General features: G+C 63.5%; 62 protein-coding genes and 2 pseudogenes (1 of these 64 running past the window's edge). 39 read left to right on the forward strand and 25 right to left on the reverse strand.

Features of this window, described 5'->3' with window-relative positions:
- A pseudogene (locus CH266_RS00440) lies at positions 1–364 on the forward strand (heavy metal translocating P-type ATPase); the annotation flags it as partial.
- Between the two features lie 106 nt (positions 365–470).
- Here CH266_RS00440 and CH266_RS00445 read toward each other — a convergent pair.
- On the reverse strand, positions 471–1097 hold the full coding sequence (locus CH266_RS00445) for a DUF305 domain-containing protein (RefSeq protein WP_094689017.1): 627 nt from the start codon (positions 1095–1097) through the stop codon (positions 471–473).
- An 85-nt stretch (positions 1098–1182) separates the two neighbouring features.
- Positions 1183–1605 (reverse strand): hypothetical protein, encoded by a 423-nt coding sequence (locus CH266_RS00450; protein ID WP_032370903.1) that lies wholly within the window; start codon positions 1603–1605, stop codon positions 1183–1185.
- 296 nt (positions 1606–1901) lie between these two features.
- On the opposite strand from CH266_RS00450, the gene CH266_RS00455 reads away from it, so the two are divergent.
- From CH266_RS00455 to CH266_RS00475, 5 genes are all read left to right on the forward strand, one after another.
- Positions 1902–3581 (forward strand): Mu transposase C-terminal domain-containing protein, encoded by a 1680-nt coding sequence (locus CH266_RS00455; protein ID WP_032386874.1) that lies wholly within the window; start codon positions 1902–1904, stop codon positions 3579–3581.
- Positions 3582–3719: 138 nt separating this feature from the next.
- On the forward strand, positions 3720–4523 hold the full coding sequence (locus CH266_RS00460; RefSeq protein ID WP_255122989.1) for a TniB family NTP-binding protein: 804 nt from the start codon (positions 3720–3722) through the stop codon (positions 4521–4523).
- Positions 4520–5752 carry a TniQ family protein gene (locus CH266_RS00465; RefSeq protein ID WP_176456963.1) on the forward strand — a complete coding sequence of 411 codons (1233 nt, stop codon included), beginning with the start codon at positions 4520–4522 and terminating at the stop codon, positions 5750–5752. Before CH266_RS00460 ends, CH266_RS00465 begins: the two co-directional genes overlap by 4 nt.
- Before the next feature lie 205 nt (positions 5753–5957).
- A complete protein-coding gene (locus CH266_RS00470) occupies positions 5958–7124 on the forward strand; it encodes a site-specific integrase (protein ID WP_094689016.1) in 1167 nt (388 codons plus the stop codon).
- Between the two features lie 368 nt (positions 7125–7492).
- Complete coding sequence (locus CH266_RS00475) at positions 7493–8236, forward strand: recombinase (RefSeq protein ID WP_255175797.1); 744 nt, start codon at positions 7493–7495, stop codon at positions 8234–8236.
- 137 nt (positions 8237–8373) lie between these two features.
- Here CH266_RS00475 and CH266_RS00480 read toward each other — a convergent pair whose 3' ends face one another.
- Positions 8374–9399 (reverse strand): helix-turn-helix domain-containing protein, encoded by a 1026-nt coding sequence (locus CH266_RS00480; RefSeq protein WP_094689015.1) that lies wholly within the window; start codon positions 9397–9399, stop codon positions 8374–8376.
- A 109-nt stretch (positions 9400–9508) separates the two neighbouring features.
- Between CH266_RS00480 and CH266_RS00485 the strand changes: the two genes are divergently transcribed.
- The 6 genes from CH266_RS00485 to CH266_RS00510 all read left to right on the forward strand — a co-directional run bounded on the left by CH266_RS00485 (position 9509) and on the right by CH266_RS00510 (position 15599).
- Complete coding sequence (locus tag CH266_RS00485; RefSeq protein ID WP_024793405.1) at positions 9509–9829, forward strand: 2Fe-2S iron-sulfur cluster-binding protein; 321 nt, start codon at positions 9509–9511, stop codon at positions 9827–9829.
- A 24-nt stretch (positions 9830–9853) separates the two neighbouring features.
- Positions 9854–11242, forward strand: coding sequence for a cytochrome P450 (locus CH266_RS00490; protein ID WP_032370839.1), 1389 nt, complete (start codon positions 9854–9856; stop codon positions 11240–11242).
- Positions 11239–12447 carry an NAD(P)/FAD-dependent oxidoreductase gene (locus tag CH266_RS00495; protein ID WP_094689014.1) on the forward strand — a complete coding sequence of 403 codons (1209 nt, stop codon included), beginning with the start codon at positions 11239–11241 and terminating at the stop codon, positions 12445–12447. Before CH266_RS00490 ends, CH266_RS00495 begins: the two co-directional genes overlap by 4 nt.
- A gap of 69 nt (positions 12448–12516) precedes the next feature.
- Complete coding sequence (locus CH266_RS00500; protein ID WP_094689069.1) at positions 12517–13257, forward strand: transglutaminase-like domain-containing protein; 741 nt, start codon at positions 12517–12519, stop codon at positions 13255–13257.
- Between the two features lie 394 nt (positions 13258–13651).
- A complete protein-coding gene (locus CH266_RS00505; protein ID WP_027498262.1) occupies positions 13652–14488 on the forward strand; it encodes an SDR family oxidoreductase in 837 nt (278 codons plus the stop codon).
- Positions 14489–14534: 46 nt separating this feature from the next.
- Complete coding sequence (locus CH266_RS00510; protein ID WP_032382558.1) at positions 14535–15599, forward strand: BtrH N-terminal domain-containing protein; 1065 nt, start codon at positions 14535–14537, stop codon at positions 15597–15599.
- Positions 15600–15654: 55 nt separating this feature from the next.
- On the opposite strand, the pseudogene CH266_RS25685 reads toward CH266_RS00510, so the two are convergent.
- Positions 15655–15774: pseudogene (locus tag CH266_RS25685) on the reverse strand (transposase); the annotation flags it as partial.
- 242 nt (positions 15775–16016) lie between these two features.
- Between CH266_RS25685 and CH266_RS00520 the strand changes: the two are divergent.
- A complete protein-coding gene (locus CH266_RS00520) occupies positions 16017–16571 on the forward strand; it encodes a PaaI family thioesterase (RefSeq protein WP_032364186.1) in 555 nt (184 codons plus the stop codon).
- A 16-nt stretch (positions 16572–16587) separates the two neighbouring features.
- Here the strand turns inward: CH266_RS00520 and CH266_RS00525 are convergent, their stop codons facing one another.
- Entirely contained in the window at positions 16588–18063 is a 1476-nt protein-coding gene (locus CH266_RS00525) for an MFS transporter (RefSeq protein WP_373455169.1), read from the reverse strand.
- A 203-nt stretch (positions 18064–18266) separates the two neighbouring features.
- Between CH266_RS00525 and CH266_RS00530 the strand changes: the two genes are divergently transcribed.
- Complete coding sequence (locus CH266_RS00530; protein WP_032364248.1) at positions 18267–18971, forward strand: TetR/AcrR family transcriptional regulator; 705 nt, start codon at positions 18267–18269, stop codon at positions 18969–18971.
- Positions 18972–19009: 38 nt separating this feature from the next.
- On the opposite strand, the gene CH266_RS00535 is transcribed toward CH266_RS00530, so the two are convergent.
- The 3 genes from CH266_RS00535 to msrB all read right to left on the reverse strand — a co-directional run bounded on the left by CH266_RS00535 (position 19010) and on the right by msrB (position 20472).
- Entirely contained in the window at positions 19010–19354 is a 345-nt protein-coding gene (locus CH266_RS00535; RefSeq protein WP_170949169.1) for a TetR/AcrR family transcriptional regulator, read from the reverse strand.
- An 87-nt stretch (positions 19355–19441) separates the two neighbouring features.
- The gene (gene msrA / locus CH266_RS00540; protein ID WP_032385464.1) at positions 19442–20002 is read right to left on the reverse strand and encodes a peptide-methionine (S)-S-oxide reductase MsrA; all 561 of its coding nucleotides are present in this window, start codon (positions 20000–20002) and stop codon (positions 19442–19444) included.
- A complete protein-coding gene (gene msrB, locus CH266_RS00545) occupies positions 19999–20472 on the reverse strand; it encodes a peptide-methionine (R)-S-oxide reductase MsrB (protein WP_032385463.1) in 474 nt (157 codons plus the stop codon). Before msrB ends, msrA begins: the two co-directional genes overlap by 4 nt.
- A 409-nt stretch (positions 20473–20881) precedes the next feature.
- Between msrB and CH266_RS00550 the strand changes: the two genes are divergently transcribed.
- Positions 20882–21475, forward strand: a complete 594-nt coding sequence (locus CH266_RS00550) for a molybdopterin-dependent oxidoreductase (RefSeq protein WP_032385462.1) — start codon at positions 20882–20884, stop codon at positions 21473–21475.
- A complete protein-coding gene (locus tag CH266_RS00555; RefSeq protein ID WP_170949168.1) occupies positions 21472–22203 on the forward strand; it encodes an FAD-binding oxidoreductase in 732 nt (243 codons plus the stop codon). The genes CH266_RS00550 and CH266_RS00555 overlap by 4 nt, the downstream gene beginning before the upstream one ends.
- Here the strand turns inward: CH266_RS00555 and CH266_RS26090 are convergent.
- A complete protein-coding gene (locus tag CH266_RS26090) occupies positions 22130–22378 on the reverse strand; it encodes a hypothetical protein (protein ID WP_371828738.1) in 249 nt (82 codons plus the stop codon). The two genes, CH266_RS00555 and CH266_RS26090, sit on opposite strands and share 74 nt — an antisense overlap.
- Before the next feature lie 27 nt (positions 22379–22405).
- The gene (locus CH266_RS25250) at positions 22406–22735 is read right to left on the reverse strand and encodes a DUF1003 domain-containing protein (RefSeq protein ID WP_176456964.1); all 330 of its coding nucleotides are present in this window, start codon (positions 22733–22735) and stop codon (positions 22406–22408) included.
- Here CH266_RS25250 and CH266_RS25255 point away from each other — a divergent pair.
- The gene (locus CH266_RS25255; protein ID WP_176456965.1) at positions 22734–22877 is read left to right on the forward strand and encodes a hypothetical protein; all 144 of its coding nucleotides are present in this window, start codon (positions 22734–22736) and stop codon (positions 22875–22877) included. The genes CH266_RS25250 and CH266_RS25255 overlap by 2 nt on opposite strands.
- 471 nt (positions 22878–23348) lie before the next feature.
- The gene (locus CH266_RS00570; protein WP_052056700.1) at positions 23349–23978 is read left to right on the forward strand and encodes a hypothetical protein; all 630 of its coding nucleotides are present in this window, start codon (positions 23349–23351) and stop codon (positions 23976–23978) included.
- A gap of 202 nt (positions 23979–24180) precedes the next feature.
- Here the strand turns inward: CH266_RS00570 and CH266_RS00575 are convergent, their stop codons facing one another.
- On the reverse strand, positions 24181–24552 hold the full coding sequence (locus CH266_RS00575) for a histone-like nucleoid-structuring protein Lsr2 (RefSeq protein ID WP_032385460.1): 372 nt from the start codon (positions 24550–24552) through the stop codon (positions 24181–24183).
- Between the two features lie 198 nt (positions 24553–24750).
- On the opposite strand from CH266_RS00575, the gene CH266_RS00580 reads away from it, so the two are divergent.
- The 5 genes from CH266_RS00580 (at position 24751) to CH266_RS00600 (ending at position 27499) form a co-directional block, all read left to right on the forward strand.
- Positions 24751–24951 carry a type II toxin-antitoxin system HicA family toxin gene (locus tag CH266_RS00580; RefSeq protein WP_008720157.1) on the forward strand — a complete coding sequence of 67 codons (201 nt, stop codon included), beginning with the start codon at positions 24751–24753 and terminating at the stop codon, positions 24949–24951.
- The gene (locus CH266_RS00585; protein ID WP_032385459.1) at positions 24948–25334 is read left to right on the forward strand and encodes a hypothetical protein; all 387 of its coding nucleotides are present in this window, start codon (positions 24948–24950) and stop codon (positions 25332–25334) included. The genes CH266_RS00580 and CH266_RS00585 overlap by 4 nt, the downstream gene beginning before the upstream one ends.
- Positions 25335–25405: 71 nt before the next feature.
- The gene (locus CH266_RS00590; RefSeq protein ID WP_052056699.1) at positions 25406–26185 is read left to right on the forward strand and encodes a DUF6924 domain-containing protein; all 780 of its coding nucleotides are present in this window, start codon (positions 25406–25408) and stop codon (positions 26183–26185) included.
- Positions 26186–26381: 196 nt separating this feature from the next.
- Entirely contained in the window at positions 26382–26582 is a 201-nt protein-coding gene (locus CH266_RS25085) for a hypothetical protein (protein ID WP_094689011.1), read from the forward strand.
- A 65-nt stretch (positions 26583–26647) separates the two neighbouring features.
- The gene (locus CH266_RS00600) at positions 26648–27499 is read left to right on the forward strand and encodes a hypothetical protein (RefSeq protein WP_052056697.1); all 852 of its coding nucleotides are present in this window, start codon (positions 26648–26650) and stop codon (positions 27497–27499) included.
- A gap of 359 nt (positions 27500–27858) precedes the next feature.
- Here CH266_RS00600 and CH266_RS00605 read toward each other — a convergent pair whose 3' ends face one another.
- From CH266_RS00605 to CH266_RS00630, 6 genes are all read right to left on the reverse strand, one after another.
- Positions 27859–28356, reverse strand: a complete 498-nt coding sequence (locus CH266_RS00605) for a hypothetical protein (protein ID WP_008720607.1) — start codon at positions 28354–28356, stop codon at positions 27859–27861.
- Positions 28357–28516: 160 nt separating this feature from the next.
- A complete protein-coding gene (locus CH266_RS00610; RefSeq protein WP_094610794.1) occupies positions 28517–29626 on the reverse strand; it encodes a matrixin family metalloprotease in 1110 nt (369 codons plus the stop codon).
- 711 nt (positions 29627–30337) lie between these two features.
- Positions 30338–30772, reverse strand: a complete 435-nt coding sequence (locus CH266_RS00615; RefSeq protein WP_094610795.1) for a hypothetical protein — start codon at positions 30770–30772, stop codon at positions 30338–30340.
- Positions 30769–32805 carry a hypothetical protein gene (locus CH266_RS00620; protein WP_141214452.1) on the reverse strand — a complete coding sequence of 679 codons (2037 nt, stop codon included), beginning with the start codon at positions 32803–32805 and terminating at the stop codon, positions 30769–30771. Before CH266_RS00620 ends, CH266_RS00615 begins: the two co-directional genes overlap by 4 nt.
- 53 nt (positions 32806–32858) lie before the next feature.
- Entirely contained in the window at positions 32859–34640 is a 1782-nt protein-coding gene (locus tag CH266_RS00625; protein ID WP_141214453.1) for a hypothetical protein, read from the reverse strand.
- A gap of 35 nt (positions 34641–34675) precedes the next feature.
- The gene (locus CH266_RS00630) at positions 34676–36160 is read right to left on the reverse strand and encodes a tyrosine-type recombinase/integrase (protein WP_255175799.1); all 1485 of its coding nucleotides are present in this window, start codon (positions 36158–36160) and stop codon (positions 34676–34678) included.
- A 351-nt stretch (positions 36161–36511) separates the two neighbouring features.
- On the opposite strand from CH266_RS00630, the gene CH266_RS00640 reads away from it, so the two are divergent.
- The 3 genes from CH266_RS00640 (at position 36512) to CH266_RS00650 (ending at position 39076) form a co-directional block, all read left to right on the forward strand.
- Positions 36512–36898 (forward strand): hypothetical protein, encoded by a 387-nt coding sequence (locus CH266_RS00640; RefSeq protein ID WP_094689009.1) that lies wholly within the window; start codon positions 36512–36514, stop codon positions 36896–36898.
- 150 nt (positions 36899–37048) lie between these two features.
- Positions 37049–37333, forward strand: coding sequence for a hypothetical protein (locus tag CH266_RS00645; protein WP_094689008.1), 285 nt, complete (start codon positions 37049–37051; stop codon positions 37331–37333).
- Between the two features lie 90 nt (positions 37334–37423).
- Positions 37424–39076: a ParB/RepB/Spo0J family partition protein gene (locus CH266_RS00650; RefSeq protein ID WP_094689007.1), complete on the forward strand. Its 1653-nt coding sequence runs from the start codon at positions 37424–37426 to the stop codon at positions 39074–39076.
- Positions 39077–39178: 102 nt separating this feature from the next.
- Here the strand turns inward: CH266_RS00650 and CH266_RS00655 are convergent, their stop codons facing one another.
- Positions 39179–39397 carry a helix-turn-helix transcriptional regulator gene (locus CH266_RS00655; RefSeq protein WP_094689006.1) on the reverse strand — a complete coding sequence of 73 codons (219 nt, stop codon included), beginning with the start codon at positions 39395–39397 and terminating at the stop codon, positions 39179–39181.
- 110 nt (positions 39398–39507) lie between these two features.
- On the opposite strand from CH266_RS00655, the gene CH266_RS00660 reads away from it, so the two are divergent.
- The 11 genes from CH266_RS00660 to CH266_RS00710 all read left to right on the forward strand — a co-directional run bounded on the left by CH266_RS00660 (position 39508) and on the right by CH266_RS00710 (position 45184).
- Positions 39508–39885, forward strand: a complete 378-nt coding sequence (locus tag CH266_RS00660; protein ID WP_094689005.1) for a hypothetical protein — start codon at positions 39508–39510, stop codon at positions 39883–39885.
- Positions 39886–40008: 123 nt separating this feature from the next.
- Positions 40009–40224, forward strand: a complete 216-nt coding sequence (locus tag CH266_RS00665) for a hypothetical protein (protein ID WP_141214454.1) — start codon at positions 40009–40011, stop codon at positions 40222–40224.
- Positions 40224–40880 (forward strand): DUF6349 family protein, encoded by a 657-nt coding sequence (locus CH266_RS00670; RefSeq protein WP_094689003.1) that lies wholly within the window; start codon positions 40224–40226, stop codon positions 40878–40880. Before CH266_RS00665 ends, CH266_RS00670 begins: the two co-directional genes overlap by 1 nt.
- 38 nt (positions 40881–40918) lie before the next feature.
- Positions 40919–41866, forward strand: a complete 948-nt coding sequence (locus CH266_RS00675) for a hypothetical protein (protein WP_094689002.1) — start codon at positions 40919–40921, stop codon at positions 41864–41866.
- A 133-nt stretch (positions 41867–41999) separates the two neighbouring features.
- Positions 42000–42332 carry a hypothetical protein gene (locus CH266_RS00680; protein WP_094689001.1) on the forward strand — a complete coding sequence of 111 codons (333 nt, stop codon included), beginning with the start codon at positions 42000–42002 and terminating at the stop codon, positions 42330–42332.
- Positions 42329–42709: a hypothetical protein gene (locus tag CH266_RS00685; protein ID WP_094689000.1), complete on the forward strand. Its 381-nt coding sequence runs from the start codon at positions 42329–42331 to the stop codon at positions 42707–42709. The genes CH266_RS00680 and CH266_RS00685 overlap by 4 nt, the downstream gene beginning before the upstream one ends.
- Before the next feature lie 33 nt (positions 42710–42742).
- The gene (locus CH266_RS00690) at positions 42743–43099 is read left to right on the forward strand and encodes a hypothetical protein (RefSeq protein WP_094688999.1); all 357 of its coding nucleotides are present in this window, start codon (positions 42743–42745) and stop codon (positions 43097–43099) included.
- A gap of 391 nt (positions 43100–43490) precedes the next feature.
- The gene (locus tag CH266_RS00695; protein ID WP_094688998.1) at positions 43491–43748 is read left to right on the forward strand and encodes a glutaredoxin family protein; all 258 of its coding nucleotides are present in this window, start codon (positions 43491–43493) and stop codon (positions 43746–43748) included.
- Positions 43749–43800: 52 nt separating this feature from the next.
- Positions 43801–44397, forward strand: a complete 597-nt coding sequence (locus CH266_RS00700; protein WP_094688997.1) for a DnaB-like helicase N-terminal domain-containing protein — start codon at positions 43801–43803, stop codon at positions 44395–44397.
- 95 nt (positions 44398–44492) lie between these two features.
- Entirely contained in the window at positions 44493–44879 is a 387-nt protein-coding gene (locus CH266_RS00705; RefSeq protein WP_141214455.1) for a hypothetical protein, read from the forward strand.
- A gap of 101 nt (positions 44880–44980) precedes the next feature.
- Entirely contained in the window at positions 44981–45184 is a 204-nt protein-coding gene (locus CH266_RS00710) for a hypothetical protein (RefSeq protein ID WP_141214456.1), read from the forward strand.
- Between the two features lie 149 nt (positions 45185–45333).
- Here the strand turns inward: CH266_RS00710 and CH266_RS00715 are convergent, their stop codons facing one another.
- The 3 genes from CH266_RS00715 to CH266_RS00725 form a co-directional block, all read right to left on the reverse strand.
- Positions 45334–45639, reverse strand: a complete 306-nt coding sequence (locus CH266_RS00715) for a hypothetical protein (RefSeq protein WP_094688994.1) — start codon at positions 45637–45639, stop codon at positions 45334–45336.
- Positions 45640–45648: 9 nt separating this feature from the next.
- Complete coding sequence (locus CH266_RS00720) at positions 45649–46602, reverse strand: hypothetical protein (protein ID WP_094688993.1); 954 nt, start codon at positions 46600–46602, stop codon at positions 45649–45651.
- Between the two features lie 118 nt (positions 46603–46720).
- Positions 46721–47146, reverse strand: coding sequence for a hypothetical protein (locus tag CH266_RS00725; protein WP_094688992.1), 426 nt, complete (start codon positions 47144–47146; stop codon positions 46721–46723).
- A 282-nt stretch (positions 47147–47428) separates the two neighbouring features.
- Here CH266_RS00725 and CH266_RS25090 point away from each other — a divergent pair, with 282 nt between their 5' ends.
- Positions 47429–47821, forward strand: a complete 393-nt coding sequence (locus CH266_RS25090) for a hypothetical protein (protein WP_141214457.1) — start codon at positions 47429–47431, stop codon at positions 47819–47821.
- A gap of 332 nt (positions 47822–48153) precedes the next feature.
- Here CH266_RS25090 and CH266_RS00730 read toward each other — a convergent pair whose 3' ends face one another.
- The 4 genes from CH266_RS00730 to CH266_RS00745 form a co-directional block, all read right to left on the reverse strand.
- The gene (locus tag CH266_RS00730; RefSeq protein ID WP_094688991.1) at positions 48154–48489 is read right to left on the reverse strand and encodes a hypothetical protein; all 336 of its coding nucleotides are present in this window, start codon (positions 48487–48489) and stop codon (positions 48154–48156) included.
- 110 nt (positions 48490–48599) lie between these two features.
- Positions 48600–49154 carry a hypothetical protein gene (locus CH266_RS25260; RefSeq protein ID WP_176456966.1) on the reverse strand — a complete coding sequence of 185 codons (555 nt, stop codon included), beginning with the start codon at positions 49152–49154 and terminating at the stop codon, positions 48600–48602.
- A 2-nt stretch (positions 49155–49156) separates the two neighbouring features.
- Positions 49157–49975 carry a hypothetical protein gene (locus CH266_RS00740; RefSeq protein ID WP_094688990.1) on the reverse strand — a complete coding sequence of 273 codons (819 nt, stop codon included), beginning with the start codon at positions 49973–49975 and terminating at the stop codon, positions 49157–49159.
- Positions 49972–50343, reverse strand: a complete 372-nt coding sequence (locus CH266_RS00745; protein ID WP_141214458.1) for a hypothetical protein — start codon at positions 50341–50343, stop codon at positions 49972–49974. Before CH266_RS00745 ends, CH266_RS00740 begins: the two co-directional genes overlap by 4 nt.
- Positions 50344–50544: 201 nt before the next feature.
- Here CH266_RS00745 and mobF point away from each other — a divergent pair, with 201 nt between their 5' ends.
- Positions 50545–56087: the 5' portion of a MobF family relaxase gene (gene mobF / locus CH266_RS00750; protein WP_176456967.1), read on the forward strand. It continues 706 nt past the right edge of the window; only the first 5543 of its 6249 coding nucleotides appear in the window; the start codon lies at positions 50545–50547; the stop codon falls past the right edge of the window.

The following is a 56087-nucleotide window of genomic DNA, read 5'->3' on the forward strand; positions in this document are numbered from 1 at the left end:
CGCTATCGGCGCGGGTACCGACGTTGCTATCGCGTCGGCCGGAGTGATCCTCGCCAGCGACGACCCGAGGTCGGTGTTGTCGGTGATCGAACTCTCGCGGGCCTCGTACCGGAAGATGAAGCAAAACCTCTGGTGGGCAGCGGGATACAACCTCATCTCAGTTCCGCTCGCGGCAGGAGTGCTCGCGCCGGTCGGGTTCGTGCTGCCCATGTCGATCGGCGCGATCCTGATGTCGCTGTCGACGATCATCGTCGCCGCGAACGCGCAGCTGCTTCGGCGACTCGACCTCACGCCCGACACCATCACCGGAGCGGTGAACGAGGGGAGTTCCAATTCTCCGTCGCAGCGCACACCGTCACTGTGAGAGCTGATCTCGTACCGGAAACGCAGCCCTGACGACTGCGAAGCGCTGATGGCCGCACCCTCTCCGCCGGAGAGGATGCGGCCATCGTTGTGTATAGCGGACCAGGTCAGCCGAGCAGCCGCTGCATGGTCTCGATTTCCTGCTGCTGGGTGGCGACGATGGTGCGGGCCATCTCCAGGGCGTCAGGGTTGGAACCGTCTGCGATTTCGGTGTTGGCCATCTCGATGGCACCGGTGTGGTGGGCGATCATCATCGTCAACCACTGGCGGTCGAATTCGGGTCCCGACGCTGCCATCAACGCGTCCATGTCCTGAGCGGTCATCATGCCGCTGTCGGAGCTGTGGTCCATCCCGCCCATCTGACTCATGTCAGCCGAGGGCGCGGGCTGGCCCCACTCGGTGAGCCAGGTGGTCATCTGGTCCATCTCGGGCTGCTGTGCGCCGGCGATCGCCGATGCCAGCGACAGCACGTCCGGGTTGTCGGTGCGGCCGTTCGCCATGTCGGCCATCTCGACTGCTTGGGCGTGGTGCGGATACATCATCTGCGCGAACATCACGTCGGCATCGTTGAACTCTGCGGACGCGCTTGCTTGGGCCGAGGACATCGGTGCCGAGGACATCGAGCCCATGGAATGCCCGTCCATCGACGACTCGGTCGAGTCGTTGCTACAGCCGACGACGAGGAACGCGCTGGCGGCGGCAGCAGCGAGTGAAGCCATGACTTTGGTACGCATGTGGAATCTCCTTGCAAGAGTGGACAATCAGGGGTGTGTGACGTGTTTCGGTCCGCCGGTCGACGCGCGTCTACCGGGCTCCCTGTCACACTCGCAAGGTCACCGATCTGTCCAACTCCCACAACGTCCACGGCGGTGCACGTTCGAGCGTGGAATCGGTGCATCCGACGGTCCGGTTGAGTAGCGTCGGTACTGGATCGATGGCTGCGCTCAACGCCGGGACCGTCAGCGCGGGCGACGACACCGTCGTGCCCACACAAGGGTGCATCATTTGGTGGGCCGTCGGGCAGTCGTGCTCCCCGGCCATCACCGGAACCGACATAGTTTCGGACATATGAAGCGGCGTCGCCATCGAGGCACGGCCGCCGTTCAACGACATCGAGCCGGTTACGGACATCGACATCGGTGTCACCGAATGCATCAACAGGACACCGAACACCGTCAGTGCAATTAGCAGACCGGTCACCGAGGCCGTGCCCCGTCGACCACGTCTGACTGCCAATTGCATGCCCTTGACGGTAGCAGAGATACCCCCCAGGGGTAATGGCGAACCAGGGGATCGCCCGCCCTCCGCTGTCGGGCAGAGGCCGAATCTCTGGGAAACGCCGCCCCAGTTAAGGAGCTGTGCACTCGACTTCTGAACCAGTGCAGCTCACTTCTGAATCTGACAATCTGTCAGTTTCAGAAGACGGCTGCACTCATTGCAGGCGTTACGAGGGTGAGTGCACGTGTCTTCTGACATTCTGATGTCAAAAGTGCGGTGCACGGTCGCATGTTCGGCTCTCGGTGACAGGGAGGCTTGTGATGGACCCCGACAAGCTCGACGTCGTGGAGACCGGTGTGCTGACAGCGTCGGGGGAGCGGTGGTCCCAGGCCGAGACCCGTTTCGCTGTCCTGGCTCCCTTGCTGGAGATGCATCCGGTGCGTTCGGAAGCGGTCGACGCTGCAGCGCAGCGCTTGGGACTGTCCAGGCGGCAGGTCTACACGTTGGTCGGCAGGCTCAGGAACGGGACGGGGACGGTCACCGATCTTCTGACGAAGGTCTCGTCGGGTGGGCGTGGCCGCAGCCGAGTATCCGCTGAGGTCGAGGAAGTGATCGCCGACCATCTGACTCGATACTTTCTTCACCGTCAGAAGCTCAGTGTCGCTGCGCTGCATAGACGTATCGCATTGGCCTGTCACCGTGCGGGTCTGCCTGTGCCGGCCAGGAACACCGTCACCGCGCGTATCGCCGGCCTCCATCCGGCGTCGGTGGCCAGGTCACGCGGGGGACCCGATGCCGCCCGGCCGCGTCAGTCCGCCGGCGACGTTCCACCGGCGGTTGCGGGGATTCTCGATCAGGTCCAGATCGACCACACCGTCGTCGATGTGATGATCGTCGACGAGTACGAGCGTCAAACGATAGGTCGCCCCTACTTGACGATCGCCATCGATGTCTTCAGCCGTACCGTCCTCGGGTTCGTCGTCACTCTGGAGGCACCGTCAGCCGTATCTGCTGGGTTGTGCCTGGGCCGGGTGTGCAGCGAGAAGCAGACGTGGCTCGAAGCATGCGAGCTGGCCGAACAGGTGCAATGGCCGATGGCAGGCAAGCCGAAGCGGTTATACCTCGACAATGCCGCCGAGTTCAAAAGCGAAGCGTTACGCCGCGGATGCGCCCAGCACGCGATCACCCTCGAATACCGTCCACCGGGCCGGCCGCATTACGGCGGGATCGTCGAACGCATTCTCGGAACGGCGATGACGGCTGTGCACGAGCTACCCGGGACCACTTTTTCGAACCCCGCGGACCGAGGAAATTACGACTCGGACAAGCACGCCGCGTTGACATTGCGCGAGTTGGAGCGCTGGCTGGTTCTGGCGATAGCCTCGTATCACGCGAGCGTGCATTCAGGGATCGGGAACACTCCGGCCGCCGTGTGGGCCGGCGGTGTCGCCGCAGCTGGTCATGCCCATCGTGTGGTGCTCGGCGAGACCGCGTTCCTGGTGGACTTTCTTCCCGTCATCCGGCGACGTCTGACGCGCACGGGCTTCGTTCTCGATCACGTGCACTACTTCTCGAACGCGCTCAAACCGTGGGTTGCGCGGCGAGAGGAGTTGGGGCGGTTCGTGATAAGACGTGACCCACGCGATCTGAGCAGAATCTGGGTCCTCGAACCAGACGGTGCAGGCTATGTCGAGGTGCCGTACCGGACGATGTCACATCCCGCGGTGACACTGTGGGAGCACAGAGCTGCTATCGCCCGTCTCCGCGAACAAGGTCGGTCGAACGTTGATGAGAGCGCACTGTTTTCGATGATCGAGCAGATGCGTGAGGTCACCGACCGCTCGCAGAAAGCCACCCGCAAAGCCCGGCGCAACCGTGCCCGCCGCACGCATCTCACCGGCGCCGCGTCTGCACCGATCCCGGCGATCCACCCGCCGGTGGAGCCTGAAACGGACGGCGGCACCGCAACGCCGGTCTTCAGCGACATCGAGGAATGGTGAGCCGATGACCGCATCGAAAGGAAGCAGCAACGAACCCACCGAGTCGTCCAGCGAGGATTTGGGGCACCTGCGGGAGTCGGTTCGACCGCTCACCGCACTCGACGACGCGGAGCGGATCCGGTTGATCCGGTCGGAGAGATGGACGGGTATCCGCAGGCCCGTACGGTCATCGACCATCTGGAGACGTTGCTGTCGTGGCCGGACCGACAGCGTATGCCGAACCTACTGTTGCTCGGTCCGACGAACAACGGCAAGTCGATGATCATCGAAAAGTTCCGGCGCACTCATCCGCCGATCAGCTTGTCCGACCGCGAGCAGATACCGGTGTTGTGCATGCAGATGCCCCCGGACCCGTCACCCGGCCGGTTCTACCTCGCACTGCTCACAGCGTTGGGAACACCGACCAGGCCCCGCAATCGGGTCCACGAACTCGAACAGCAAGCATTGATGCTGCTCCGCGCCACCGGCGTGAAGATGTTGATCATCGACGAGCTCCACAATGTTCTCGCCGGCCGCGACAACGTCCGCCGCGAATTCTTGAACGTGCTGCGATTCCTGGGCAACGAACTACGCATTCCTCTTGTCGCTGTCGGAACCCGCGACGCCTACCTCGCCATCCGGACCGATCCCCAGCTGGAGAACCGATTCCACCCCATGACTTTGCCGGTCTGTACCAACACTGCCGACACCAGATCACTGCTGGCCAGCTTCACCACGAGCTTCCCCCTCCGTAAACCCTCGCACCTGACATCACCGGAGATGACCGACTACCTCCTCACTCGCTCCGAGGGCACCATCGGTGAACTGACAACGCTGCTCACTGCCGCAGCAGTGACCGCCGTCGACAGCGGAGAGGAAGCGATCACCTCATCGGTGCTCACGCGCACTCTGTACCTCGGTCCCACCGAGCGGCGCCGCCAGTTCGAGCGCCACCTCGCGTGAACGCGCGGCTCGCACCGATGCCCGGTGATGCGTACGTTCGCCCGTGGCCGCTGCATCCGCAGCCACTGCCAGGTGAGGCCCTCTCGTCCTGGGTGGCCCGGATATGCGAGCTGTATCCGCACATCAAGCCTTCTGACCTGCTTGCAGACCTCGATATCGATTGTGCTGTCGAGGATCTCGACCGCTACACACCGGAGCCGATACTTATCGAGCTGGCCGGTCGCGGCGCAGTCCCGGTAGAGAGGGTGCGGATGATGACGTTGGCGGGGTGGACACCGTGGTTGCTCGACAGCACCGACCCCGCCGACTGCGACTTCGACACCTACGTCCACCAGTTCTCGATCCTGCTACCGGCCGACCTCGCGAGGGAGGATCGACGACGTCGCACACCCACGAGCGAGGCATGGTTGCCGTGGGCGAGCACTCCGCGTAGTCGGGCATGCCCGGCATGTGTCGACAGCCTCGAATCCACTGCTGGTATCAACATGGCTCTGCTGCAGCAATATCCGGTGCTGAGCAGCTGCCTCGACCACCGTTGTCGACTCGAACCCTGCTCTGTTTTCCCTGGTCATGCGATCTTCTGGGATCAGGTCCGGTTCGGTTCGGACGAACGGGTCTCGCCCGTTCCGGTTCCCTCGGCGGTCACGGACCTCGATCGGCGCAGCACCGAGGCCCTGACGACGGGATGGGTGGAACTCGGCCCAGGCCGGGTACATGCCGCAGTCTGGTTCCGACTGCTGCGCACCGTCGTCGACGAAGTGTCCTCACCACTGGTTCGCACCGGACGGTGGGCGACGAGACTCGTTGCGATCTGGAAGGCCGCCGGTCGTTCCCGCCCGCTCCGGACCGCGTGGGTTCCGTTCGAGGACCTGCACTGGGACGAGCAGGCGAAAGTCCTCGAGGCCGCAGCGATCGGCATTGCGATGGTCGAGAGCGGTGAGATCGACGCCGGCGGTGCGCACGCATCTCTGCTGAGCCCACGACCGTATGAGCCGGTCGATCCCGGGACAGCTCCGACGCGCTCGTCTTATCCCGCACCCGAGCGCGATTTATGGGCTGACGCGCACGCTGCGGCCGAGGCCGCCATCGCGGCAGCGCGCGTCGATCCCGCATCCGCCAGTTCGTTGTACAACTTCCTGCGCTGGGGGTGCCGCACCGCAGCGGAGCTGGATGAGACGGTGCAACTGTTCCTCGACCACGGGATCCCGCTGCACCATCCGCCGACATAGCTATCGCCCGATGGAGCGGGGTCGTCCGCGGCGCACACGCGGCGACAGCCGAGAAGCCCGTTTTCGCGCCCGGGTCATAGTCACCAACGTTATCTGTGCGGTGACCGACGAGAATTTTCCTTCCCGCACCATCATCGCGAAAAGGCCTGCTCAGCGTGTTTTCGGCTTGAGAGGTCTGTCGGAGGTGCTCGCTACAGTGCTTGTCATGGCAGATCGGCAGCTCGGTAAGGTCGGGGACGCGGATTCACTCGTCTCGGTGAGTGGTGTGGCAGTGTTCCCGGACCTACCGGTCGAGGTCGCTGCTCGGATAGAACAGTCGATCGCAGCTTCTCGTTCGGCCGGAACACGCCGTGCCTATGCCTCGGCGTGGAGGCGATTCGAGAACTGGTGCATCGTCCTCGGGCACCAGGCTTTGCCGGCGCATCCCGCAACGGTGGCGGCGTACCTCGTCGGCGCTGCCGACACGCTCACCGTCGACGGGACGCGGGCGTATGCGCCGTCGACGTTCGACAAATGGATCGCGGCGGTCACGGACCGCCACCGCGCTACTGGACACGACAACCCGTGCGGGCACGAGATGGTCCGCGCCACCCTCTCGGGTATCCGGCGGGATTACGCGTCTGCGGGGGAGCGGCCCCGCAGGCCCCGTGCCCCGCTCCTCACCGCTGACATCACTACGATCGTCGACCACGCCCGACGCACTGCAGCGGGCTGGGCGTCGGAGGTCCTCGAACGCCGCGACACCGCGCTACTGCTGATGGGCTACACCGGCGCATTCCGCCGCAGCGAACTCGTAGCGCTCGAATGCCGCGATGTCCACCGCGACCGCCTCGACGGTGCGCACGTACGTATCCGGAAGTCGAAGACCGACCAGGACGGCACCGGAACCGTGAAAGCACTCCCGTTCACCGACCGCCACGAGTCATGTCCGGTCTGCGCGTGGGTGCGATGGCTGCAGATCGTCGCAGCGTTCGACACCGGCGGCAGAGTTGCTGTCATCCGAATACTTTCCCGCGCAGTGGAATTCGACTCCCATATCTGCCGCGGCACCCTTCCTGTGGTCGAGAAACGGTCCCCTCTGTTTCGGTCCGTCCGTAAGAACGGCAACCTCTCCGACACAGCCCTGTCCGGAGCCGCGGTGCACGCGGCGATCCGCCGCCGCGCTACTCGAGCTGGATACGGCCCCGTCACCGTCGCTCAGCTCGGCGGGCATTCCCTCCGTTCCGGCTTCGTCACGCAGGCCTTCCGCAACGGAGCTGACGCGCATGCGATCATGCGCCAAACCGGGCACACCACACCCGCAATGGTCGAAACATACGCTCACGAGAATGCGCCACTGGTCGGCAACGCCGTCACCGAGCTCGGCTTATGACCAGGCACCCGACCGAGCCAGTGAGCGGCGACGGGACGACCGGGGTAGATGCTGACCACGACGACCGCCCTTGTCCGATACGTGCATCGGACATCACGAACACGTCGATACCGAGGCGGGATCGGCACACGTGGTCACTGTTCGAGGACTGGTGCACCGCCCATGGCGAACCCCCATTGGCGGCCTCTCCTGAGTCACTTGCTCGGTTCCTGTATGCGCACCCCGCCGCGCCGACGACCCAACGCCGTCGGATCGCGGTGATCGACTCCGCTCATCATCGGCATCTATTACCTCCTCCAGGGCGCGCTGAGACCGTCCGGGCTGCGCTGGATGGGGCCCGCACGTCGCGCCTGCAGGAGGTGGCAGCCGTGATCGGCGGAATCATCGCACGGCTTCCCGAATACGGTTGGCCGTCAGCGTTGTTTGCACGCAGAGACGTACTGATCCTCACGCTCGCTACGACAGGTCTGCCGTACACGCAGATCGCGGCCCTGCGGGCATGCGATGTCACCGCCGATGCGGGTCTCGACGCCCTTCGCGTCGAGACAGGCCGCGGCGTTCATACCCTCACCTCCCTCGCGCTGGCGGGGACGGGCATTTCTCCGCGCACGGTGTACCAGCGCTGGTGTGAGGTGCTCGGCCATCAGGCCCGGTATCCGAGCACCCGAATGCTCGCCGACGCTTTCGATGCCGTGGACGGCACCGGGCTCGGCGGATACGACCGGTATTTCGACCCGGCCGGTCAACATCCGCTGTCGACTGCGATCGACCGGTGGGGCCACACCCCGTTGGCTGCGACCCCGCTGACCGCCCGTGCGGTAGCGGGCATCGTGCGAATGCACTGGGACGGAAGGGCACCCACCCACCTGCAGCCCACTGCGCGGTCACAACATCCGGAGCAGATCGCGGCACCGGATCCAGTACCGCGGGTTCTACTCGACCCCGGCTACTACGAACGCGGAACGCTTGCGCGTAGACACGCCCACGGTCTTCTCGACGACGTGGACTCTGTCCTGGCCGATGTCGAAACCCGCGCGGACAGCCTGTTGGAAGCTCTCGTCGACTTTCTCGAATCGGAGACCGCACGCGTGCCGGCCGACACCGTCGAGTGACTAGTGGTTGGTACTCGGGTTTGCACACACTCTTCTTCTCACGGCAGGGAGGCGGTGACGTCTCAGAAATCTCCGAGATGAAGATCGATCAGGCCGCGAACGAACGAGGCATCGATCTCGACCCCGTTCTGCGGGGTCTACGTCGAATCCGGGTCGTCTGAGAGTCGGGGATTTCGGAAATCTTTCGGAGAGCGTCCGGTCCAGCGTTTGAAGGCGTGAGAGAAGTTGGCGAGGTCGCTGTATCCGAGTTCGGTAGCGATCTCGCTGACCGAAACCGATCGGTCGAGGAGCCGTAGCATCGCGCGTTCGTACAGCAGCGAGTGGCGCACCTTGCTATAGGTGGTTCCTTCTTCGGCAAGCCGCCGTTTCAACGTGCTACTCGACATCGACAATGCTTGTGCAACATCATGGTTGGTTCGCTGTCCGAGGTCCTTTTCCAACTGTTGCCTCACCTTCTCGGCGGATGACATGGACCCACTCCGCTGGGCGAGTGTTCGCTGCAGATCAGTGATAGCGAGACGATATGCGAGGGGGTCCGAGAAGCGACAAGCCTTGTTTAGTGTGTCCTCGGGTACGTGGACGAAGGAAATCGGAGCGTCGAAGAACCGGCGATTCGCCGGACCTTTGTCGTGGCTCACCTCGGTCGGCTCCGGCCAGCTCAGATGGAGTGTCACCGGCGATATGTCACCGGCGAGCATGTCCAGCAGTCGTAGTAACGCCGACCCGCCGTAGGTGATGACCAAGCAGTCCAGTGCGGAATCGCCTGTGTGCGCAGTGAGCCCGACGATCAGACCGTAGTCGCCGGTGTGGAACTGCGATTTCAACGCCGTGGAGATCAATGGTAGGTATGTCAGGAGATCGACGATCTCGGCGACCGAACCAGCGCTGATCAAAGGTGAACTCAGGGGCCCGAACGATGTCAACTGGGCCTGCTCGGCAAACGCAAATCCGAGTCGAGTGGCCTGGGCGATATCGAGTTCGGGATAGACCTCCCGAAACCACCGTATCGGCGCCTGGACGTCATGCTGAATGAGCGTCGCTTCACTGGTTCCTTCGCGGTGCATGATCGCGCGAAGCCGCGCGGCGGCGTCAGGGTCGAGTGCGCGGCGTTCGAGCAGCTGCACGAACGCAAGCGGTGGCACGCCCTCGTCGCTCAGCTTCACGGTGACCCCTTTGACCCGAATTCACAAGTTTATGACTCCACCGAACATAGCCGTCACCCGCGTTTGCGACGACACTTTCGTCAATCACGCCGGAAAACGAGGAGTTGACATGGCAGCTGTAATTTTCGTCGCCCACGATGGTGAGAAGCACGAGGCGGCTCTGGTCGAAGGTCGCTCGCTGATGCAGATTGCAACCGACAATGCTGTGCCGGGGATCGATGGAGACTGTGGGGGCGAAACGGCCTGTGGCACCTGCCATGTGATCGTCGACCCGCAGTGGTCAGGAGAGGTGGGTCTGTCCGGCGCCGACGAGGAGGAGATGCTGGCGATGAACCCCGAGCGTGAACCCACGTCTCGGTTGTCGTGCCAGATGGTGGCCTCGGAAGCGTGGGATGGCCTGATCGTTCGAACACCTGAATTCCAATTGTGATGTGCGAAAGGCAGGCACGACAGCATGAAAGTTTCTGAGTCGATCGCCGACAAGGTCCAGTCGACCATCCCGATAGGGCTGCAGATCCAGGGCGCTCATTTGTACGACAAGACCCGACGGTGGGTGACTGGCACGAATGGCAAGAAGATCTTCGTCGAAAGTCCCATTCCACCGGTCGAGGATGTCGAGCTCGCCGACATCGACCTCAGTAACCCCTTTCTTTACAGACAAGGGCGGTGGCAGTCGTACTTCGAGCGCGTGCGGAACGAGGCACCGGTTCATTACCAACCCAATAGTCCGTTCGGCCCGTTCTGGTCGGTCACGCGCCATGCCGATATCGTGGCCGTCGACAAGAATCACGCTGTGTTCTCGGCCGAACCGTTCATCGTCATCGGCGTTCCGCCCCGGTTTCTCGATATCGAGATGTTCATCGCGATGGACCCGCCACGCCACGACAAGCAGCGCGCTGCCGTCCAGGGGGTTGTCGCACCGAAGAACCTCCGGGAGATGGAGGGACTGATCCGATCGCGGGTACGGGAGGTATTGGACGACCTCCCCTTGAACGAGCCGTTCGACTGGGTGCAGAATGTCTCGATCGAGTTGACAGCTCGGATGCTCGCAACTCTTCTGGATTTCCCCTACGAACAACGCCGCAAACTCGTCTACTGGTCCGATTTGGCAACCTCGATGGAGCAAGCCAACGGTGGGCCCTCGGACAACGACGAGGTGTTCGAGGGCATGCGTGACATGGCGCGTGGCCTCAGCGCTCTCTGGCATGACAAAGCAGCCAGGAGGTCTGCAGGGGAAGAGTCCGGTTTCGATCTGATCACCATGTTGCAGAGCAACGAGGACACCAAGGATCTGATCGATCGTCCGATGGAATTTCTGGGCAACCTCGTCCTGCTGATCGTCGGTGGGAACGACACGACGCGTAACTCGATGAGCGGTGGCGTTCTTGCGTTGAACCAATTCCCCGACCAGTTCGAGAAATTGAAGGCCAATCCCGATTTGATCCCCAACATGAACTCGGAAATCATCCGATGGCAAACACCCTTGGCGTACATGCGCCGAATCGCCAAAGCCGACACCGTTCTGAACGGACAATTCATCCGCAAGGGTGACAAATTGGTGATGTGGTATGCCTCGGGTAACCGCGACGAACGCGTTTTCGAGAATCCTGATGATTTCATCATCGATCGTGCCAATGCGCGCAATCACATCGCGTTCGGATTCGGTGTGCACCGGTGTATGGGCAATCGGCTGGCCGAAATGCAGCTGCGGATTCTGTGGGAGGAGTTGCTTCCCCGCTTCGAGAACATCGAGGTCGTCGGCGACCCCGAGTATGTTCAGTCGAATTTCGTGCGGGGCATCAGCAAGATGATGGTGCGCCTGACGCCTACTTCCAGCGTATGACATCGCAACGGGCGATCATCGTCGGCGCAAGCCATGCTGGGGCACAACTGGCAGCTAGTTTGCGCCAAGAAGGTTGGACAGGCGACATCGTCCTCATCGGTAACGAGTCTGCCGCTCCCTATCAACGCCCCCCGCTGTCGAAGGCATATCTGGCGGGCAAATGCGTACTCGACGATATCGCCATTCGCAGCACGGACTTCTACTCCAAGCAAGGTATTCAGCTCCTGAACGCGCAGGTGGAGGCCATCGTTCGGTCGGAAGGCAACGTCGTTCTCGACACCGGGGAGAAGCTGGCCTACGACAAGCTCGCGCTGTGCACGGGAGCCCGCCCTCGTCGGCTCACCGTTCCCGGGGCCGATCTCCACGGGGTCTACTACCTGCGCACCGCAGCGGACGTCGAGAGGATACGTATGGCCACCGGCCCTGGCCGGCGGGTGGTGATCGTCGGAGGCGGCTACATCGGACTCGAGACAGCGGCATCGCTGCGCGCACTGGGCGTGCAGGTCACAGTTCTCGAGGCAACTGGGCGTGTGCTCGAGCGGGTCACTGCTCCCGAGGTTTCGACGTTCTTCGAGCGGATACATCGCGAGCAGGGAGTCGACATCAGAACGAACGCGATGGTTCAGGGCCTGTCCGGTGACCGTGAGGTTCGTGAAGTCAGTTTGGCCAGCGGGGAATCGATCCTCGCAGATCTGGTCATCGTCGGTGTCGGCGTCGAGCCGAACACCGACCTCGCCGCCGATGCGGGTCTTGTCATCGACAACGGCATCGTGATCGACGATCACACTCGGACCAACGACCCCGACATCATGGCGGCGGGGGACTGCGCGAGCCACGACATGGCCCGTTACGGCCGTCGACTACGGTTGGAGTCCGTCTCGAGCGCAGGAGAGCAGGCCAAAGTCGCTGCGTCGACCGCCTGCGGGAAGTCCAGAAAAATCGAAGCGTTGCCGTGGTTCTGGTCGGATCAGTATCACTTCAAGCTGCAGATCGCCGGCCTCAACACTGGATACGACGAAGTGGTTCTCAGTGGTGACCCCACCCGCGACAGTGATTTCAGTTGCTTCTATCTCCAGGCCGGTGAGCTCATTGCCGCCGACTGCATAGGTCGCCCGCGCGAGTTCATGTACAGCAAACGGGTGATCGCCCAGCGACTCCCCGTCCAACGCGAAGACCTGATGCTCGGCGCACTCGCGCGCAACTGACCGATCCTTCGGTCGTTGTGCACACAACAGCAACCGGTTTGCTCAGAGAAGGGAACATCGGCGATGACCATGACAGACCGCCCGCCCGGGGCACATACTACGCAGCCACCACACGCGTACCTGGGAGCAACGGACTTCCTCGACATCGAGCACGAATCCGTGCGGGCGTTCACCGCCGCGGTAATCGGGGATGCGAGCAGCGACCGTGACAAGGCCAGACGCCTCTTCGCCGCCGTCCGCGACCGGATCTGGTACGACCCGTACACCGTGTCGGACGATCCGGCCCACTATCGGGCGAGCTTCGTCCTCGAGGCCGGGCGCGCTTATTGCGTCCCGAAGGCGGTGCTGTTGACCGCAGTGTGCCGGGCGGCGGGTATCCCGGCACTGCTCGGCTTCGCCGACGTCCGAAATCACCTGCAGACCGAGACGTTGCGCGCGCTGATGGGCGGCACCGATCTGTTCGTCTACCACGGCTACAGTCGCCTCTACATCGAGGGCCGGTGGTTGAAGGCCACGCCGGCATTCAATGTCGAGTTGTGCGCTCGTTTCGGCGTGCCGCCAGTGGAATTCGACGGCGATCGCGATGCTCTCATGCATGCCTTCACCGCAGACGGAGCTCAGCACATGGAGTATGTCCGCGAGCGAGGAGTCTTCGACGACCTACCCTTGAACGCGATCTTGACGGTGCTTCGGCACGCCTACGGCCCCACGATCTTCACGGGCGCTCACCCACTCGATGATGTTTTCACCGGCCGCACCCGGCCGGACGAAACTCCCGGGGATCGAAACTCGCCGCGGGAGTCTCGATGAACACAAGCGGTGAGAACATACGCGCCGAACCCCGTATCGCGGCCGACTGCCGATCGGTCGGAGCTCTCTCCGCGAACAATCGCGATCGTGAACACTCGGACCGCCTCGGACACCTTCGAATCGGGTGAGCCGATACCTGCTGGCAGAGCTGTGCCACATGACTGTCTCGTCGGCGCGGCCGTGGTAAGGCCGACACCGGAAGTTGCACCGAACAGACGAGACCCGTTCTGCCGCTGGGGTTGCGGCTGCGGGCGATGAACGACCGATCCGAACGCCTCCCCGGGCACGAGACGACGCGCGATACCCATATCCCTCTCCCGTGTGCGCAGCCGCTACCGCGAGAGCGGGCCGACAGGCGTCTACCGATGTCTCTCATCTATGCAAGGAGCGCAGCATGACGAACAACGCACCTCACACCCCCGCCAGGACCGTGGCGATCACAGGTGGAGCTCGCGGCATCGGCTATCAGACAGCGAAGGAGTTGATTCGACGAGGCCACCGGGTCGCCATCGGCGACATCGACGAGGCACGTGCGAAGGAGGCCGCCGCCGAACTCGGGGTGAAGGTCGTCACCCGACTCGACGTCACCGAACCTGACTCGTTCACAACGTTTCTGGACCTGGTCGAACGTGAACTCGGACCCCTCGACATCCTGATCAACAACGCGGGCATCATGCCTACCGGCCACGCCCACGAAGAGGACGATGCAGTAACCCGGCGTCAAGTCGAGATCAACGTCCTGGGTGTCATCTTCGGGACCAAACTGGCTCTTCAGCGCATGCTGCCGCGCCGCACCGGACACATCATCAACACTGCGTCATTGGCCGGCGAGCTCGCGGTACCTGGTTTGGCGACCTACTGCGCTACCAAGTTCGCAGTCATCGGATTCACAGAGGCCGCACGACTGGAGTACCGCAAGTCAGGGGTTCGACTGTCCACAGTCCGCCCGACGTTCACCAACACCGAACTCGTCGCCGGAACCGCCGGCGCAAAGGGATTACGCAACGCCGAGCCGGAGGAGATCGCCCGCGCGACAGCAGATCTGATCGAGAATCCACGCCCCTTCGTCCGCGTCACCCGTCTCGCAGGCGCAATGGTCGCGGCGGTGAAATTCGTCCCCCGGCGGCTGGCGACCGGACTGGGTGCGGCCCTGAACACAGATTCGGTGTTCCTCGCGGACGTCGACATGGCTGCTCGCCGAACGTATCTCGACAGAATCCGGAACAGCTGAGCGTGCCGACACGCGCGCTCGACCAGCAACCCGAAAGGCAGTCACAGTGACCCCCACGACTCTGATCGAGAACTATCCCCACCGGATGGGAGGGCACTGCGGGTCGGGTGCAATGCGAGACCTTCTCCAGTGGCACGGTCTGGGATGGGACGGACCACCCGACGAGGGGTTGGTGTTCGCACTGGGTGGTGATCTGGGTTTGTCCTACCTGCGATCGGACGACCTGGTCCCACCGATGTACCTGGTCGGCCGCGGTGCCGACTTCGAGATCGACTTACCGCGCAGGCTCGGCGGACAAGTCGAGGTTCTCACGACCGACGATCCCGGTGAGGGATGGTCATGGGTTCGCGACGACATCGATGCGGGAAGACCCAGTCTGGTCTGGGCCGATATCGCTGAGCTGCCCTACTTACGGGTGAAACTGCAGATGAGTCGCCACGACATCGTGGTGATCGGCTACGACGAGATCGGGGGGACTGCCTCGGTCGTCGACAACGATCGGGCCGACGTGCAGAAGATCCCGCTCGACGCGCTGGCTCGGGCGCGATCTTCCACCTCGTTCCCGCAACCGACACGTCACTGCACGTACCGAATCACGTGGCCGCAGACACTGCCGCCCGTGTCGACTGCCGCGGCCGCGGCCTTCGCCCGATCCGCCGCCAGCATGCACGCCCCATCGACACCGGGAATAGCCGACCACATACCAGCAGCCGGTGCCGACGGTTTGGCCGCGGTCGACCAGCTGGCAACCGACGTCAAGAGCTGGGTCGACCTTCCGCCCGATGACCTCGAGACGCTGCTGTTCAGTCTCGGTATCTTCATCGAAAAGGCCGGAACCGGAGGCGGGCTCTTTCGTCGGCTTCTCGCCGACGGCTGTACCGAGATTGCACGTCTGACCGGTGATCCCGCTACCGCAGACCTCGCGGTGGCCGCCGATCACTGCGCCCAGGCCTGGACCGAAACTGCCCGCGCCGGAACACAACGCGGTCTCGATGTACGAACACGCGCAGCTGCGGTGGCCGTGTCGGCTGCCAGACTGTCGGAACTCGAGCTGATCCTGGTGGAGTCCCTGGAGTCTGCTTCACGCTCGCTGTCCGCCATCACGAGATGATGCCCACCGTCGTTCGATGGCGCGCGGTACACGGGGCGCATCGCACTGTGCTGCAGCTGTCGTCGCCGACACCGTACGCCCTGGCGACCTCACTGATCGGCTTGGAAGAGTCGATGACCTCTCGGCACAGTTCGTCTTTGAACTCGGTGCTGAAAGATCGACGCGATCTGCTCATGCTTGTAGATCCCTATTCCAAGCGGGTCTAGTGTCCGAATCCCTGGGCCGATCAGATCACGACGCCAGCCACTGGGCTGCGGGGTGGATGACCCTCATCTGCAACCTCGCCGACGTTTTCAACGCGCGGTTCACTTCTGACATAGTGCAGTTTATCTATCGAAACTAACAGCGGTGCAGGCCGAGCGCACGATGACGCGACAGACTCGGCACAATTTTTTTTCACGACAGAGAGGTCCGACCATGAAAAGAGTTCCGGACGAGGTCAGCGGGTCGGCCGGCCCGGCTGTCGAGAACTGGGCGCGCTCGTTCTGGAGCACGAGTTTCGACTCGCCTGATCTACCGCCCCACCACCCCGACTGTCTTGGTTGTGGGCCGCAGAACCCGCACGGCCACGCCCTGTCGGTCCAGCGTGACGAGAACGGCGTGGTGGCTCACCATGTGTTCGATCAACGTCATGTCGGGGCACCCGGGATAGCACACGGAGGCGCGGTGGCGACCGTTCTCGACGATCTGTTCGGCTTCCTGCTCTACACAGTGGGTGAGCTCGCCGTGACGCGGCGTCTCGAGCTCGACTACCTGGCGCCGGTTCTGCTCGGCACTCCATACGTATTGCGTGCTGCCGTTCGGTCTCGTGATGGGCGCAAACTGGATCTCACGGCCACGATGGACGATGCGCAGGGCCGCTCGGTAGCCACCGCTACTGCCCTGTTCGTGGTGGTCGAGGTCGAACACTTCATGCAGTCCCAAGCCCGAGCCCAACTCCGGGCCACGGACACGAATCACACCGAAGAATAGACACCCTGGCCGACCTTCACCGACGTCCATCACCCGCGGTGGCTGTCGTACGGCTGCGTCTACCTGGCGCAAAGACGGCGAGGACGAGTGCCCCAGCGGCGGTCAGCGCCGCCAACGACAGTGTCGCCTGACCACTTCCGTGTACGAATGCGGCGCTGGCGAACTCGGCCAGCGGCTGACCAGCTGGTCCTGCGCGGTCGGCGACCTGTAACGCGGCGGCCAGAGAATCGGCCACCGGACCACGGGCAGGCTCGGGTAGCTGGGGCAGAGCCGGCTGAATGTGCTGAACGTAACCGGCCGCGAGCACGCTACCGGCTACCGCAATCCCAATCGCGGCACCGATTTCGCGAGCTGCGTCGTTGACCGCGGCAGCCACCCCGTGCTTGGCCTCAGGAGTGTCCGAGACGATGGCGAAAGTCGCAGGGGCGGTACACAACCCCAAACCCGCACTCATGATGAGCAAGGGCCACAGCAGGTCAGGGTAAGTCGCCGCGACGGTCAGTCTGCTCACCATCACCAGTCCCGCCGCGATGGTGAGCAGACCTACAGTGGTCATCACCCGCAGCCCAACAATGTTCGACAGCCAGGGTGCAATCACCGAGATCACGATGAGCGGCACGACCATAGGGGTCAACGCCAACGCGGCGGTGAGCGGTCCATAACCGAGAATCAACTGCAGATACTGCACCAACAGCAAGAACACCCCGAAGGTCACCAGAAATTGGATACAGACAGACAGCGCGCCGGCACCGAAACCACGGCGGGCGAACAACCGGACATCGAGTAGGGGTGCCGAGGAACGTAGTTCTACGACGACGAACACCGCAACCGCAAACAAGCCCACCGCAGTGCTGATGGCGACGAGCGAATCCGACCAGCCACGGGCCGGAACCTCGATCACAGCGAAGACGATCGCCCCGACCGCGACAACTACGGTCACCGCGCCCACCCAATCGACCGGTGGATGCTCCTGCTGGCGGGACTCCGCGATACTGCATGCCAACCCGGCCAGAACCGCTCCGGCGACGGTCAACCCGACGAACACCGAGGTCCACGACCACTGCTCGAGCAGCACACCAGCCCCGAGGATGCCCAGGACCGCCCCGGATCCAGCAACCCCGGCCCACACACCTACAGCGCGGCCGCGATGCGCCGGTGGAAATCCCGCGGTCAGTATCGACAGCGTCGAGGGCATGACCAGCGCCGCACCCGCCCCAGCCAACGCGCGAGCAGCGATCAGCCACGCCGGGTCGGCGAGAAACAAGGGCAATGCCGACGCGAAAGCGAACAACGCCAACCCCGCCACGAGCACCCCCCGGCGACCGTACCGGTCACCGATCGCACCGGCAGGCAGAACGAAGCACGCCAAAACCAACGTATAACCGTCGACTATCCAGGTCAGTTGGGCTTGCGTCGCCCCTGTCGCGACCGCGATCTGGGGCAACGCTGAATACAATGCTGCCATTGCGGCCACCACCAACGCGACTGCCATGCACGACACAATCAACATCCACCACTGGGCACCGCTCCATCGAGCGACGCTGGCAGAGTCGGATCTACGTTCGTTCAACGGCCAGCCTCCCAGTTCGAGACTGATCGTCTCGGTTCGAGACTATTAGTATCACAACTCTGCGGGTGTGACAGAATGATCAATCGAGGACATGTCTTGTCAGTCAAATGGAGCGGAGCCCGTTCATGGTCGACCCTCTCGTTGCAACCGAGGGCTCGGCCGACCCCCGGCTGGCGCGCTCACGTAACCGGTTACTCGAAGCGGCCGGTCAGCTGCTGTCCACCGGCGGTGTGGAGGCGGTCACCGTGGAGGCGGTCACCCGCATGTCGAAGGTTGCACGTGCCACTCTGTACCGACATTTCGGAAGTACCACTGACCTGCTCGCTGCAACCTTCGAGCGACTATTACCCCCAGTCGACACCGATATCGATACCGGTCCGCTACGTGAACGTCTGATTTCGTTGCTCACCACCCAAGCCGACCTCATCGACCAAGCTCCGGTGCAGATGACCACGCTGGCCTGGCTGGCAATGGGGCCCGTCAACAGCGGCGACGCCAGCCGGCGCGATCTCGATCCTGGCGCGGTGGTCTCGCTTCGGGCCCGTGTCATAGAGCAATACCGCAGGTCCCTGGATCAGATCCTGACGGCGCCTGACGCTCGCGCTGTGCTCGGCGAGATCGACACCACCTTCGCCCTCATTCAGCTCCTCGGACCGATAGTGTTCGCTCGCCTCACAGGACTGCGCCACATCCACGCCGACGACTGCATCCAAATCGTCGACAACTTTCTCGCCGCCCATGCCGCAAGTGTCCGATCGAGCACTTCGCGCGACAACAGCCGTCCATGGCCGGCCGCGGCGCTAGACCCGCAGCTCACCGACGGCCAGTAAAACTTGATGGGAAATTTCACCATCAATGCGCTATCCAGTCAGGGATCGCAGCGCTCACTGGATAAGGCCGGACGTGTGCTCGAGAACTCGGAGTTGCACTGCAGTGCACTTCTGACATCGTGCAGCCGTCTTCTGAAACTGACAGACAGCACTGCGTCGGCGCGGACCTCGACGACTGCCAACACAAGTGCGCGCTTTCCGGCGAAGTGCTGGTAGAGCTGTGACTTCGAGGTTTCGCTCGCGGCCCGGACGTCGGCCAGGGTCGTGGAAGCAACACCGCGCTCGTACATCAACTGATCGGCCGCATCGACGATTCGTGCCTTCGTTGCGGCACCGCGCGTGGTCAAGCGGCGCGGGCGAGAGCCGCTAACGCTGTCGGTCATCTCCCCAGGCTAACTACACCGGTGTCGAGATCAGGGCTTCGCGGCCGGGCCGGGCCGAAAGATGGCCCGCGCCCGACCGGACGACCGCTACGCTCCCGCGCCCGACGAACTCCGATCAGGCAGCACCCAACCATCGCGGGGGAAGTGGCAGGTGTAGCCGTTCGGATATTTCTGCAGGTAATCCTGATGCTCGGGCTCAGCCTCCCAGAAAGGGCCGATCGGCTCGATCGTGGTGACCGCCTTACCTGGCCACAAACCCGACGCGTCCACATCGGCGATCGTGTCGCGGGCGATCCGCTCCTGTTCCGGTGTGACGGGGAAGATCGCGGACCGGTAGCTGGTGCCGCGGTCGCCTCGCTGTCGGTTCAGCGTGGTGGGATCGTGGATCTGGAAGAAGAGCGCCAGGATGTCGCGATAGGTCGTCTCTGAGGGGGCGAACACGATCTCGATGGCTTCGGCGTGGCCCGGGTGGTTGCGATACGTCGGATGCTCGTTATGTCCGCCGGTGTATCCGACGCGGGTCCCGAGTACCCCGGGATGACGGCGGATCAGGTCCTGCATCCCCCAGAAGCACCCGCCGGCCAGGACGGCCGTTTCCGCTGTCGCGCCGCTCGTGATCGTCTCGGTGTTGTTGATCTCGTTGGTCATGAGGCCGCTCCGTTCGAGGAATTTTGGTCGGTGTCGAACAACGTGGCGAAGTCGCCGTACCCTTCTTCGACCAGCCTGGAAGCGGGTACGAAGCGCATTGCGGCCGAGTTCATGCAGTACCTCTGGCCGCCGGGTTTCGGTCCGTCAGGGAACACGTGCCCGAGGTGGCTGTCGGCACCTGCCGAGCGCACCTCTGTGCGGCTCATCCCGTATGTCCGATCCACCTCGGTCGTAACGGCGGCGGCGTCGATGGGGGCGGTGAAACTGGGCCATCCTGTGCCGCTGTCGTATTTGGCGGTGGACGAGAACAGCGGCTGACCCGAGACGATGTCGACGTAGATGCCCGGTTCGTGGTGGTCCCAGTACTCGTTGCGGAACGCCGGCTCGGTCCCGCCCTGCTGCGTCACCCGAAGTTGCATGTCGTTGAGGCGGCTGACCGACTCAGGAGTCTTGCGGTAGTCGTTCGTCATCACGTGGGCTCCTCCTTGCGAATGGCGCGGCGGCCGCGCCATCGTATCGTTTAACGGACCTATGGGTCCAGATATTCCTGGCTATCTGCCGTAAGCTCCAGGCTGGATCGAAAGTGAGAAACCCGTTGGAAAAGCAATATTCGCCGCGAAAGTCCTAGGTTTTCCGATATATTCCAGTCACAAAACTGGACCCCAAAGTCCATATTTGGGTACTTAAACAGGAAGGGGACCGTGAGCTGCGCGAGGACCCGCGCCGAGGGCGTTCGCCGAGGAGCTCAACCGTTCCCCGACACGGCTGTCGGAGCACGACTCCAGACTTCCGGTCCAACTCGACGCTCGGTGATATGAAACAGTTTTCGGTTCCGTTCGCGTAGGCCGCGGTAGTGAATGCCCGAGGAAAGGTGCAGTCGTGGGAGTTATCAACAGTGGTTTCGGAAATCAGCGAAGGTCCACCGACGCTCGACTGCCCCCCGGGCAGACCCTCGCCCACGACTGGCCGGTGCTCTCGATAGAACCGACGCCGGCAATCGACGAGAGCCAATGGAGCTTTACGATCACGACCGAGGACAAAGTCGCACACCGGTGGAACTGGCATGAGCTGCAGAAGGTGGGCGTCGAGAACATCGTCACCGATATTCACTGCGTCACTCACTGGACCAAGCTGGACATGGCCTGGCGGGGTGTTTCGTTGGACCTGTTGTTCGACGATGTCGAGACCAGCTGCGACTACGTGATGGTTCATAGCTCCGGCGGTTACACCACGAACCTGCCGCTCGAAGATCTCCTCGATGGGCAGGCCTGGATAGCCACCGAGGCGGAAGGAGAACCACTCACACCCGAACATGGCGGTCCGGCCCGACTCCTGGTGCCCCACCTCTACTTCTGGAAGAGCGCGAAGTGGGTTCTCGGAATGGAGATGTTGCCCTCGGACGAACCGGGGTTCTGGGAACAGAACGGCTACCACCTTCGGGGCGACCCATGGCGGGAAGAGCGCTACTCGTGACAACCTCGAGCGGCGTCCAGTGGCATCTCGGGCGGGTGATCAGTCGGCGTTTCGAGAATCCATCGGCCGTGCGCCTCGAATTGGATGTGCCGACGTGGCCCGGTAACGACGCCGGAGCTCATGTGGATGTCCGGCTCACGGCACCGGACGGATACCAGGCGTCTCGGTCCTACTCTCTTGCGTCCTCGGGTGAGTCAACTCGCGTGGTTCTGATGGTCCAGGAACTGCCCACGGGCGAGGTGTCACCGTTTCTCGTACGTCACCTCGCGGAGGGTGAGGATGTCGAGGTGCAAGGACCTCTCGGACGCTTTTTCGTCTGGTCCCGCTCCGATACCGACCGCTCTCCTATCCAGCTCATCGCGGGCGGATCCGGAGTCGTGCCGTTGTTCGCGATTGCGTCCGCACGCGAACGCGAGGCGGACAGCTCCGACTGTCGGTTGTTGTACTCGGTCCGCAGTCCGCGAGACGAGATGTTCGCCGACGAGCTCGTAGGGTTGACACGAACTACCGTCGACATCGTGCACACCCGACAGTCCGCACCTGGATTCCAGGAGGGCGGGCGGTTGACCCGGAATACGATCGCCGAGCGGACGTTCGCCGCATCACGGTCTCCGCGCGTATTCGTTTGCGGGCCATCGCCGTTCGTGGAAGCCGTCACCGGGTGGCTTGTCGACCTCGGCCACGATGCAGCGCGGATCCGTACCGAACGATTCGGCGGCAGTTCGTGACTCGAGTCGATGCAAACAGGCACGTCGCCGGGTCGTCGGTATCGGCCTCCTGCCTCAGTTCACCGGAGCGCTGCATTCGCTGCAGACCGTCGGAGAAGTGGCGCTGCCACGCGTCGAAGCCGTCGGCCAGATCCTGCCGGGCCGTCTCCGGAGGGACCGGCGGCTCGTTGGCCATTGATCCGGAAGGGCAACTGTCCGTCTCCTATTTGCAGTCATCACCTTCACAAGTGCGTTCAGGCTCGACCGAAGCATGTAAGGCTCGATCTCGTTCCCATTGTTCGAGGGCGGTGGTGACCGCGGAACCGATCGAGTGCAGGTCGGCCTCGGTGTTCTGTGAAATCACGAAGGTCTCGATGTCTCGCGCGCGGTCACGATCGGACTCGCGGCGTTGAGAAAGCAGGATCAGCGGTCCTTGCAAGGCAGCAATGATCGCCAGAACCGTTCCCAGATAGTCGAGCATGGCTGACGACTCCGGATCGAAGATCGGCCGGATGGCGTTGATCACGAACCACGCAAAGATGGACAGCAACATGATCAGCAGGAAGGGCCAGGATCCGGCGACGCCGGCCACCCACGCCGCAGCCTTGTCTCCGGGGCTGGACCGCGACTCCCTGAACATGCTGAGTTGGTGCCCGCAGTGCGGACACGCGAACATCTCTCGGCCGACGGCATGACCGGAGTGCCCGGACATCTCGTGGCCGTGAATACCGGCAGTCTCAGCGGGGGTGACGGTTTCCGGTGACCGTCGGCCTGTTTCCTCTGGCCGCTCATCGCTCATCGTTGCAGTCCTTCCGGTGCGCTCTCGTCCGCAGTGAACGACTCTTCGACTGCCTGCACGCGGAAGCTACTGTGCCAGCTTTTTGTGGACCGTCAAGTCCAAATTCTGTTATGTTCGGCTTCGTGGCACCAAGTTTCTGTACTGTCTGCATCGCCTCGAAGATCTGCGGGCCGGAAGCCGGTAGGTCACTGCGCGGCGGCGTAACCTCATGACATTGCCCAGCGACCCTTGCCCGCGATCGCACGGTTGCCGCACTGAGCCGGGCAGGAAGCTGGCCTTCGATTCGACCTGTTAGGACGACATGAAGAACCCGGCTACGCCACCTTTTCCTGAGCCTCGACCAGTTGCGGATAGGGGCCCCGACGCCTTGAACGCCCAGATCCTCGGCGTCGAGCACTGGAGCCTTCTCGCCGCTCGGGGGGCACTCTGGCAGGAAATCTTCAGTCGCACGGGAACGTTCCTGGCGATTGTCTCGGCATCCGTCGTTGCCCTTTCGTTGATGGTCCAGGCAACTGGATTCGGGCAGAATTTCAGAGTCATTGCCTCGCTCGTTCTACCGCTGGTTTTGTTAGTTGGGTTGTCGACGTACACGAGGTTGCTAGAAGCTGACCTCGAAGATCTTTGGTTAGTCATTGGTATGAACCGTCTGCGGCACGCGTACCTAGATCTGTTGCCTGGCCTCGAGCCGTACTTCGTCACCGGGTATCACGATGATTGGGCCAGTCTCCTCCAGACATACGGTTTCGGACGGCGCATCGGAGTCCTTCATCTGTTCGGCGGATCCGCCGTCATCGTCGGAGTCGTGAACTCCATGATCAGTGGCGTGATTGCAGTGGTGATTGCGACCATTTGTGGTGCCGCGGATTGGCTGCAGATCGTCACCGGTGTCATGGTCGCCGTCTTTGTTGCGTTTATTCTCATCTCGACATTTGTGAAGAGGCTGCGCCGATTCCGGCGGGAGTTTGTTCCCAGGTTCCCCAAGCCCGCGGCTGACTGATCGGTGAACTTCACCTCGTTTCGTCTGCTGGCATTCAAGCGGGGGTCTGCAGGAGCGGGGCCCGCAAATGACGGCGTATCCGTAGTTGCGAAGGAAGGAAGGCTCGAACATGACAACGCTCGGTGGTGTGCAAGTACAGCCTGTCGATCGACGGTCAGGCCGGATACACCGTCGAGTTCGCGCGGTGATCCTGAAGTAATGATCAGTGTGCAGCGTTGAATGCGTCTTCGATAGCAGCGGGAATGCGGCCGCGATCGCTGATCTCGTAACCGTTGTCTGCGGCCCACTGCCGGACAGCTCTGGTCTGAGCCGGATTACGTGTGGCCCCGCTGTTCGAGGGTGCAGCAGATGGAGCCGTGGAGGTGGGGGAGTGCCGACGCTTACGCCCGCCGACGCGGGTCGCGTGCTCGATGTAGTAGCCGATCTTGCGGTGAAACTCGCTGGCGTTCTTTGCCTTCAGGTCTACGAGGTAGTCGACGCCGTTGACGGAGAATTCGATTGTCTCGCCTGATTCGTCGTCGATGACCGAGCCGTCGATATCGTCGACCAATTGGGTGAATATTTTTTTCGCCACGGTTCTATGCGGCCTCTCTCGAATGGAAACACATTGCTGTCGACTGCCACTCTAACCAGACCGAACCCGCAGGCAGATGCACCAGATGAGGAAATGCGTAATAGGCACTTCCTCCCGTGTCGACCACGCCACCGCTACTCGACCTTATTTCGTCTAGTCGACTTGACTAGAAAATGTCCAATCGACTAGACTAAAGTCATGGTTACCGAGCAGCCCACGCGGAAAGTGGTCAAGGCCCTCAAAGCGGCCGGGTTCACCTCGGTCCGCACGGTCGGATCGCACAGCACGTGGGTCTCGGCCGACGGCGCAGTCAAAGTGACTGTGCCCGATGGGCACCGGACGATCTCGCCCGGTGTCTACCGCAAGATCCTCGCAGCCATGAAGGAGGCACAGCAGTGAGCAAAACTTACACGGTGTCGGTGACCCGAGACGGCAAGTGGTGGATGATCGCCGTCCCCGAACTCGACGCCCTCACTCAAGCCCGTCGCATCGACGATGTCCACACCGCAGCGAAAGAACTCATCGCCCTCGAAACCGGAGTCGCCCTCGCCGATGTCGAGATCGAGCAGCACATCCAGCTCGAACCCGGGGGAGAGGATCTCGCGGTCCACATCGCCGAGATCGCGACACAGCGAGCACGTCTGGCCGAGGACGAAGCCCGCGTCAAAGCCAGCACCGAGGCCTTCGCGAAGAAGCTCGCCACCGCTCAGGTACCCGTCCGAGATATCGGATCGCTTCTCGGCGTGACATTTCAGCGAGCCAGCCAACTCGTCAACAATTGACCTGAGCATCGAATGTTCGGTCCCTCGCAACTGCATCGGTTTCACGGTTGTGAACGACTAGAGTCGGTGCCATGCCAACTCTGCCAGAGGGCCAATCCCTGCTCATCCGTACGTACTTCGGCGATGACGGTGCCTGGGCGCAGGTTGCGCGAGATGCCCAGGCGTCGCACGTGCAAGACAGTGGTTATGAGGCTCAAGCCTTTCTGACGACGGTCGACGACCCGGAGTTTGCCGACATGTCGGTGTCACGCATTGTCGGCTTGGTGGAATCTCCGCCGCCGGACTATCTCTTCGTAGTCGACCAGCGGGCATGTGACGAGCCGGAACATCCAGTGCTCGTTGTGGATACAAGTGCCGATCCGGACGATGAGGCAGCTACTTTTCGGGTTGTACCGAGCAGGCTTGCGGTAATCGAGAACAACTTGTCTATCGCAAATCTGAGCTTCGACGACCTCCGTTCCGGCGCGGACCTGGATGGGGTGTACCGCGGTGCCGGAGCAGTGCAAACTATAGAAAAGCCGCAGGTCCGAAGCGAGGATTTGATCGCCGCAGCAGACAACGCAGACGACTCGCCGACGGTCCAGCAACTGCGAGAGGATCTGAGAAAAAGGTCAGTACCGGTTTGGCCGGCGATGGTCGTCACCGATCTGCGGGACAGGTACGACGCGATTGCAGGAGGGACCTACAACTCGGAACTGACCATCGGATACGACGAGACCCTTCAGGTTCTTGCTCGGGGCGGCTCGGGGTTGGGAATCCACTTCGCGCTCGTCGACAGCTACTGGTCCATCTACCTGGACTCGGACAGTCTGAGCTTGCTGGCCGCCATGAAAGTGATCTATCCGTCGTGACCGCCGCCCGCACGGGATTTTATGAGCGGCCATAAAGACACCAGGGGCGCGCCGGTCCCTGAATCTAGCCAGGGACCGGCTCGCCACGGCGAGCAGGATCAGGAAATGGTGAACTCGCGCGCCTCCGTTACGACGGCTCTGACGACCTGATCTACGACACGGGAACCGCGCCCGGCGCTGCTGCGTCGAACTAGACATGGACCCAGACGAACGCGCCGCCATCATCGACGAGGGCTACGACCCCGACGACCCGGCCGTGCGCGCGGACCTCGATCACGTCAGGCGTCTGTTCGCCGAACATCGCCACCTGACGGCCGACCCCGAACTCTCCCTCGACCACCTCGCGAACGCCGCTAGGGTTCGCGAACCAGGGCCAGCTTCGGGCACACGCAGGTAGTTCGACATCGAACGTATGTTCGCATAGATTGAGGGCACTGATCCGTTCGGCGAAAGGTCGCACTCATGGCCGGTATCGCCGACACGATTCCCGACCTGACCAGCCTGGACAAGGCTGCACAGCTCGCCGCTCTTCGCCGCAGCATGGCCGCGATCCCCGGACGCCGCGACCACGCACCCACCGACTCCGACGACTCGCCCGCATTCGCCCCCTCGCAGCCGAACGCGCAGGCCGCCGCGACCGACGGCGATGAACGGGCACTGAGCGGCCCCGTGCGCTCACGAACCCTCAAAACCCTGCCGGTGCCCATGCCGCTGTCGGAACTGCTGCCACGCGGCGCGCTGGCCCGCGGAACGGCCCTGTCGATCACCGGTGCCGGATCGATTCTCGTCGGACTCGTCGCCACCGCCACCGCGGCCGGCCACCACGTCGCACTGATCGGTCAACCCAAGTTCGGGCTCCTCGCCGTCCACGAACACGGCGGGGACTTGTCGAAGATCGCCCTGATCGACCCCGGTCAAGCAGACCCTCTCGACGCCGCCAATATCTGCATCGATGGGATCGATCTGGTCATCAGCACCGTCCACGGTCGCGACGTACCGCCGACCCGCGCACGTGCCCTGCTGGCCCGAAACCGAACTCACGCAGGGGTATTCGCAATCACGGACGGTCGAATGCCTGGTCTCGATCTGACGATTTTCTCTCGGCCGGTCGGCTACGGCGGCATCGAGCAAGGCAGGGGCCGCATCGGCTCGATCACCCTCGAGACCACCGTCCACGGACGCGGAATCACCCAGCGCACAGGCCGCTACACCCTCACCGCACCGATGTTCGGCGAACACGGCTTGCGCTGGGCCCCCGCGGTCACCGACGCAGTCGCCGAACATGGGCCGCACCGATTGGCGGTCGCACAATGACCCCCGACCTGTACGAGAACTGGCCCGTGAGCTTCGATCCCCCCACGCGCCGCATCGTCGATCCACCTCGGAGAGTCCTGGTCAACATATTGTAGACGGGGTTTGCCTCTGACCACTGTGCATCCGATTAGTCTCCCGCTGTTTCGGGCCATCACCAACGAGGTTCGATACCTGCCCGAATCAGGCTCGGACCATGAGCTGCCGCTGTAGCGGAGCCAACGCGGATGAGGATTTGGCCCGTCGACAGCCAAGACAGGCTAAAACGTCAGTGCAGTTCGGGAATAAGGCATACACCCCCGAACTGCACTGGTGGGACGTGAAGATCAGCTTCCGGTCCAGTCGACTGAAGTCACACACACCTACCTTGGTGGCACTGGCGGTTCGGAGCTGACGGGCTCCGATTCGCGGTTCGGATCGAACGGAATCTCGTTGTCGATGGCATCTCGCATTGTTGCGACCGGCGCTGGCTCATCGGTTGATCGCCGCGCAGTTCCATCGCTGACGGCAGCAACTTCCTCTGCTGACAACGTCACTTTGCCCGCGCGTGGAGCGACCGTGTACCAGTTTTCGGACGGCAAGAAGCCAGCCGACATAAGGTATGTTGCTCCCGGCTCGATCAGTGGGTCATCGTCCAGTAAGTACAACGTACCGTCGGTGCCATACCCGCCTTGCTGATTGACGAGTATTTGGCCCGCGACGTCACCCTTTAGGGTCTGAAGCACCTCAACAGAAAACTGCGTCTCGGGAAACGGCCCAACTGCCTTCGTACCGACTTGCTCAATCACTGTTCCGACGAAGACCGCGTCGGCCCAACCGGCAAGCTGCTGAGGGTCTGTCACATCGAAAGCCGAGTCCATTTCCACTGCTTGTGTGCGCGTAGTCACGCTGGCAGTCGCGCCAGCATCTCCAGGTTGCGTGCCTGCCGAAGTGCTGCAGCCAACTAATACAATGCAGGCGAATAAGCTCGCAACGCCCACCCTGCCGTACTTTGATCCTAAACTTCTGACCTTCATCATGTCATCCCCAGAGTTGACGGTAGGCGGCTTGATCCATGAACTGCGGCGCAAAAACCGATGAGTTTGAAATCGGATCCATCAGCTGACTTTTGCAGTTGTGCGCCAAACCGAGCGCATGACCCATCTCGTGTGTCATAACGTTCCGTTGATTACTGGCGTTACCGAGCTTCGCTGTATTCATTTGAATAGTGTCCACCCCAAAGTCGGTGTTGCTGTATAGCCCGGCCCATGTGACGTCCGGACGGTTGGCGTCGGAAATTTCCACATTAGTGAGCGTCGGGTTCACAGGGTCATAGGGGGTAACCTGGACGCTCCCAAGTGCATTCCAAGCAGTGGATGCCTGCGAAATTGCGGTCGTGTATTGGGAAGATGACTGATAGGTGAGTTTGGAGAAGAGGACCGAGCTGTAGCCCAATGTCGGCGGCTTGCGTCCTGACGTCAGATACTGGCCGTTCTGGAAGTTCTGTCCGGAAGCGCCATATGACTCGTAACCATCATTGGACGTTGTTCCATCTTGACACAGGTACTCATCACTGCTCGGGAAGCCCAAGGGTCCAAGCTCGTAATTCTGCGCAGCCCACTGATCGCGAATGTTCCCCCAGGTGGCATAGGCGGATGTGGCTCCGAACTTGTATGTAATCGCGCCGCCCTGGAAGTTGTTGTATCGCCCGCCCGAAGCAGGGCTCTCACGTGTGACCGGGTAGCCGAGTCGTCCACGTTCGTCGCTTCGCTTCTCGTATTGATACGGGCCGTTGACATACGTTCTGTACTGACGCGATGGCAAATTGAGCCACTTGTTCATGATCAAGCCGCCGATTTGACGACCTTTATTTGGGTCGACATTTGGCGACCAGTAAATGCGATTCGTGAACCCGAATTCCTGCCACCGCCCCTCGTTGCTGTTTCCTGCCCAGAGCTCGCCACTGGTGGGTTCTCCGATACTCGAGGTGCCGCCTTGGCCGTATTGGTTAGCGCCCGAAAGGAAATCGATAAATTCGCGTTCGATGGAGCCGAGGACCCACTGGTTGTTGCGAAATTGATCGGCGTTCGCAACGCCAGGTGTAGAAACTAGCAATGCAAGGGATGTAATTAACGCACCGATAAGTGACATTCTTCGAGCGACAATTTAGTTTCGCGTCCGATGCTGCCTGAAGCGGACATTGATCAATGGGCTTGGATCGCCAATATGCGACTTGAGAGGTAACCTGCTCGGTTTCATGGAGCTCCCACAGTGAAGGGCATCAAGGACGAACCGAACAGTACGGTCAGTTTGCCCACCGTTGGAGAGGCACGCGAACACGAGTTTGGTCACAATTCGGTCACCGTGACCGCCGCCAACTCGACGGCGGCTAGACTTCGAACGCATGAGCAATACAGGTTCTCGGTGGCTACGGCCAGCTGTCCTGCTGGTTCTAGTCGGCGTCTTGCTCGTTGGTGTTGCTTTTGGGGCGACCAGCCAGATTGGGCTCGGTCGCTCGGCCTCAGAGATTTGCGAGAATGCTTATCCGGGGGCTGTCGACGTCGAGTCCAGTCGTCCCCTTCTACCGCTGGTCGTCGTGCGTTGCGCTGCACAGGATTTTGACACGCGTGTGGAGACTCATGAATTTGACCCGCTGTCAACGCTTGTCCTCATGGCTGGGATCGCAAGCATTGTCGTTGGTGTATCTGCCGTCCGACGTCAAAAGCTGAACGAGTCATCTCAAAAAGGACAGCGGTGAACATACTCGGTGGTCTGGTCTGATTCGCTGTGTGAGAACTCGAATCAATTCTGGTCAGAGGATACTTCCTCCCCGACGCCAGTATCTTGCAGCTTTATCGAGGCTTAGCGGTCCTGCCGGCCACACGCGCCCACGACAGCGTCCGCGGAGTTCGAGCGTGACTGCAGGGAGATCACCCCTGACGTTGTTTCCAGTTCTTTCCGTAGGGCGTGGTTGTCGAGTGTTAGCCGCTGGATGACGGCCAGTGCGAGGGTGAGGTCTTGAGTCAGCGCCGCGTTGTCTCGTTGCACGCGCTTGTTGGAGGCAAGGAGTTCGGTCCGGTCGTCATGCCGTGTGGCGACGGGAGCTGCGACGGAAGCGGCTCTGAGTTCGGCAGCGATAGCGGGGTAGTGCCGCCAGAAGGTTGCGTTGGACAGACCCAGTCGACGGGCAAGGCCGATGACAGTGGCGCGGCCGCCGGCCGATGCTGCGTCTTCGAGGTGCTCTGTCATCACTCGACGGACGTCCTGCTCGCTCGGGAGGTCGATGCGTTTACTCATCGGATTGAGTTCGGATCGTGTCGGTCGACGAACTGATTTATCTGCTCACTCCGTTGCCGTAGTCGATGCTGCAGCAACGGAGGCAGCGACGGTGTTCGTTCGAGCTCGCGCTCGATATCGGAGCTCTCCGAACGCAACTCGTCGAGGTTGCCTGAGGTGAGCGCGACGTTGCGGCATTCGAGCGGTCGACAATCACCGAGCGTCGGCGCGTTCTGGCCCGAAAGGTTCTGTGCGCGTGTGCACAGTGCCTTGTCCGGATCGTAGACGCAGGTGGCGTATCGGCCTGGATAGATTGCTGGGTCGAATCGGCGTATCAAGCGGTCGTGCCGACGCCGGTCGGTGACGACCTGTCCTTGGTATCGGATATTCGACTCGAGCTCGCTCAGACGTCGGCGGGCTTCGTCGGCGGCGGGTCCAACGAGATCGGTGTGTTCATGGGTATCGATCATTGCCATCAGACCCTCCCCTCGGGCAAGGGCCACCTCTGACTCGACTTCGGCGCGGAAACCGCTATCCGATGTGCCGGCGTAGCCCTCGAACATCTGGACAGCTTGGTGGCGATATTGAATTGCTCCGGCAATGGATCCGCCGGGTTGGCGTGCGATGAACCAGGCGAGCGTTCGTCTGAACTGGCGGGTTGTCAGCCGCCAGGTTTGGGCATTCACAGCCGGTATGTTCTCTGCGAGACCATGTGCGCGACAATAGCCGTCGATCCAGGACACCAGATTGTTGATGTGGTCGTTCGTGGTCTTGGTCAAATTGACGTGGGCGGCGGTTTTGCCGATCCGCACTGCGGTGCCATGAGTTGAGGGTGCGAACAGCCGGGTTTCGTTACCGGGTTGGAGGAGTTCGAGGACCGCCACGGCGCGGGCGGCCGGAGCGCCGACAACCCAGGTCACTTGCACTCCGGTGGGGTCGCGTTCACCTTTGAACGCGAGGCTGGTCATCATCCACCGGTAGGGCCTGCCGTGAGGGTCACGTTTGACGCTGATGCAGCCCCGCTGCAGATGCTTGATCTCGCTGTCACGCATGCCGGACAGGAACGCAATAATGACGTAGCAGGCTGCGCTCAGCGCCGACAGCAGGTGCAAGATCCCGGCTTGACGATCACGTCGATTGAACAGGATGCGGTCGATCCAGGGGGACCCGTTGATCCGTCCGTTGATCACCACGTCACACGAGACGTCGTTGTCGACCCCGACCAGTCGAGCTGTGTCTTCGATGAGGTGGCGGTAGGTCCGCAAGGTCGTGCGATCGCATCCAAGCATGCGGGACAGGTGGCGAATGCTCGGTTGTCCGTTATGCCCCGGTAGTGGGCGGTCCGCGGCACGGTATTCAGCTATGAGTTGGTCCAGCTCCTCCTTGACCCATCGTCTCGTCTTGGGCGGAATTGACCCTTGTCCCAATCGAACTCGTCGCCACTCGCGGTCTGCCGCGAGAATGTCCGATGCAAACTCATCGACGAATCGCAGACTCCATGTGAGTAGGGGTCCGAGCACCGCCTCCGGAATTCTGGCGGTCGCGTTGTCTGGTCCGCTCCTGTCGCCGGACTCGCTCCAACCATCGATGTGGTACGGGTCGAAAGTCAGCTGATCGGTAACCATGAGTCCGCGGTAGCGATAGAGCGACCGAACCGAACTGCGATAGCGATCACGAACCGTGAGAGTGGGTTGCGTCGCGAGCAAATGCATTTGGTACGCAATCAAATCGGAAGGTTGCAACTCCGATAGCAGCGGCTGGCGCAGGTTGGGTCGCGAGGCGAGCCAGGAGAAGAAGTGGCGTAGCGTGGGCAACATCGAGGCAATCGTTGCTACCTTCGGTAAGCCGCGTCCTCTGGCGGGTGCAGGCCCGCCCAGTAGCCCGATGAAAAGTTCTTTGGCCACGGTGCGATAGACAGATGGCACGGATGTGAAGTCGAGGATCAGAGCAACATGATGTTGCTGAAAGAAAGCTGGACTGAGATCCCAGACGTCGTCTACGAATCGGGAAGCTCGGCTGAGTTCTGTCTCCGGGCGCACCGGCCGCCCGTTCAATACGCATCGTTCGTCGAACGGATGCGACGTCGACGGTTGAGGGTGGGCGTTGGTCATGTTTGCTCCCATGGTGATTCGACGAGATCGAGAAGTGCATCGGTGGGTTTGATCTCCGTTGCCGCCAGGATCTCGGACCGATTGAACTTCGAGAGAACGTCATGGCGGATGGCCGCCCACGTCGGTCCGTATCGGACCCACCAATCGGCCTCCGACAGCTGATCGCGGCGGGCCGCCAGCGCATCGAGCAATCCGAGCAGTCCAGGAAGGTGATCCGGTGTGACCACGCAGTTTCCGCAGTGAAAGCAGTCGAGAAACGATGCGCGACAGCTTCTCCCGGTGGCGGGATGGTGGTCGTGATCCCGGCACGCTGACCAGGCGGTATCGGCTGCGTCTGCATGCGTCGACGGGGTTTCACCATCGGGATCGGTGGCGGAGCGTTCCGGCTGCACGTTCAGTGTGCCTCCTGCAACGTGCAGCGCCCGTCTGTGTGCTGCCAGAGCGCTCGATTCGGCGTCGCTGACGGCAGCCGCAACAACGGTGTGTGCCCATTCCTGTGTTGTCGGGTCTCCGCGTAGATAGTTCCGGAACAGAACCGGGATGGTGTTGCTCCGGGCAGCGGACGGGAGGTGACCGCCGATCTGTTTGGTACGGCGCACGTCTGCCGTGGTCTTGATCCGGTTGCCGGTGACCGCAAGCGGAGCCGGGGGCGTTCCGTCGACGACGTCAGCGTGGAGGCAATGCCGGGTGCGCCATCCGGCAAGGTTGATTGCTGTCGCGGTCAGTTCGCGAGCGAATGGGTCGAAATGTTCTTCGATACCGCGAAGGCCGGTGTTGTGGCCGCTACGCCAGATCGACCAAACGGATGCGCTGCCAGAAGTGTTCCTGCTGCGAGTGGTCAGTTCGTGTAGCAGTAGGTAAAGACCGCCGGGATAGTGCAGTTCGCGACCCGGTGGCCCGATCTCCCACGTCGCGGTCTCGAACCATCGGTGATTGCCGCGGCGGCGTTTGATGACACGAACTTCGACGGCGCGTGTCTCCAGGATTCGGTGTTCCCAGGGGAGCTCTTTGATGGTTTCGATATTGCGGCCGGTCAGCGCCACCATCAACACGAGCATCGGCGCGAGGTCCCGGATCGTCATATAGAGCCGGCTCGCAAGCTCCAGTCTGACAACGTGCGCGCTGAAGCTCCGGCTCGGGGGTACGACTCCTGATTCCGCAATCGCGACGAGCTCTTTGTCGCCCTCCAAGCCTTCCCGTTCACCCGTTTGTCCTATTGCAGCTTCCGAGAGTCGAATCCGATCGCGCAATGCGGTGATGTCAGACCGAGCGGCTGAGAGAATACGATCGAACTCTCCGTCCGAGTAGCCAGGTTGGCCAATCCGGGTCTGCCCGATCTGGCGGCAGGTGTAGTCGATCACTGATGAATTCACCGTATCGACCAGCGGTGGCAACGTCAGGAACTGTCCGAAAAGTGCGATGCCTCGCCAGGCGTAGACGTCCTTCTGCGTTACTCTGCGCTGGTTGTAGACAGATTGGAGGTGGGCGGTCTCCAGCAACGGTGGTCCGGTCGGCGGATCCCGCAGTTCCGAGAGGGATCGCAGCATGGATCGCACCCTCGTAACCAGTCCCTTCGCTGAGCTGAGCGTCCTGCTGCGTCCCGTCGCCCCGAGGGCAAGGGCCAGAGCCTCTGCAACTGCCGTGTGCCAACCGGGCAGCGCCATCTTCGCGACGTCCACCAGCAGAGTCCGGCCGTCTTCACCATCGAATCGGACCGTGAGGCCGGAGGCGATGGCGTGTTCGCCTTCGGTCGGTGTGTACGGGCCAGATGGGAGCATCGCGCGGCGCCCGGTCCCGGTACTGCCGCGACCGCTCACTGCGTTTTGTTCTCAGTGGCGACGTCGAAGACATCGAGTGGAGTGTCGCGGGGATCTTCCCATGTGTTGGGCACCAACATCATTCGCGTTTCCATTTCCAATTCCGACAGCGCGTGTAAGTAGATCTGTGTTGTCACCACGGAGCGGTGCCCGAGCCGACGTCGCACCCAGTCCAGAGGGTCACCGAAGATCTGTGTCCATTGCCCTCGCTGTTCGGCAGTCATCTCAGTCATCGCGCTGATATGTCCGCGCTGAAGCTGTTCCAGAGTCACCACCGCGAACGTGTGCCGCAGGAGGTGAGCATGTGCAGACAGAGGAACTCCTGCTCGACGACACCGTGTGTTGGCGACTGCGAACATGTCTTTCCAGGTCGAGACCGCCATGGGGGTGCCGAACTCCGACAGCCAGAACGCGGCCGGCGTCAAACCATCGGGCCCGTCGATGAGCAAACGGCGGCGCTCGTCGGCATCGAGGTTGGAAACTTTCACGGTCGATCTCAGACCGGACCGAGTCTGCACGACGACCGGCGAATGCGGATCAGGGATCACGAGCGGGCGGCGAACCTGTTCGTACCGTCCGCAGGCGCGTGCGCGGTCGACGACCTCCGCGCGATCGAGTGTCACGTACCCGATCAGGTCGGCGATCACGGATTCAGGAACGTAGACCCGGCGGGCCGAACGACCTTTGGAGATGGCCGTCGGCAACCAAAAACGTTGATAGCCCCCCAGACTGCGAGCTGCGGGCACATCGAATACCGTCAGCGCCGCTTGCTCGGACAACCGCATCCCGGTGCGCACCATCAAGTCGCAGAATGACGCGTTGCGCGCCGCCCAGCGACCGCGAAACCCGGTGTCGTGGACACCGTCGGCGCGATATCCGCGAATCCCGACATCGCGCCACAAACGGTAGGACTGGGGTGGGAGCCACTCGATACGATCCGTCGCGGCATCGTGCGAGTAGGTTGCCGGTGTTGTGGTCGAAGAGTCATGACGGACGAAGCCCGCGCCGAACGGTGTTGGCTGTCGAACTCTGTGCGGCACAGGGTTTGTCAATATGTGGCCCGCGCGGACCTGCCATTGGTAGAACTTGTCGACTGCGGCAACCTCTCGGTCCCATGTCGCACCTTGTATGTGCGGCCCTTGGGGGTCGATCCTGCGCCAGCGCCAGTACGCCAGATGGTCAGCCTCGTTGACGTCGCGCCAACGAGTTCTGTCTCGTGAGACAGCAACGAAGTTCAAAAACGCGGCTAGATCGCGGGCGTAGCCCACCTGGGTGTTGCGCGCCTTCGTCTGCATATCGACTGATCTGAAGAAGGCATTTAGTTCGACGTCGTACTCGAATACCGGGTCGATGAGGAACGGCGTGCCGGCCACCAACTCTGGCCGCGCGAACCCAGGCCACTCCAAATTTGTGTCCGGAACCGCTGGCCGCGGCACCAACTCGTGTGGAGTGATACAAACACGCCAACCAGGTTTCGGCATGGTGGGCAACAGTACGTGGACATCTGTCCATCCGTGCACAAAACATAGCGCTCACCGTTGCAGGTTCGTCCGGAGGCGGCTCTTTCCGTGACGGGACACCTCTCAAAATCCGTTCCGAAGGTTTGGCAATGGACGTCAAGGTCCCCGGTCTGCTCTCGGCGTGGGTGAAAACATCACGGGGACAGTGGCTTTGCTGTTTGAGCTTCGACATCCCCATTGGTAACGGTAAAGGCTTTCTTCGTCTCGAAGGCCAGTGGTGCCCTGCCGAGGCAGCGACTCCCGTCGACTGACACTCGACCAATCGTCAACATATCTTGACGATATGGAGAGCGTCAAGATATGTTGACGATTATGGAATCGGAGAAGGCCCTCACCGCAACCGAGCTGACGGAGCTCTACGTCCAGTACAAGGACGCTCTCGTCGACGTCGACCTGGCCGATATGGTGCGCGAGCAGGGGCGCAAGGACGCCGGGACGTGGACCGCGAACGCCCAACGACGCATGGACGACGCGGTCTCCGATGTCGACGCACTCGAGATCAACGCCTTCCTCGCCTCGACGATGATCGCCGACCGCTACGCCATCATCGGACGCCTCCGCAGCCAGGAGCGACCCGTGCCGTGGTCGAAGATCGGCGAGATTCTCGGCATGAGCAAGCAAGCCGCACAGCAGTGGTACGACACCTACAATCTGCGCCCTCGCATCGAGAACCCCACCCGCCGCACCGACCCGGCGTGAGTCGCAGGCTCGATCATCCTGCGCTGTAAGCGATCCGAGTGTGCGCGATGCCACCTCTCGAAACCCGCAACGAATCAGCTCCCCTGCGCGTTGGCATCGAAATACGTTGCAGCACTTGACTATACAGTCTGAGACTGTAAGGTTAGGGGCATGGGAGAAACGCAGCGCGACCTCACAGCAGTCACCTCCGAATACGGCGACGAACGCCCCGAACGCGGCCTGGGAGTGTCCATCCGACGGGGCGGCATCGAGGTCGAGTACATCGACGCGACCGGCATCGAGGAGCACGCACCGATGGACTGGACCCCGGACATGGCGCAGGTGCTGCTCGACCGCCGCGGATACGCGGTCACCGGGCGCTGGGTCGACATCAGCGCCCCCTGTGCAGAAGATCCGATCTGGGAACTACCTGTCGCGAAGACCGCCGACCGCTGACCCTCGCTCGACCCTCCACCTGCGAGGCACCGGGCAGCTGATATCTGCCCGGTGCCTCACCTGCACACACTAACCAGGGAGACCGCCATCATGACCATCGCCACGGCTGCACAATCGGCACCGACCTCGACCGGCTACACCCTCGTCCACGCCGACCCGCACGACCTCGACATCACCGCCAACGTCCGCGACGGCGTCGACATCACCGCCGACCCCGAGTTCGTCGCCTCCATCGCCGCCCACGGTGTCCTCCAGGCCGTCTCGGCGGTCCGCCGCACCGACGGAACCCTGGTCGTCCACGACGGACAGCGCAGAACTCTCGGGGCCCGCGAAGCCGGTCTCACCTCGATACCGGTGATGGTCCGGGAGCAGTCCGACGACGAGAAGGCCGCAGGCATCGAACGCATCACCGAGCAGGTCGTATCCAACGATCAGCGCGAAGACCTCACCACCGGGCAACGCGCCGCCGCCGTCACCGGCCTGCTCGACCTGGGTCTGAACGTGCAGAAGGTCGCGACAGCACTGCACGTCCCCAAGGCCTACGTCGAAAAGGCCGGTCGCGCGGGGAGATCCGAGCGCGCTCGCCGCCAGCTCGACGACCGTCAGCTCACCCTCGAAGGGGCCGCGATTCTGGCCGATCTCGAAGACGCCGCGCAGACGGAGCCGTGGATCACCGAGGCAATCGAGCAGATCTTCGACAACAGATTCGGCTTCGAGTACCGCCTGGCCACCCTCCAGCGCCGCATCGACGAACGCGCCGAGACCACTGCCGCCGCAGCCGACTACATCGCGCGCGGCTTCACCCTGCTCCACGACGAACCGTCCACCAGCGAGGGGGAGTGGTACACCCTCGTAGACCTGCGCACCGCCGACGGCGCGGCAGTCCCGGCCGACGCCCCGGAGCAAGCACCGCACCTGTGGCACGTCCACGTCCACGAGACCGGCATCATCTGGGTCGACAAGACCACCCGCGAGGAAGTCGACGAGGACGACATCGACTTCGACACCGAGGGCGATGACGAGGCCGAGGCCGAGGCGTACGAGGAGCTGCGGCACGCAAACACGGTCGAGAAGGTGACCGCCTGGGGCCACGAGTTCTTCCTCCATCACGACAGACGGACTGCGGCCGGCCTCGAACTCTCCCCCGAGAAGATCGCCGCCGCCGACACAGAGGGTGGTGGAGACGCTGAGGACGGGTTGACCCCGGCGCAGCGGAAAGCGGCCCGTGCCGAAGCCGAACGCATCGAGAAAGAGCGGGCCGAACGCCGAAAGGTCAAGGCACTCAATCGCGCCGGAGCGACCGCGACCGAGGCACGGCGTACGTTCCTCACCGGCCTGCTCTCACGCAAGGACGTCCCGAAGAACGCCACCAAGTGGATGGTGACCACCCTGTCCACCCATGGTGATGTGTTCACCGAATCAAAGTGCTCGGAGCGGTACGCCGAGATCATGGGCTCCTCCCTACGTGAGGTCACCCGAAAGGTCGACGGTGCCACCGCCGCCCGCGCCGAGGTGCTGCTCCTTGCTCGCGTGCTCACCGCGTTCGAGGCCCGACTCACCGGCCCCCAGGACGCCAAGGACTACTGGCGCTTCTCCTCCAAGCACTACCGAGGCATGGTCGGCATCGACAGTTACCTGACCTTCCTCGCCGACAGCGGGCACACCCTGACCCCGGTGGAACAGGCCGCGATCGGCAACATCACCGTCGACACCGCCTACGCCGCCGTCGACGACGACGCCTGATCGAACCGCAACAACAGAAGGGCCCCGACCATCACCCGATGGCAGGGGCCCTTCCTGTTCGTCAAGAGATGTTGACGATCGAGGGGTTGGTGGGTTCGCTCGTCACGGTCGGAGGTCGGTCCTTGCACCGCTCCCTGGCCGGTCGGTGATCCACTGCTCGATGTCCTCCCGCGCATACAGCGGCGTGCGCGAGAGGTGTCGCGCCGGTTTCGGGGCCTGCCCGCGCGCGACGTACGACGACCACGTCTTGGTCGATATGGCCTTGCCGGTTTTGTCTTCGATCAGCGCCAGCACGTCGGCGGTGGTGAGTTCGTCGGGCATCGGGTGCTTCCTGGGTCGTGGTTGGCGATGCCCTGACCTTACAGGCTCCGACTGTAAGGACTTTGGTTCCGCACCTTGCACCTTACAGTCTCAGACTGTAAGGTTGGGGCATGGCCACGACACGCACCGAATCACACCAATGTGACTGGCAGTCAACGCTGTTCGATGACTGCGCATTGCCCGGTTGTGCTACCCCCGTTGCCGTGCCGGGGGACGTGTGCCAGTCCTGCCGCGCGGCGTTCGGGGACATGCTGACCGTGCGAGCCGATGGTCCTGACCTCGACCCAGAGCAGGTCCGCGCCGACCTCGCCGCCCGCGACGCGAGCACCCGCGACCAGTACCGAGCGCAGGCCGCGACCGTGGCTGCGGCGCAGCAGGTTTCGGCCCGCAAGCGAAACCAGATCTGCTGGCTCTGCAACGAGCGGCGAACCTGCACCTCTACCGGCGGACGCTGGGAATGCACCGACTGCCAGGCCCTGCCGGTCTGAGTAGCTGCACAGAGCCCGCGCCTCTCTCCCTCATCTTTTCTCCACCCGACCTGGGGAGTACTCATGACCGCCACCCTCACCGCGCCCACTATGCCCACGCGCCGCCGCCTCAAAGGAGTTGGAATGAAACTGATTTCGCTCGACACCCAGTTCGACGGAACGGTTGTCGACATTCTCGGCTACCGCACCGCGCCCGCAGGCCGCGTCGAGGTCACCGCCATCCTCGACGCACCCGGTGCCTGGTACAGCCGCACCCACCCCGTCGTCCTCGATGCCAGCGACGTACGACTCTCGCTCGCCCTGCAGTCCCTCACCCGCCCCGAGCTGGGCGTGCGGTGATGGCCGAGACCGTAGGCCAGATCGACATCTTCGAGGTGCTCGCCGCCGCCGAAGCCGAGGTGCAGAACAGCCGCGTCGACCGCCATGGCATCCCGATCCTGTTCGCCAGCCCCACCCGAGGGGTGGCAGCTCGCATCGCCGAATTCGAGACCTGGGCGACCACCTGGGGACGGCACGGCTCGAGCGCCGCTTCCCACGCGTTCGCACCGGGGATCTGCGACCCCACCACACCCACCGACACCTGCCAACCAACCTGCATCGCAGCGGACCTCGACTGCCAGTGCCCGGACACGAGCAGGGACGCTCCATGTCAGTGCGTCGGCGGCGACCTCTACCGCGGCGCGTGCACCGGCTGCCCGTGGGAAGGGGAGAACCGCGCCGACGAACACGAAGCAGTCTGCGACGCCCTCGATCACGCCCACCCCGGCTGGATCGACGACCTCCCGACCGTGATCCCCGAACGCAGACCGTCGCAGAAGGACCAGGTGTGGGCAGCGAAGGTCATCGAGGTCGTCGGGGAACGCCCCACCGGATGGCCCGTCATCACCCGACGTGGAGACACCATCGGCCTGCGCTCGGTCCCGAACCGCTCACCGTGGGGTGGCTACGACGTCGCCGCCGCCTCTGCTGACGCACACCTCGCCCGCCACTCCTGATCTTGATGCCCCACCGAGCCGGAAAGGCCCCATCTCCGATGAACAACCCGATACCTCAGCCGCCTCTCGCCTATACCGCCGATCTGGAAGTGTTCCTGTCGTACGTCCTGTGGGGATGCACCGCGCTCGGTATCGCGGGCATGATTTACGGCGGAGCCACGCTCTACTGGTCCCGCATGTCAGGTGGAGAGGCCAGGACAGCCCCGCAAATGTGCGGGGGAGGGCTCCTCGTTGCCGTCGCCGCCACCGCAGTCCGAGTGGTCCTCTTGCCGGTGTCGACCGAGGAGGCGACGGATCTCCCGTCCGCCGACCCGCTCGCGATTCCGGCAGCCGCCCCGGCACCGCCGATAGTCGATGCCGCACCCGACGTTCCGATGGACTGGACTCCGTTGGTCGGGATGGTCGTGGTTGTGCTTGCCCTCGCGCTGGCCGCGTACCTGAGCGTTCGGACCCGCAGCCATGTCGTCGACCGACGCAACGCCAAGAAGGCACTCGAAGCCGACTACGCCGCCGCCCACGCCGTCTACAGCGAGGTCGCGGACGCCTACGCCGCCTACCTGGCCGACCCGTACTCCATCTTCATCAGGCCCCTGCTCGACGACCTCACCGAGCCGCGCACCGCAGCGTTCATCGACGCCTTTGCCGCCATGAACGATGTCCGGCCCGAACAGTGCCCCGACACCGCAGAGCGCGTGCAGGCCTTCGCCGTCGCTGCGCAGAAAGCACGTACCGCCTGGCGCAGCGCCGACGGCTACGCCCGCACCATGGGGCTGCGCGTGACAAGCGTCGAGGGCCAACGAACCGTTCGCCGGATCCGCAGCGCACTCGGTATCGCCCTCGACACCTCGGCCACCGGGCAGGAACGCGAGACTGCGCTACGCACCGTCGAGGAACTCGCGGTCGGCATTGTCACCGTCCCCGACCGCATCTACGACAACGTCAAGATCGCCATAGAGACCACCACGCGCAAACAGCTCACCAGCTGACCCCAACCCGGCCCCGGTGGTGTCGACACCCAGCAGTGTGTCGGCACCACCTGGCAACATGACCCATCAACGACACAACAACGAACACAACCGTCGACTACGACTGGACCACAGCTCGAAACGGAGACACCCCATGAATCTCGTCAACCCCACAGCGCTGACCGTGTTCGTGGTAGCCGTCACCGGGGCCTACGCCCTCGGTATCCTCTACATACGCAGACCGTCCCGCACCGCACTGCATAGCAACGCACTTGCTCTCATCAGCCTCGCCGTAGTCGCTGCCACTGTCTTTGCCCTTACCTATCCAGACCTCGCTTGGGGATGGAAAGCCGCCCTTATTGCAGGCTTCATCTTGTTCGGCTACCAGTGCGCACGGATGTTCAACAGCACCCGTGAGGAGTACGAGGCCAGCCAGCAGCGCAGCTTCGTCCAGGCCACCGTCGAAGAAGACAGGAACCACCGATGAACCCGTTCACCACCTTCCGCGACCACCGCCGGATCCGCCAGGAATTCCTGTCCGACGACAGCGAAGAGAATGCGGCACGTTACTTCGAGTCAGCGGACGCAATGGACGGGCTTCGGATCGGGCTCAACAGATTCGCCGCTGTTGTGGTGGGCATCCTCGGGATCGCCGCTGCCGCGTACAACGTCAAGATGCGCTTCGACGGATCTGACGTCAGCATCATCGAACTCTTATTTCCCGCTCTTGCAGTGGCATTGGTGTTCGCTCTTGTCCGTATCGGCAACGAGCTGGGCTCGAAAGGGACGAAAGAGATCGTCGCCACCGCGAACAGGGCAAAGTTCGTCGGCGATCAACGCCGCAACAACCCGTCAGACCACTGACCGGCCGACCTCGACACAACGAACGGAGACACCATGGACATCGCCACCGCTGCGGACGGACACCAGAAAGCTCTCGATCTGGTGATGGACGAACCCACACTCGACAATCTCGAACAGTACGACGCCGCAGCGACCATCTACACGGGTTTCCTCAATCATCGAATCAGCCTCTATTTCCGGATCGGCATGGCGGGATTCGTCGCTCTCGGAGCGTTGTACTTCCTTCTCAACGCCCCGCCGGTCCCGGCCACCATCGCGATATGGGTGTGGGTGATCGCGGCAATGGTGCCGATTACCTGGAACATGCGCTGGCTACTCATGGTCCGCAAGCTCGTTGTCTCGGCACATGTCTTCGTGGACACGGCCAGCTCTCTTCGGAACGAAGGCTGACCGCGAACACGAACGTCGCCCGCACCCGACGCTACGAACTCGACCACTGACGAGCCTCGTCACCCTCCATCGCTCCCACGCAGAATCCCCGCCCGCTGTATCCCACAACGCCGCCGTAGAGCACCAGCTCCGGCGGCGTTTCGCATTTCCTGACAACGATGTCTCCTCGGGAATGCCGACGCAATTGAAACTCTATTTCGGCGCTCGAATAAATTCTTGGAATGCCTAATGCACAACCCCCTCGAGTGCATGTTGCGCCTTGTGGTTTCTATTCGTAAAGTCAAGGGCTGCAATGAAATCGAAGGAATATACATCTATGTTACCCATGGCCTATTCGCGCTTTTTGAGATAGAATTGAACCCATCACCGACATTCTTTCGAGGAGTTGTTCATGTCGATCACCGTGTACACGAAGCCTGAATGCAACAACTGCGATCAAACGAAACGGCGTCTGAACAAGCACGGCCTCGAATACGAAACGGTCGATGTCACCGAAGATGAGGCGGCGCGCGAGTTCGTCGCCGATCGACTCGGGTACCGGCAGATGCCCGTCGTGGTCGTCGAAGAGGCCACCGAGAACGGCACACACCTCGAACACTGGAGTGGCTTCCGGATCGACGCACTCGACAAGCTCGCCGCCACCGCCTGACCGATTCGCCTCTGTCCCTGCTCGAAACCCCGCCAGCGAAACGAGTCTTTCGATGACGCCCCTGAGTGCAGTTCCCTCACCCGCCGACGAGCCCACCGGCATCACCGCGCAGGGTCTGGTGTCCGTGGACGACGACGGCGCGGTCGATGACTGGAGCGCAGCCCACCGACCCTCCACCGACCCCGAGGCCCTGCTGCTGTCGGCATTGATGTGGAGCAATCACCCCGACGGGCCTACCGCCGAGACCCGGCGCATCGCCGCCACTGTCACCGCCGCCGACTTCGATACCGCCGCCTACGCGAGTCTGTACGAGGTCATCGCCGCACTCGTCGCGGCCGACGAGCAGCACGACCCGGCCAGTGTCACCCACGCTCTTGCCCGCGCCGGATCCGGCGGACCCGCCGGAGACTCGCTACGTCACCGCCTCACCGGCGTGGCCACCGCCGGTGGTCACGCCGCCGCTGCGGCCCACTACGCCGACATGGTGCTCTCGCAGGCCTACCGACGCAGCTACCGCACCGTAGGCGAGGCCATCGCTCAGGCAGCCGACGAGCTACCCGAGGAGTATCTGTTCGACCACATGGTCGAGCGCGGACGCATTCAACGCGCACTGTGGAACCGGCTCAACACTTTTCGCGGTGAACGATGACCGTCTCCGACACCACCCCGAGCGGCTCACCGCCACGCCGTCACTCATCCGCACCGACGACCCACATCTCCGACTACCGGCCCGAGCGAGGAACCATGACCATCCAGCGACCCTCCGCCGTCGACGACGACGCGACCCCGGCGTGCAGCGCCGACCCGTCGTCCTGGGATCTCGACGCCTCGACGAAGGATCGGTTGAAAATCGCCGTCCGAACCTGCCGGTTCGAGTGCCCGGTCTACCAGGCGTGCCGGGACGCGCTCGCGGCCGGCGCAGTGACACCCGTGTCGATGGTCGTGGCCGGGATCGCCTACGACTACAACGGTGACGTCGTCGACCTCGACAGTCCCCGCGCCCGCACCGGGCCCCGCAACGAACGCGACACCCGATGGATCGACGAACGCGGATACTCCTACAACGGGCACACCGGACGCTGGGAACCACCGGTGAGCGCCACCGAACAACGCCGCCGACGTATCGCCTGACCAACGACTGTCGAGACCCCTGCCTCGTAACAGATTGCGTTCGTAGAACCCTATTTTCGTCAGCAACACGAGCGTCAACGAAACCTGGAAGGTGAAATTCGATGCCCGAATGCATGATCGCAGGCGGTGGCACCCTTTCACCGCCCGCGGACTACCTCGTCTGGTGCAGCGGTGTCGGTGCCGATCCCTTCGACGTCGAGGCGCTCCAAGACTGGGACTACCTCCGCGCCTTCGAGATGACCGAAGCCGAGCAACGCGCCGTGACCGCATGGGCCGTCGGACTGGACCTCTACAGCGCAGCCTGAGACATACGCCGCCGGGCACTGGACTCCACCACATACTGCCCCTGCCGGAACTGAGGTCCTGAACGAAAGGAGACACCCGCACGATCGTGCAGGTGCCTCCTTGTCGTGGCAGTGATTCGGTGGCCATCTTCGGTGGTGCGGTGTGGACGCTACCGATCACACACGTCGACGTCTGCGTCCCAGTCGACCTGGTAGTCCACGAAATACGGGGCGTCGTCCATGCCGCTGCTCTCGAACATCGGGTACGCCCCCTTCTGCTGATCGGTTTGCAGCACCGCGATGTGAATCTCGTCCGCCGACATGTGTATCTGTCGTAGCTCGCCGGTCATCGCAGTGTCGGTCCACCGCAGTGGCGCGAACGTCACCCGGCAGCCGATGTCGCCGCCGTGTAGCCGATGAGCAGGCTTGGTTCCGATCTGTGGTTCGGTTCGCAGCCGATGCCGCCCGTGACCCATGTTCGGCGCTCATCCGAGTCCGTGATCGACCACGCGCGATGTCGCTGCGGTGTGCGCCGCGGGCGGTGGTGTGTGCAGTGTCGGGGAGTCCGCCCGCAGCGATCCGGTCGAGCGGGCCTGCGGGGGAGTGACCAACCCACGAGGCCGCGTCGATGCACGGTCGGCCTTGACCGCGTGCATCACGGGTGACGTCGATACCGAGGCGGACACAGTCGCATTCGCAGTGTCGTCCGGACGGGCGGCCGGCCTCGACCGTGCCCGCAGATCCTCGAGGTCGGCGGCGAGTGCGGTGATGTGTTCGGCGTCGGCGACCGGGTCGAGGACGGCGAGGTTCGCGCGCAGGTTCCGCACCTGCACGGACCGCTCGGCGGCGATGCGATCGGTGTCCGAGACATCCGCTGTGTGGGTCACGCGCAGGACGGTGTCGTTGCGCATCGGTTCGATGGTGCCGCCGAGATCGGCGGCGAGCTGCTCGGCGATGCGGTGCGCGTCATCGGGGGTGTATGAGCCGACGTCGGTGCGTGAGTTGGGGATCGGGCCGGGTCGGGTGGAGTACACCTCCACGTCGAGAACTGCGACTGCGTCGGGACCGTCGACCGCCGAATCGGGAAGCGGCGGTGACGCTTCGACGACGGCGGCTACTGCGGCGGTGACGTTGCGGGGTGCGGGGATGACGGTGCGCCGTGCACCGGAGGCGTAGGCCGGGAGTGCGGTCAGTTCGGCGGCGAGCTCGCCGGGGCTGCCGATGAACTCGACATCACGGCGTGAGGTTCCCTCGTCGACTGCGTCGATGACGACCGAGACGGTGTCGAGCTCGTAGGTGTCTGCCAGTGCTGCTGCTTGGGTGAGGGCGAACTGTCCGGCGGAGCGGGAGGTGTAGAACGCGCCGCGGTAGTGCACGAAACCGGGATCGCCGTTGCGGTCGAGGGTGGCTACTTCGACGTTGAATTCGGGCTGGCTCATAGTCGGTGGTCCTTCTCAGTGATGTGGGTGCGCCCGCACGAGAAGACGTGGCGAGCGCGCAAATGGCAGGGCAGTGGCGCGACCAGTACCGGTCGCAGGTGGTGCGAGAGCGGAAGTGTCAGTGCGCGTCTGCAGCCGAGGTCTGCGGTTCGGACGGCGTACCGGGTGTCGTCGACGAGGCGTCGTCGGGTCGGCGGTCGAGGCCGGTGGTGTTCTCGGCACCGACGCGGCGGCGCGGCGCACCGCGACCGGTCGTCCGCTTGGAGGTCTTGGATGATTTCTTGCCCACCGGTGTCGGAGCGGTCAGACCACTTCCGGTGAGTTCGGCGACCGTCCATCCGGCATCGAGCGCTTCTTTGTACGCGGCCGCGTGGTCGGCGTTCGCGCGTTCGGCCGCGCGGTTTGCGTCGGCGACCTTCTCGCGCGCATCAGCGGACGCCTGGGCGGCGTCGAAGAGTGACTCGATGTATTTGGTGCGGTTCTCGATCGCGGCGCGGGCGCGCGCCAGCGCGGTGTCTTTGTCGACAGCGGGAGAGACAGACATGGTGAGGGCCTTCCAGATTCGGTGCGCGGATATCCCCCACCGGACTGGCACCGATCGCTCACAGAGCTGCACAACCGGCAGTGCGGTGAACGCAGTGCGGAGTCAATCGGTACGGGTGGGGCGCGCTCGAACGTGACCCTCATCGACGCTCGAACTTGGTCTACAGCTTAGGGCAAACCAGTGTGTCCCGCCATGAGTCGCAACCGACGTCTGGGCTTTTGGTTCACAGCGCCCTGGAGGGGTGCAGCCAAAAGCTGGATGCGCCACAATTCCATGATGAGTATGGCGGACGACATCAACTCTCACCGCAGCAGCGTGGAGCGCGACCGACTTGAATGGGAAGCGAAACGTGCCGCTGCGCGCGGCACACTTAAGAAGCATCTCGAAGATCAGGCTGAGGACTTCATTGCCTCAGCTCGCCGTCTGAAAATAAAGCCCACAAATGGGTGGGTTCGACCTCGCTGGGACCTTGACCTCAGCGTCCCCAACGGGGAGATCTTCGATGATGGTTACATAAGTTCCAACGGTGCCAAGGTGCGGATATACAGCAATGGCACGGTTGTCCTGTGCAATCACGGCGGCATGCCCAGCTCCGATCCCAGCTACTCCTCGCTGACGCCTCCAACCGCAGGGCAGGTCCGTGGTGCGCTTATGAGTTGGCTTCGAGCGCGCTGACGACGTTCGCAGTTCCCAAAGGGTGTGTAGTGAGCGCCCGGAAACGTGCGTCACCAGCGTATGTCCAATCAGCTACTGCGAGTGTGTCTGCACCCGGTGGGTTGATGTTTCCCGTAGGCGTCTGCTGGCACTCTGTCGACCGTGACCGACGACGACGTCACCAGTTGGACGCGCGGCAAGGAGGCGTCGACAACCGTGCACCGGCCGCTGGAGGCGGCGCACGCAACGGTTGCATGAACACCGTTTCACGCATACTCAGTTGGCGTTGCATCGCGTGCGCATCGCACAAAGTGCGGTGTGTGCAGAAGCTTCGGTGCGTGCGCTGCGGTCGGTCAGTAGTAGTCGTTGCCGTAGGGGTCGCGGTGGTACCCGCGTCGGGGTCGGCGGTCGGCGACTCCGCTGGCACCGCCGAGTGCGAACAGGGGAAGCATGAACAGCATCACTGCGATGAACGCGCCGATCACTGCGATGAACGCGCCGAACACAACAGCGAGGACGACGAGGTACGCGCCGACGCCGATGACGGTGAGAATGTTCGCCACGAAACCTTTCCATCCGGGGTCGTTCTCGCCGAGGTATCGCACGTACCAGATCAGGAGTCCGGCACCGGCGACGGCGAGCAGGGGCAGCGGTCCGACGTCGTCGGTGAAAAGCGAGGAGAGCGTCATGTCGTACGTCCTTTTCGTTGAGGACTGCTCTCACCGGTGCGGCGGCGCGGCCCAGGCCTGATGGATCTATCTCTACCGAACGCCACCGACATGTGTCGGTGGCGTTCGGTTCAGAACAAGGTTGGTGGTGCTTGTGCGTCGAAGCTGTATCCGGCGAGGGCGGCGCGCAGTCGCTCGGCGTCGTAGCCGTTTTTGAGCGCATCACGGATCGCCACGGCCCGCCCGTAGCGCCCGCGCGGATCGCCGCCTGCGGGCGTCGGTCCGATGTGGCGTCCGGTTGCAACAGCGTGTGCAAGGTTCGCCGATTGGGTGCCCCGCTTGAGGTGACCGTCGTCGACTCGTACACACAAGGTTTCGTCGCAGTCGTGCTCGCCGACGATCCCGTCACCGAGGTCGCCGTGCGCGAGCAACAGCGCGAACCGGTGCGCCGACAACGTTCGTGGTGTGTCGCCGTCGGTGAAGGTGTAGCGACCGTAGCCGTCGGGAAAACTGACGGCCGATCGCCACAGCCAGCACGTCGGAGTGATGACCACTTTCGTCCAGAACCGGGCCACGGTCTTGGCGGTCAACGGTCCCTGCAACGGACGCCACGATCGACGTACCGACATCTCCGGTTCGACGATGGTGTCCCCGCCGAACAGTGCCAGTTGCGTCGTCGCGGTCACGATCAGCGTCCCGATAAGTGGTGACTGTCGGCGAGGTGTCGACGCCGCGCGTTCCGCAGCACAACGAACGCAACGGAGGACGCGTCGGCAAAGGTCGATCTCGTATTCGATCCTCCGGCCGCGAGTTCGATCGTCGGGGCGTGGAAGTCACGAAAACGCGCGTCGGGAACGGACGGTTGCGCGGGTTTCTCACGTCCGCCGAATCGGATCGTGGCTCGCTCCATGAACCCTCGGGTGTCGCGGAAGGAGATCGCGGGCCGCCACATTCCGGAGCTCTGCCCGGCCGACGCGTAGGCGAGGTCGGCGTTGATCATCACCGTTCCCAGGTGTGCCGAGTGCAGCGGAGACAGCACCGACGGTGTGATGCCGAGTTGGTGTCCGCGGGCGGTGCCGAACAAGTCGGTTGCGGTCTCGACGCCGATCTTGTCCGACACGCGGATGCGTGCGTTGTCGGTGTAGACCGCGTAGGTCCCGTGACTGGCGAAATCGGGTTCGAGCCACACCAGCGCCGCGCTGCGCTGCACGACCGACGCGGGTTCGGCGATCACAGTGCCGGTCGCGGCGGCGACACGTGTTGCGAGGTGCGGGTGCAGCAGTGCGACCCAGTCGGCGGCGGACTGACGCTGCGGGCCGAGGGTGAATTGCGCGTCGAGGCGTGCCGCGGTGTGCACGCGCACCCGGCCGGTGTCGTCGACATGGATATGCGGAACGGTGCCGTCGCTGCTCCAGGCGAGCACATTCGGATCCGTGTCCGGTGTGTGGGGAGCGGGGTAGCCCGCGTCGGTCAATGCCGCCACCAGTTCGCCGGTGTAGACGCTCATCTGTGTCCTCCGTTCGTGTCGTCGGCCGGTGCCTCGACGGTGTCCGGCGACGAGCCGGTGCCGGTGTCGGAGTCGTCCGAGGAGTCGGTGTCGGCGGTGTCGCTGAGCAGGGCCAGAAGTTTGCGTGCTTCGCCGGTCGTGATCTGGGTCAGTGTCGCGGCGGCGACGAGTGTTCCTTCGCGGGCGCGGATGTCGTCGAGCGCGCGGGCCATCGCGAGTTTCGCGGCGTCGATCTGCTCGGCGGCGGTGAAGAACGCCGTCAACGACGCCATGTTCGCCGCGTCCCGGCGCTGACGATCCGCGAGCACTTTCTGTTGCGCCGCACGCGCCCGAGCACGCGCAGTCATCCGAGCCTGTGTCGACGCCATGCGGCCAACCATAGCCCCAGACACCGTCAATTTCACAGATCCTGACACAACCTCCCGCCACATCACCGATCCACCACCAACGAAACCCCAGTTCACCCACCCACTCCGACCCATCACCTTTTACCGATCCGAAGCCAAAACCAACCCACAGACCTCATGCATTCAGGACAGTTTGTGGATTTCGCTGGTAAGGTCCGGTCCATGATGGGTCTGCACAAGCTCACCGCCGGGGACGGGTATACGTACCTGACCAGGCAGGTTGCAGCGGCAGATTCCACCGAACGAGGGGCCGCATCATTGGCCGAGTACTACTCCGAAAAAGGCGAATCTCCGGGCCGCTGGACCGGGTCCGGACTCGCCGAGCTGGAAACCATCGGCGCAGGGGAGCAGGTGTCCGAGGCGCACATGAAGGCGCTGTTCGGTGACGGCCTGCACCCCGAGGCCGACACGATGTACGCGGAAAAGTTCGCGGCCGAGCTCGCTGCCGGTGCGTCGACGAAGAACGCAGAGCGCGCGGCATCGGCGGCGATCAAGCTCGGTCGCGCGTTCAAGATCGACAACGGAGCGTCGGACTATCGGGTCGCGTGCGCGAAGGCGTTCGTCGAGCACAACCTCGCGGCCGGCGAGAAATGGAACGCACCGATCGAGGCCGAATCGCGCGCAACGATCCGCACCCGCGTCGCGAGGGAGATGTTCGAGCGCGAGTACGGACGCGTCCCGGCCGACGAGCGTGAACTGTCCGGGTGGGTCGCCAAATCGGGGCGGCAGAACACCAAAGCCGTCGCCGGGTTCGACCTCACGTTCACTCCGGTCAAGTCGGTCTCGGCGCTGTGGGCGGTTGCGCCGCGGGAGATCTCGCAGGAGATCGAAGCAGCGCACGACGCCGCGATCGCAGCAGCCCTCGAATACCTCGAAGAGCACGCCTGCTTCACCCGTCTCGGCAACGGCGGTGTCGCGCAGGTCGACGCGAACGGATTGATTGCCGCAGCGTTCACTCACCGCGATTCGCGCGCGGGTGATCCGAACCTGCACACCCACGTCGCGATCTCGAACAAGGTCTCCACGACTCTGCCGGACGGGACGACGAAGTGGCTCGCGCTCGACGGGGCCGCGTTGTACCGCAACAACGTTCCCGCCTCCGAGGTCTACAACACCGCCCTCGAAGCGCAACTACGTGAACGCATCGGAGTCGACTTCACTGAGCGCCCGAGCGAGGACCGGTCGAAGCGACCCGTCCGCGAAATCGTCGGCCTGGACACACGATTGGCCGAACGCTGGTCTTCGCGCAACGCCGCCATCGTCGTGCGCACCGCCGAGCTCGCACGCGCGTTCCAGGCCGAGCATCACCGCGAACCGACCGCCATCGAAGCGATACGGCTTGCGCAGCGCGCGACCCTGGAGACCCGGCAGGCCAAACACGAACCGCGCTCGCACGCCGAGCAACGCAGCGGGTGGCGCGCTGAGGCGGTCGACGTTCTCGGTTCACCGAAAGAACTGTCGAAGATGGTGGCCGAGGTGACCGGTAAGAAACGCACCCGGGCAAGCGTGGACATCGACGACCCACGCTGGATCGACTACACCGCCGCCGAAGTCGTCGAGGTCGTCTCCCGTGCACGCTCGCGCTACCAACGACACAACATTCGCGCCGAAGCGATCCGTCAGGTCCGCACCGCCAACCCGCCGGCCGATCGGATCACCGAACTCGTCGATGCGATCACAGACCGCGCGTGCAGCACCGACCTTGCCGTCACCCTGGGGGACGAGACAGGCGACGACGTTGCGGCAGACATCGCCCCGAATGTGATGCGCCGCCGCGACGGCGCAGACGTGCACACCCGCCACGAAGCGACGTTGTTCACCACCACTGCCGTACTCGACGCCGAAGCACGCATCGTCGCCCTTGCACAGCGCAACGACGGTGTGGCCCTCCCCGGCAAGCACGTGGAGATGGCACTGCTCGAGTCCGCGGCGAACGGCCGCGAACTCAACGCCGGGCAGCGCTCACTGGTGCGGGCGATGGCCACGTCCGGTGCGAAACTTCAGCTCGCACTCGCTCCCGCCGGAACCGGCAAGACCACCGCCATGACTGCGCTGACACGGTCGTGGCAGAACGCAGGCGGACACGTTGTCGGGTTCGCGCCGACTGCTGCTGCCGCCGCAGTCCTGCGTCAAGATATCTTGACGACTACCGATACGTTGGCGAAGTTCGTCGACATCACCAAGCGGTTGCGCAACGGCGATCCGGTGTCCGTTCCCGAGTGGTACACCGACATCGGCGAGGACACTCTCGTCATCGTCGACGAAGCGGGGATGACCGGCACCCTCGACCTCGACGACGCAGTCACCGCCCTCGCTGAACGCGGTGCAACGGTGCGGTTGATCGGCGATGATCAACAGCTCGCGTCCGTCGCTTCCGGTGGTGTCCTGCGCGACATCCACGACCGCGTCGGTGCGCTCACCCTCTCGCAGGTGGTGCGCTTCCGCGACAAGGCAACCGGCGCGGCCGAAGGCGCGGCATCGCTCGCACTGCGCGACGGCGACGACGCCGCGATCGGCTTCTACATCGACCACTCCCGGCTGCATGTCGGCTCCATCGCCACCGTCACCGACGACGCATACAGCGCGTGGAGCGCCGACCGCGCCGCCGGCAAGGACGCACTGCTGCTCGCCCCCACTCGTGAACTCGTCGCCGAACTCAACACCCGTGCCCGCACCGACCGCCTCGCCGCCGCCGACGCGAAGGTCGGACGTGAAGCCGTCCTCGCCGACGGCCTCCGCGCGAGCGTCGGGGACATCGTCCGCACCCGCTCCAACGATCGCCGCAACCCGCTCTCGCAGACCGACTGGGTCCGCAACGGTGACCGCTGGACCGTCGAGAAAGTCGGTCGCGACGGATCGCTGATAGTGCGGCACCTCGAACTCGGACGCACCGTCACCCTGTCACCGGACTACGTCCAGTCCGCTACCGAACTCGGCTACGCCGGAACGGTGCACTCCGCGCAAGGCTCGACCGCCGACACCTGCCACGTCGTGGCCACCGGCGACGAAACCCGACAGCTCGCCTACGTCGCACTCACACGCGGGCGACTGAACAACCACATGTATCTCGCGACCGCATCGGACGGCGACCTGCACACCGCGATGACCGAACGCGGAATGCTGCCCCCGACCGCCGTCGACGACTTCCGGGCGATCCTGCGCCGCGACGGCGCGCAGGTCTCCGCGCACTCCACCCTCACTGCAGCCGACGACCCTCACACGCATCTGGCACCGGCCGCGAACGCCTACGACTACTCCGTCGCCACCGCCTGCGAAGTCCTCGCCGGACCCACAGTGATGGCCGCGATCGACACCGCCGCCGACGCCGCGGTCGCCGGCCTCACCGACGACGCCGCATGGCCGGTCCTGCGTGGACACCTCGCGATCCTCGCCGCACACGGACGGGACCCGGTCGACGCACTGAACACCGCAATCACCGAACGCGAACTCGGCAGCGCCTTCGACCGGGCCGCAGTCCTGGACTGGCGACTCGACTCCACCGGACGCCACTCGACAGCACGTGGAGCGTCGGCGCAGGGACCGTTGCCGTGGCTGCCCGCCATCCCCGAGGTATTGCGCAAAGAACCGGAGTGGGCGAGCTACCTCGACGCCCGCGCCGACGCCATCACCGGTCACCGAGACCGCATCGCCGCCGACATCGCCACGTGGACACCGACGACTGCACCGGTGTGGGCGCGCCCGCTGCTCACCGACGAACCCGACCGGGGGCTGCTCACCGATCTCGCGGTGTTCCGCGCCGCACACGACGTCGACCCGGCCGACCGTCGCCCGACCGGACCCGAGCAGCTCGCCGCCGCATCGGCGAAAGCGCAACGCAGCCTCGACCGCCGCGCCGAGACCGTCATCGGCACCACCAACGACGCCGTGAAGCGGTGGCGACCGTTCGTCGACGAACTCGACACCCACATCGCCCGCGATCCGTACTTCCCGATCCTCGCCGACCGACTCTCCGCCGCCGCCCGCGCCGGAATCGAAGTCCACACCCTCGTCCGCGACTCCCTCGCCGCATCGCCGCTGCCCGACGAGCTGCCCGCTGCCGCCCTGTGGTGGCGACTGTCCGGTGAACTCTCCGCCGCCGCGGTCGACGCGGACACGGACGGCCCGGTCCTCGAACCATCCTGGGCACCGGTACTGACCGAACTGCTCGGCTACACCGCCGCCGTCCGAGTCATGTCCGATCCGGCGTGGCCCTCGCTCGTGGCGACCGTCGACGACGCCGACCCGGCACTGTGGACACCGGGACAGTTGCTCGGGACCGCGTACGAGTTCCTGCACGGCGGCATCGACCCGGTCGATCACGGTGTCACCCTGCCCGCCCACGAACTCGCCACCGCGCTGACGTGGCGGGCCGAGATGCTGGTGCGTGAGAACCACCTCGCCCGCACCTACACCCCACCCACCGCCGAACCACTGTCGATCGAGGACGAAGAAGCCGTTCTCGTGGTCGACGAGGCGGTCTCCGACACCGTCGGCGGTGAGCTGCCGGACGAGTTCGTCATCCCGACAGCACTACCGACCGAGGCTGCTGCGTCCGACACCGTCGTCGACGGCTCGACCGCATCGGTTCCGGTCGATGCTGATGCCGACTACCTCGCCTCCCTCGATGCACTCGACGCCCCCGTAGACTACGACCAGCCGCCCCCGCCGGAATACGACGGCGGCTACGACGACGAGTTCCCCGGAATCGACCACGAGGCCGACGCAACACCACTCGGCATCGAGGACACCACGGTCGAGGGCGGCACCGACGACACCGACGCCGAAGTAGACGTGTGGGAGGCGCTGCGCTCGTACGTCGAGACGATCGAGCTGCCGTACCCGACGGTCACCACCGACGAACGAGTCCGCCTGCTCACCCAAGATCTCGACGACGCAAAAACCACGTACCGAGAGCTGCGCGGTCGGATTTCCGACGGCACCAGCCCGGCACAGTTCCATGCCCGCACGATGCTGTCCGAGCTGCAGGAGCGAGCCGACCGGCAACGACCCGCCCGGATCGCGATGCTCGACACCCGCCAGGAATGGACCGACCGCGAGTTCGAGGCCGAAGCGCTCTGGCATCACATCGACACCGTCATCCGGCCCGCAGTCGCCGCCGACGTCGAAGCCGCCGGGGACGACGACGATGCCCGCGCCCTCGCTCAGCGCGGTCTCGACTGGGAGATCTGGCGCGCCGGATTCGTCGACGACACCGCGACCGCCGCGCGCACCCGCGCACACGAAGCCGCCGCCGAGTACGAGCGCGTCACCGCCGCAGACGGGGGAGAAGTCACCGCAGTCGACGTCACCACCGCACGCCTGGCGGCCGAGAGCATCGACCTCGCCGCGCTCGCCGAGCTCAAGGCCGATGTCGACCGCACTGAAGCGATGCTGTGGCGGGCCGAACAGGCAGCGAAGCGTTCCGCGATGACCGACACTCCGACCTTGACGACGCAGGAGCAGCCCACTGCCACCACCGCGGCGGTTGACGCATCACAAATCGATACCGTGGTCGAGCAGCTCGAGCACGAAGCGCCTGCCCAGACAGAACTGGCGGTGAAGGACACCAGCGAGACCGCCAACGATCCGCAACCGGTGCTCTCGCCGGCCGACGCCGCTCTACACGCGAAGATGGAACAGGACCCGATCCGGCTCGTCCCGGACGCCGAGTTGATCGCGTTCGTCGACCGCGCTGGACGATCGCG

This window comes from Rhodococcus sp. 06-1474-1B, assembly GCF_002258885.1.
Classification (GTDB): Bacteria; Actinomycetota; Actinomycetes; order Mycobacteriales; family Mycobacteriaceae; genus Rhodococcoides; species Rhodococcoides fascians.

Coding starts and splice junctions, on each gene's coding strand:
- CH266_RS00445 (WP_094689017.1), bottom strand. CDS start 1,097: ATGCGTACCAAAGTCATGGCTTCACTCGCTGCTGCCGCCGCCAGCGCG.
- CH266_RS00450 (WP_032370903.1), bottom strand. CDS start 1,605: ATGCAATTGGCAGTCAGACGTGGTCGACGGGGCACGGCCTCGGTGACC.
- CH266_RS00455 (WP_032386874.1), top strand. CDS start 1,902: ATGGACCCCGACAAGCTCGACGTCGTGGAGACCGGTGTGCTGACAGCG.
- CH266_RS00460 (WP_255122989.1), top strand. CDS start 3,720: ATGGACGGGTATCCGCAGGCCCGTACGGTCATCGACCATCTGGAGACG.
- CH266_RS00470 (WP_094689016.1), top strand. CDS start 5,958: ATGGCAGATCGGCAGCTCGGTAAGGTCGGGGACGCGGATTCACTCGTC.
- CH266_RS00485 (WP_024793405.1), top strand. CDS start 9,509: ATGGCAGCTGTAATTTTCGTCGCCCACGATGGTGAGAAGCACGAGGCG.
- CH266_RS00490 (WP_032370839.1), top strand. CDS start 9,854: ATGAAAGTTTCTGAGTCGATCGCCGACAAGGTCCAGTCGACCATCCCG.
- CH266_RS00495 (WP_094689014.1), top strand. CDS start 11,239: ATGACATCGCAACGGGCGATCATCGTCGGCGCAAGCCATGCTGGGGCA.
- CH266_RS00500 (WP_094689069.1), top strand. CDS start 12,517: ATGACAGACCGCCCGCCCGGGGCACATACTACGCAGCCACCACACGCG.
- CH266_RS00505 (WP_027498262.1), top strand. CDS start 13,652: ATGACGAACAACGCACCTCACACCCCCGCCAGGACCGTGGCGATCACA.
- CH266_RS00520 (WP_032364186.1), top strand. CDS start 16,017: ATGAAAAGAGTTCCGGACGAGGTCAGCGGGTCGGCCGGCCCGGCTGTC.
- CH266_RS00525 (WP_373455169.1), bottom strand. CDS start 18,063: ATGGCAGTCGCGTTGGTGGTGGCCGCAATGGCAGCATTGTATTCAGCG.
- CH266_RS00530 (WP_032364248.1), top strand. CDS start 18,267: ATGGTCGACCCTCTCGTTGCAACCGAGGGCTCGGCCGACCCCCGGCTG.
- CH266_RS00535 (WP_170949169.1), bottom strand. CDS start 19,354: ATGACCGACAGCGTTAGCGGCTCTCGCCCGCGCCGCTTGACCACGCGC.
- msrA (WP_032385464.1), bottom strand. CDS start 20,002: ATGACCAACGAGATCAACAACACCGAGACGATCACGAGCGGCGCGACA.
- msrB (WP_032385463.1), bottom strand. CDS start 20,472: ATGACGAACGACTACCGCAAGACTCCTGAGTCGGTCAGCCGCCTCAAC.
- CH266_RS26090 (WP_371828738.1), bottom strand. CDS start 22,378: ATGGCCAACGAGCCGCCGGTCCCTCCGGAGACGGCCCGGCAGGATCTG.
- CH266_RS25255 (WP_176456965.1), top strand. CDS start 22,734: ATGATCAGCAGGAAGGGCCAGGATCCGGCGACGCCGGCCACCCACGCC.
- CH266_RS25250 (WP_176456964.1), bottom strand. CDS start 22,735: ATGTTGCTGTCCATCTTTGCGTGGTTCGTGATCAACGCCATCCGGCCG.
- CH266_RS00580 (WP_008720157.1), top strand. CDS start 24,751: ATGGTTACCGAGCAGCCCACGCGGAAAGTGGTCAAGGCCCTCAAAGCG.
- CH266_RS00590 (WP_052056699.1), top strand. CDS start 25,406: ATGCCAACTCTGCCAGAGGGCCAATCCCTGCTCATCCGTACGTACTTC.
- CH266_RS25085 (WP_094689011.1), top strand. CDS start 26,382: ATGGACCCAGACGAACGCGCCGCCATCATCGACGAGGGCTACGACCCC.
- CH266_RS00600 (WP_052056697.1), top strand. CDS start 26,648: ATGGCCGGTATCGCCGACACGATTCCCGACCTGACCAGCCTGGACAAG.
- CH266_RS00605 (WP_008720607.1), bottom strand. CDS start 28,356: ATGGACTCGGCTTTCGATGTGACAGACCCTCAGCAGCTTGCCGGTTGG.
- CH266_RS00610 (WP_094610794.1), bottom strand. CDS start 29,626: ATGTCACTTATCGGTGCGTTAATTACATCCCTTGCATTGCTAGTTTCT.
- CH266_RS00615 (WP_094610795.1), bottom strand. CDS start 30,772: ATGAGTAAACGCATCGACCTCCCGAGCGAGCAGGACGTCCGTCGAGTG.
- CH266_RS00625 (WP_141214453.1), bottom strand. CDS start 34,640: ATGCTCCCATCTGGCCCGTACACACCGACCGAAGGCGAACACGCCATC.
- CH266_RS00630 (WP_255175799.1), bottom strand. CDS start 36,160: ATGCCGAAACCTGGTTGGCGTGTTTGTATCACTCCACACGAGTTGGTG.
- CH266_RS00640 (WP_094689009.1), top strand. CDS start 36,512: ATGGAATCGGAGAAGGCCCTCACCGCAACCGAGCTGACGGAGCTCTAC.
- CH266_RS00645 (WP_094689008.1), top strand. CDS start 37,049: ATGGGAGAAACGCAGCGCGACCTCACAGCAGTCACCTCCGAATACGGC.
- CH266_RS00650 (WP_094689007.1), top strand. CDS start 37,424: ATGACCATCGCCACGGCTGCACAATCGGCACCGACCTCGACCGGCTAC.
- CH266_RS00655 (WP_094689006.1), bottom strand. CDS start 39,397: ATGCCCGACGAACTCACCACCGCCGACGTGCTGGCGCTGATCGAAGAC.
- CH266_RS00660 (WP_094689005.1), top strand. CDS start 39,508: ATGGCCACGACACGCACCGAATCACACCAATGTGACTGGCAGTCAACG.
- CH266_RS00665 (WP_141214454.1), top strand. CDS start 40,009: ATGAAACTGATTTCGCTCGACACCCAGTTCGACGGAACGGTTGTCGAC.
- CH266_RS00670 (WP_094689003.1), top strand. CDS start 40,224: ATGGCCGAGACCGTAGGCCAGATCGACATCTTCGAGGTGCTCGCCGCC.
- CH266_RS00675 (WP_094689002.1), top strand. CDS start 40,919: ATGAACAACCCGATACCTCAGCCGCCTCTCGCCTATACCGCCGATCTG.
- CH266_RS00680 (WP_094689001.1), top strand. CDS start 42,000: ATGAATCTCGTCAACCCCACAGCGCTGACCGTGTTCGTGGTAGCCGTC.
- CH266_RS00685 (WP_094689000.1), top strand. CDS start 42,329: ATGAACCCGTTCACCACCTTCCGCGACCACCGCCGGATCCGCCAGGAA.
- CH266_RS00690 (WP_094688999.1), top strand. CDS start 42,743: ATGGACATCGCCACCGCTGCGGACGGACACCAGAAAGCTCTCGATCTG.
- CH266_RS00695 (WP_094688998.1), top strand. CDS start 43,491: ATGTCGATCACCGTGTACACGAAGCCTGAATGCAACAACTGCGATCAA.
- CH266_RS00700 (WP_094688997.1), top strand. CDS start 43,801: ATGACGCCCCTGAGTGCAGTTCCCTCACCCGCCGACGAGCCCACCGGC.
- CH266_RS00705 (WP_141214455.1), top strand. CDS start 44,493: ATGACCATCCAGCGACCCTCCGCCGTCGACGACGACGCGACCCCGGCG.
- CH266_RS00710 (WP_141214456.1), top strand. CDS start 44,981: ATGCCCGAATGCATGATCGCAGGCGGTGGCACCCTTTCACCGCCCGCG.
- CH266_RS00715 (WP_094688994.1), bottom strand. CDS start 45,639: ATGGGTCACGGGCGGCATCGGCTGCGAACCGAACCACAGATCGGAACC.
- CH266_RS00720 (WP_094688993.1), bottom strand. CDS start 46,602: ATGAGCCAGCCCGAATTCAACGTCGAAGTAGCCACCCTCGACCGCAAC.
- CH266_RS00725 (WP_094688992.1), bottom strand. CDS start 47,146: ATGTCTGTCTCTCCCGCTGTCGACAAAGACACCGCGCTGGCGCGCGCC.
- CH266_RS25090 (WP_141214457.1), top strand. CDS start 47,429: ATGGCGGACGACATCAACTCTCACCGCAGCAGCGTGGAGCGCGACCGA.
- CH266_RS00730 (WP_094688991.1), bottom strand. CDS start 48,489: ATGACGCTCTCCTCGCTTTTCACCGACGACGTCGGACCGCTGCCCCTG.
- CH266_RS00740 (WP_094688990.1), bottom strand. CDS start 49,975: ATGAGCGTCTACACCGGCGAACTGGTGGCGGCATTGACCGACGCGGGC.
- CH266_RS00745 (WP_141214458.1), bottom strand. CDS start 50,343: ATGGCGTCGACACAGGCTCGGATGACTGCGCGTGCTCGGGCGCGTGCG.